The following is a 56,062-nucleotide window of genomic DNA, read 5'->3' as shown; positions in this document are numbered from 1 at the left end:
CCCCCGCTCGGCGCGGGCAAACGCTGCCCGCGAGCGGGTCCCTGCCGCACCGCACATGTTTGCGCGTGCCGGAGGAGAGGTATGTCGCCACAGAATCGAATCACCGCGACACATGTCTGTGGCCGCTCTTGCGGGAGCACAGCCGCACAGAAGGAGGTCAGGTGACCACTTCGGACCCCGAACACCACGGAAGCCAGGATCCCGAACCTTCGCGCACCCCGGATCTCGAGGATTCCCCATCAGCGGGTGGCTCGCGCTGCTCGCCGTCGCGGTGATCGTGATCATCTTCGTGGTCGCGATCTTCGGCATCCTGTCCTGACGGTTCGGCCCGAGCCGCCCCGCGGAGCTTCTCGTCAGCGTCCGCGACGCGGTAGCCGCACGACCTGCACGAAGAATTCGTCGATCTGCTTCACGGCACCGATGAACTGGTCGAGATCGACCGGCTTGGTGACGTACGCATTGGCGTGCAGCTTGTAGCTGCGGAGAATGTCCTCCTCGGCCGACGAGGTCGTGAGCACCACGATCGGGATGTCGGACAGTTCCGGATCGGACTTGATCTTCGTCAGCACCTGCCGGCCATCGTACTTCGGCAGGTTCAGGTCGAGCAGGATCAGATCCGGGCGCGGCGCACCCTCGTGGTCGCCCCGGCGGTACAGGAAGTCGAGTGCTTCCGCCCCGTCGCGGACGACGTGTAGGGCGTTGCCGATCTTGTTGTCCTCGAATGCTTCACGGGTCATCAGCTCGTCGCCGGGATCGTCCTCGACCAACAGGACGTCCACCGGTCGGGCAGCGGGATAGGTCACGATCGTGCTCCTCATGACGTTGTCCCCTGCTTCTGCTCGACGGGGCGTGATGCGGTTCCGAGGGTGAAGCAGATTCGAGTGCCCTCGGTATGAGTATCGCCGTACTCGGTGTCGATCCAGATTCTTCCCGCGTGATACTCGACGATTTTCTTGCTCAGCGCCAGTCCGATACCGGTGCCCTGGTAATCGTCGCGAGGATGCAGCCGCTGGAAGATGACGAACACCTTCTCGGCGTACTCGCTGTCGATCCCGATGCCGTTGTCGGTGACGCAGAAGTGCCACCGCGGACCGTCCGACTCGTCCTCGGCCTTTTCGCACTCGATCCTGATCACCGGGGTGCGATCGGGATGGCGGAACTTGATGGCGTTGCCGACCAGGTTCTGCCACAGCATCGTCAGCAGAGTGGGGTCGCCGGTGAGCTCGGGGAGGTCGTCGGGGCGTTCGATCTGCGCCTGTGACTCCTCGATGGAGGCGGAGAGGTTGAACAACGCCTTCTCGAGCGGTCGGCCGAGGTCGACCCGGACGTAGGCGTCGTGGACGCGTCCGACCCGGGAGAAGGCGAGCAGATCGCTGATCAGCACCTGCATCCGTTTCGCGCCGTCCACGGCGTATTCGACGTACTGTCGTCCACGATCGTCGAGGACGTCGCCGTACCGCTTCTCGAGCAGCTGGCAGAAGGACGCGACCTTCCGCAGCGGTTCCTGCAGGTCGTGCGATGCGACGTAGGCGAACTGCTCGAGTTCGGTGTTCGAGCGGCGGAGTTCCTCGGCCTGGGAATCGAGATCCTCGGTCTGTTTCGCGAGCAGGGTCTGCTGCTTCCGGGAGTCCGCCAACGCGTCCGCGATACGACCGCGCATCGTCTCGACGTCGAGGGCGAGTGCCCGGATGTCCTTCGGTCCCTGGGGGTATATGTGCTGGTAGAAGTTCTCCTCCAGCGCGACCCGGCGACTGGCGTTGCGGAGTTTGCTGAGCGGCACGGCGACGAGATTGTGGACGAGGGCCACCATCGCGAGGCCGGTGAGGATGAACGTGATCACCATGGCGATCAGGACCGAGTTGCGGATCGTCCGGGACTGCACGAGATCGTCGAGGTTCTCTTCGAGCACACGGGAGAGCGCGCTGTTCTCCTGGACGAACATCGACCGGATCTCACCGAAGGTCAGCCGGTCCTCCTCTGCCAGGTTCGCATCGACGGGGCGCGGCTGCCCGGGCACGACTGTGGCGATGATCGGCTCTGCATATTGCGTCTGCCACTGCCGGGCGGTGGCGTCGATGGAGTCGATGTCGGCGAGGAGCTCGGGATGGTCGGCGAGGAGTTCACGGAGGCGATCGAGGGCGACCTGCTGATCGGCTCGGCCGGCGCGATACGGCCCGAGGAAGATCGGGTCGGTCGTGAGCGCATACCCGCGGACCGCGGTCTGCTGATCGAGCAATGAGCTCTGCAGCCGGTAGGACTCCGTCATCGCGGGCTGGATCCGCCCGGTCACCTCGTCGGTGATCTGCACGGTGCGCTGGATGAAGATTCCGCCCACGATCGAGCCGAGGACGGCGAAGACCGCGAGGACCGCGAACGCGACCTGGAACCAGCTCTGCACGACCAGCCGCGACGAGAACCGCTCGATGCGCGGTTCGGGAACCGAAGGATCCCTCATCGCCGCACCGTCGCTCCGACCTCGGCGGAACGCACGATACCGATCACATCCACCCCAGCTTCCCGGCCCGTGCCCGATTCGCGCCTACGGGCGACGAATCCCGACGGCGGTGCGGTCCCGAACCTGTCGGTCTGCGAACACACGTATGGACGGGCTGTCTGTTGAACCCGAATGCGAACTGTAGCCGACCGGTGGAGCCGTTCCGATCCGGCCACGGGCCGAACCGGCTGCACCGAGTGCCGGAACGCGACTAGGGTCGGTCGCATGACACGACGAGTGAGTGTGTGGGGTGGCGCGTTCTGGCTCAGTCGGAAGGTTCGCGAGCAGGCGCTCGATGCAGCCCGCGAACTGGAGGAGCTCGGGTACTCCCGGTTGTGGACGTCCGGCGGATTCAAGGACGGCTTCCCCTCCGTCTACGGTGAACTGCTCGCGGCGACGACGACGCTCGAGCTGGCGAGCGGCATCATCAGCATCTGGCACGCCGACCCGGAGACCACGGCGGCTGCGGTCGCCGATCTGGAGTCGCGGTATCCCGGTCGTTTCCTGCTGGGCGTCGGAACGAGTCACGCTCCCGTCGTCGACGCGCGGGAGAACACCAGCTACACCAAGCCCTACAGCCGGATGGTCGAGTACCTCGACGGCCTCGATGTGGCGTCGACGCCGGTGCCCACCGATCGCAGGGTCCTCGCGGCGCTCGGCCCGCGCATGCTGAAGCTGTCCGCCGAGCGCGCGGCAGGAGCCCATCCGTACTTCGTTCCGCCCGCGCACACGGCGGTTGCGCGTGAGGCCCTCGGCTCGGAGCCGTTGCTCGCGCCCGAGGTGGCCGTCGTCCTCGAAACCGACGAGACCGTTGCGCGTTACATCGCCCGCGAGTACATGCGCGGTTATCTCGCGCTGCCGAACTACTCGAACAACCTGCGTCGTCTCGGGTATACCGACGAGGACCTCGCCGACGGTGGCAGCGACGGCCTGATGGACGTGCTCATCCCGTGGGGCGATCTCGACAGCGTCGTCGCCGGCATCGAGAAGCACTACGCCGCCGGTGCCGACGAGGTCGCCATCCAGGTGCTCACCGCGGATCCGTTCACCTTCCCGAGCGAGGGCTACCGGCAGCTCGCGTCCGCGCTGCTGAGCTGAGGTCACCGAACCCCGAGGTCACCGAACCCCGAGGTCACCGGATCGGTGTGGCCGCTCAGATCGGCCGCACCGTGAGGATCTGGGACATCGTGCCGATCGGTCCGGTCGCATCGTGCAGCACCGTGCTCGTCAGGCCGACGCCGTCGGCGCCGAACGAGACCGACGTATCGAAGCCGACCCATTCACCGCGGGGTTCGGCGAACAGGTGCGCGGTCAGGTCGACGTTGGGGAAGGCGACCGTTCTCGGATCGGCACGCACCGCCATGCCGTTGGCGATGTCGAACAGGCCGGCCGTGGCGGCGAGATCGCTGACCTTCTCGCCCTCCACGAGCGGGAGACCGGTGCGCACCCAGAACGAGGCCCGTCCGGGTGCGGTCGAGACGCGGCGCACCTCCACCGAGTCGATGAATCCTCCCGGCCACAGCGTCGTCGGGTCCCAGGGTTCGCAGTCCTCGGGCGTCGGAATCGGCTGCAGCGTGGTGCCGGCGATCTCCGCGGTGGGACGGGTCTGCATCAGCCACGCGCGCGCACGCACGATCGCGCGCCCGTCGTAGGCGAGGGTCGCTTCCACGAGTTCGATGGTGCGTCCGGGCCGCAGGACCTCGACCGTCGTGACGACGGGACCGACGGGCACGGTGCCGAGGATGTCGTACGACAGGCGTCCGATCGTGAGGTCGTCGTCGCGCCGCGCGTCGCGGTCGCATTCGACGACGTGGGCGATCAGCCCGAGAGCGGGAGCGATGTGCTGCTCCGCCTCGTTCCACGCCCCACCGACATGTTCGGTGGCGCGGAAGGAGGTCGGGCCGAGTCGTTCGAAGTAGCTCATGCGGTCTCCGTTCGTGACGGCTCTGCCGCGAGAGCCGAGGGGGTCGCGGCGAGAGCTGCCAGTGCCATGCGTCGCAGCACCGCGCGGGTGCCTTCGGGGGAACGCGGGTCGGCGCTGTGCGGTGTCGAGTTGATGAGTCCGAAGGTCGCGTGCGCCATCGTGCGCGCATCGGATTCGGGCAGTGCGGGGTCGATGCGGCGCAGGGCGTCGACCCAGATCTCGACGTAGCGACGCTGGGTCACCCTCACCTCCCGCTGCCCCTCGTCGGGGAGGGACGTGAACTCGCGGTCCTGCACGCGGATGAGATCGGGCTCGCCCAGCGCGAAGTCGAGATGGAAGTCGACCAGGCCCTCGAGGGCGTCGCGTGGGTCGGGCGTCGTCTCGGCGACCTGCGTGCCACCTGCGAGGAGGCGGCGGCTGATCTCGACGAGGATCTCGACGAGCAGGGCGTCCTTGTTGGGGAAGTGCCGGTACACGGCGGGACCGCTGATCCCCACGGCCGCACCGAGATCCTCGAGGCGGACCCCGGGGAATCCGCGTTCGGCGATCAGGTGCGCCGCGGCACGCAGGAGGTCCCGTCGGCGTTCCGCCTTGGCGAGGCTACGCCGCGTCGGGCGTCCCGATGCGGTCGAGACGTCGATCGCGGACTCGGTCATGAAAATCTCCGCTCGGTGTGGTCTGGACAACTCGGTTAATCATAACTAACCTAGATTTCAGTTAATGGCGATTAGTCGATCTACCGAGGATGGTGTCCGTGACAACCGCTGAGACGGCCTCGACAACCAGCCGCGACCAGCACGAACAGCTGGTCGGAGAGCTCCGAGACAAGCTCGCTGCCGCAGCCCTGGGTGGCAGCGAGAAAGCCCGGGAGCGGCATGTCGCCCGCGGCAAGCTGCTTCCCCGCGACCGCGTGGACGAACTGCTCGACACGGGCAGCCCGTTCCTCGAACTGTCGCCCCTCGCCGCCGACGGCATGTACGACGACGAGTGCCCCGGCGCCGGCATGATCGCCGGCATCGGCCGCGTCGCCGGCCGCGAGTGCGTGATCGTCGCGAACGACGCCACCGTCAAGGGTGGCACCTACTATCCGATCACGGTCAAGAAGCATCTGCGGGCGCAGGAAGTCGCGCTGCAGAACAACCTGCCGTGCCTGTACCTCGTCGACTCCGGTGGCGCCTTCCTGCCGCGGCAGGACGAGGTCTTCCCCGACCGCGAGCACTTCGGCCGCATCTTCTACAACCAGGCCACCATGAGCGCCAAGGGGATTCCGCAGATCGCCGCGGTCATGGGCTCGTGCACCGCCGGCGGCGCCTACGTCCCCGCCATGAGCGACGAGGCCGTCATCGTCCGCAACCAGGGCACCATCTTCCTCGGTGGCCCGCCGCTGGTGAAGGCCGCGACCGGCGAGGTCGTCACCGCCGAAGAGCTCGGCGGCGGCGACCTGCACTCGAAGGTCTCCGGCGTCACCGACCACCTGGCCGAGGACGACCGCGACGCGCTGCGCATCGTGCGAGACATCGTCTCCACCTTCGGTCCGCGCAACCCGCGTCCGTGGGACGTCGAACCCACCGTCGAACCCGAGGCCGACCCCACCGAGCTGTACGACGTGGTGCCCACCGACTCGCGCATCCCCTACGACGTGCACGAGGTCATCGACCGTGTGGTCGACGGCGCCGGCGGTGACGGCCATGAATCCAGCAGCTTCCACGAGTTCAAGGCCGAATACGGCAAGACTCTCGTCACCGGCTTCGCACGCATCCACGGCCACCCGGTCGGCATCATCGCGAACAACGGCGTGCTCTTCGGCGAATCCGCCGTCAAGGGAGCGCATTTCATCGAACTGTGCGACAAGCGCTCGATTCCGCTGGTGTTCCTGCAGAACATCTCCGGCTTCATGGTCGGCCGCGACTACGAGGCCGGCGGCATCGCCAAGCACGGCGCGAAGATGGTCACCGCGGTCGCGTGCGCCCGAGTGCCGAAGCTGACCGTCGTCATCGGCGGCTCGTACGGCGCCGGCAACTACTCGATGTGCGGTCGCGCGTATTCGCCTCGCTTCCTGTGGATGTGGCCCAATGCCCGCATCTCCGTCATGGGTGGCGAGCAGGCCGCCTCGGTGCTGGCCACGGTGCGCTCCGACCAGCTCGATGCCTCGGGCAATCCCTGGACGGCCGAGCAGGAGGAGGAGTTCAAGGCTCCGATCCGCGCCCAGTACGAGGAACAGGGCAATCCCTACTACTCGACCGCGCGCCTGTGGGACGACGGCATCATCGATCCCGCAGACACCAGAAAAGTTCTCGGACTGGCACTGTCGGTGTGCGCCAACGCCCCGCTCGAGCCGGTCTCCTACGGCGTCTTCCGGATGTGAGTGCACCCATGACTGATACGACTCGGATCGACACGGTGTTGGTCGCCAACCGCGGTGAGATCGCGGTGCGCGTCATCCGCACCCTGAAGGCGATGGGCATCCGCTCGGTCGCCGTGTTCAGCGAGGCCGACCGCGACGCCCGGCACGTGCAGGAGGCCGACACCGCGGTGCTGCTCGGACCCGCCGCGGCGCGCGAGAGCTATCTGGTGATCGACAAGGTCATCGACGCGGCGCTCGCCACCGGTGCGCAGGGCATCCATCCCGGCTACGGATTCCTTTCGGAGAATTCGGCTTTCGCCGCCGCGTGCGCCACTGCCGGTATCGCCTTCCTCGGCCCGTCCGCCCACGCCATCGAGACCATGGGCGACAAGATCACCGCCAAGGCAGCGGTGTCGGAGTTCGGCGTTCCCGTCGTGCCCGGCATCTCCCGGCCCGGACTGAGCGACGACGAACTGATCGCGGGCGCCGAGGAAGTCGGCTATCCCGTGCTCGTCAAGCCGTCCGCCGGTGGTGGCGGCAAGGGCATGCGCCTCGTCGAGGACCCGAAGGATCTGCCCGCCGCGCTCGAATCCGCCCGTCGCGAAGCGGCGTCGGCGTTCGGTGACGACACCCTCTTCCTCGAACGGTTCGTCCAGCGCCCCCGGCACATCGAGGTCCAGGTCCTCGCCGACGCGCACGGCAACGTCGTCCACCTCGGCGAGCGCGAGTGCAGTCTCCAGCGGCGGCACCAGAAGGTCATCGAGGAAGCGCCCTCGCCGCTGCTCGACGAGGCCACCCGCGCCCGCATCGGTGAGGCCGCGTGCAACACCGCGCGCAGCGTCGACTACACCGGCGCCGGCACCGTCGAGTTCATCGTCTCCGCCGACAAGCCGGACGAGTTCTTCTTCATGGAGATGAACACCCGACTGCAGGTCGAGCATCCGGTCACCGAGATGGTCACCGGCCTCGACCTCGTCGAGTGGCAGGTGCGTATCGCCGCGGGCGAGCCGCTCGGCTTCACCCAGGACGACATCACCCTCACCGGCCACGCGATCGAGGCCCGCGTCTACGCCGAGGATCCGGCTCGTGGCTTCCTTCCGACCGGCGGTGAGATCGTCGATGTCGTCGAGCCTTTCGGGGCGAGCGCAGCGACGGGGAACGTCACCGGTCCCCGCGTGCGCGTCGACTCCGGCATCCGCGCCGGCACCGTGGTCGGCAGCGACTACGACCCGATGCTCGCCAAGGTCATCGCCCACGCCGACGACCGCGCCGGAGCGCTGCGCCGCCTCGACCGGGCGCTCGCACAGACCGCCGTGCTCGGCGTCGTCACCAACGTCGACTTCGTGCGGTTCCTGCTCGCCGACGACGACGTGATCGCCGGCGCGCTCGACACCGGCCTGCTCGACCGTCGACTCGGCGACTACACCGCCCCCACGACCGCCGATTCCACGCTCGTCGCCGCGGCCATCCTGCGGTGGCTCGACCGCTGGGCGGGCGACACCACCGATCCGTGGGCGGTGCCCGACGGATGGCGCGTCGGTGCCCACCGGCCCGTCACGTCGCGGCTCACCTCCGGCGACCGCACCGCACATGTGCGCCTGACCGGAACTCCGGCGGCCGGTGTCGCCGAGGTCGAGGACGGCGAGACCTACCGGTTCAGCGCCGTGCTGCACGGCTCCGCTCTGGCGGTCGTGCTCGACGGCCGGCGTCACAGCTACCGCGTCGGCGAATCCGACGGTGCGGTCTGGCTTTCCGACGGCCACGGCAGCGTCGCCGTCCGCGAGGTGCGCGAGGCATCGGTGCGCGGCGACGACGCCCACGCCGGCGACGCCGACATCACGAGCCCGATGCCCGGCGCCGTCATCGCGGTGTCCGTCGCCCCCGGCGACACCGTCACGGCCGGGCAGACGCTCGTCGTCGTCGAGGCCATGAAGATGGAACATTCGCTCACCGCCCCCATCGACGGCACCGTCGAACTGTTCGCGGCAGCCGGTGAGCAGGTCAAGGTCGATCAACTTCTCGTGCGAATCACCCCGCACGCCGACACGGAAGAGACAAAGTGATGACGGAATACCTGGCCACGGGCCAACTTCCCGACGAGTACGAGCAGCTGCGCAAGACGGTCGCCGACTTCGCCCGCACGGTGGTCGCGCCGGTCGCCGCCAAGCACGACGCCGAGCACTCGTTCCCCTACGAGGTCGTGCAGGGCATGGCCGAGATGGGCCTGTTCGGCCTGCCGTTCCCCGAGGAGTACGGCGGCATGGGCGGCGACTACTTCGCGCTGTGCCTCGCGCTCGAGGAACTCGGCAAGGTCGACCAGTCCGTCGCCATCACCCTCGAGGCCGGTGTCTCGCTCGGCGCGATGCCGATCTACCGCTTCGGCAACGAGAAGCAGAAGCAGGAGTGGCTGCCGCAGCTCGCGAGCGGCCGCAACCTCGCGGCCTTCGGGCTCACCGAACCGGGTGCGGGCAGCGACGCCGGAGGCACCAAGACCACCGCCAAGCTCGAGAACGGCGAGTGGATCATCAACGGCAACAAGCAGTTCATCACCAACTCCGGCACCGACATCACCTCGCTCGTGACCGTCACCGCCCTCACCGATGTGCGGGAGAACGGCAAGAAGGAGATCTCCACGATCCTCGTGCCGACCTCCACGCCGGGCTTCACCGCCGAACCCGCCTACAACAAGGTCGGCTGGAACGCCTCCGACACGCATCCGCTCACCTTCGCCGACGTGCGGGTGCCCGAGGAGAACCTCCTCGGCGAGCGGGGCCGCGGCTACGCCAACTTCCTGCGCATCCTCGACGAGGGCCGCATCGCCATCGCCGCGCTGTCGACCGGCGCCGCGCAGGGCTGCGTCGACGAATCGGTGAAGTACGCCAAGGAGCGCGAGGCGTTCGGCAGCCCGATCGGCAACAACCAGGCCATCGCCTTCAAGATCGCCCGCATGGAGGCACGTGCGCACGCCGCACGCACCGCCTACTACGACGCCGCCGCCGCGATGCTCGCCGGCAAGCCGTTCAAGAAGCAGGCCGCGGTCGCCAAGCTCGTCGCGTCCGAGGCCGCGATGGACAACGCGCGCGACGCGACGCAGATCCACGGTGGCTACGGCTTCATGAACGAGTACGCCGTGGCGCGCCACTACCGCGACAGCAAGATCCTCGAGATCGGTGAGGGCACCACCGAGGTGCAGCTCATGCTCATCGGACGGGAGCTGGGACTGTGAGCGAGACCGACACCACCGTGGAGAAGCGGATCGTCCAGCGTGGCCTGTGGTTCGAGGAGTTCGAACTCGGCGCGATCTACGAGCACCGCCCCGGCCGGACGATCACCGAGGCCGACAACACGCTGTTCACGACGCAGACGATGAACACGCAGGCGCTACACCTCGACGCCGCATACGCTGCCGAGACGAGTTTCGGTGAGCGTCTGGTCAATTCGATGTTCACGCTCTCGACGCTCGTGGGACTGTCGGTCGCCCAGCTCACGCAGGGCACGATCGTCGCGAATCTCGGGTTCTCCGAGATCTCCTTCCCCAAGCCGTTGTTCCACGGCGACACGCTCTACGCCGAGACGAAGATCGTCGACAAGCGCGAGTCGAAGAGCCGGCCGGGGGAGGGCATCGTCACCCTCGAACACACCGGTCGCAACCAGCACGGCGATGTCGTCGCCGTCGCCGTGCGCAAGACCCTGGTCCAGAAGAGGCCCACGACATGACCTGGGAACTCCCCGGCCCCGCATGGCTTTTCTGTCCCGCCGATCGTCCGGAGCGCTACACCAAGGCCGCCGAACGTTCCGAGGTGGTGATCATCGACCTCGAGGATGCCGTCGCGCCGGCCGACAAGCCGGCGGCCCGTGAGGCGCTGATCGCCACTCCGCTCGACCCCGAACGCACCGTGGTGCGGGTCAACCCGGTGGGCACGGCCGACCACGAGGCCGATCTCGAGGCACTGCGCCGCACGTCGTACACGCGGGTCATGCTGCCCAAGTGCGAGAGCGGCGACGAGGTGCGCTCGCTCGCACCGCTCGAGGTGGTCGCGCTCATCGAGTCGCCCCTCGGGGTACTCGCGGTGGAGGACATCGCCGTCGCCGAGAACACCCTCGGAATGATGTGGGGTGCCGAGGATCTCGTCGCCGGACTCGGTGGTAACGCGAGCCGTCACGCCGACGGGACGTACCGCGCGGTCGCGCAACACGCCCGGTCGGTGACCCTGCTCGCCGCGAAGGGTCACGCCCGCTGGGCGCTCGACTCGGTGTACCTGAACATCAAGGACACCGACGGCCTGTACGAGGAGGCGCTCGACGCCGTGGCGGTCGGATTCGACATCAAGGTGTCGATCCATCCGAGCCAGGTCGACGTCGTCCGCCGGGCGTACGCGCCCACCCCCGAGGAGGAGGCGTGGGCGCGGCGCGTTCTCGAGGCCGCCGAATCGGAACGCGGCGTCTTCGATTTCGAAGGGAAGATGGTCGACGCCCCGGTGCTGCGCCACGCCGAGCGCGTGCTGCAGCGCGCGTCGGCCGCCGCCTCGGCATGACCGCGTGTCACCGGGGACGGTGACGCAACAACTGAGTGAGACGGTGGGCGCTGTCGAGCAGCGCCTCACCGAGTTCGGGCACACGATCGGGCCGGAACCGGCTCTCCACGCCGGTCAGACTCAACGCCCAGGTCGGGGCGCCGCGGTGATCGAACACCGCGGCGCCCATTCCCCAACTGCCCTCGACGATCAGTGCCGGATTGACGGCGTAGCCGGTCAGCCGTGTCGTCTCGATCCGTTTCTCCAGTGCGGGTCGCGCGTGGTCCGGTCCCCAATCCTGCGTGAGATCCACCCGCGACAGATGCGCCTCGATCTCCTGATCGGGCATGTGCGCGAGGATCGCCAGCCCCGCCGACGCCACCCCGAGCGGGAACCGGATCCCGATGTGGAGCACGTGCGAACGCAGCGGGAAGCTGCCCTCCTCCATCGCCAGACAGACCGTCTCGTCGCCCCGCCGCGCGGAGAGGAAGGCGCTCTCGCCGGTCGCGCGCGCCAGATCGCGCAGCACGTCGCCCGCGAGATCTGTGATGTCGTAGCGCACGGAGGCGAGCGATCCCAGCAGGTAGAGCTCGGGTCCGAGGGCCCAGCGTCCCGACGCCGGATCCCGGTCGACGAGCCCCTCGTCGGCGAGCGAGCTGAGCAGCCGGTGCACCGTGGGCCGGGCGAGATCGGTGGTGCGGGCGACCTCCGAGGTCGTCACCCCTTCCGGTTCGTGCGACGAGACGGTGCGCAGCAGGGCGGCGATCCGCGCGACCAGTTGACCCCGTGCATCGGACGACATGCCTCGATTCTACGTCCACTCAGTGAACGCATATAGCGTCTCTGTTCGATGAACGATCAATTTCAGAGAGATTCCGGCAGGTACTTGTGTTCGCCACCTGCAGACTCTTTAGTAGAAACCAAGCATGCGACTGCGTTCATCCAGTGGACGTGATTCGTCCAGCGGAGCCCGGCGGCTCCCCCGGAAACCCGAGAGGTGAGAGTTGGCAACGAAAGTGTTCGAGACGGCGGCGGAGGCCGTCGCCGACATCCGTGACGGTGCGACGCTCGCGGTGGGCGGATTCGGACTGTGCGGTATCCCCGACATCCTGATCCGGGCCATCGCCGACGCCGGGGCCACCGACCTCGAGGTGTTCTCCAACAACTGCGGTGTCGATGGCCACGGTCTCGGAATCCTGCTGGGCAGCAAGCGCATCCGCCGGGTCACCGCGTCGTATGTCGGGGAGAACAAGGAATTCGCCCGGCAGTACCTCTCGGGTGAGCTCGAGGTCGAGCTGACCCCGCAGGGCACCCTCGCCGAGAAGCTCCGCGCCGGTGGCGCAGGCATCCCCGCCTTCTTCACCCCCGCCGGCGTCGGCACGCCCATCTCGCAGGGCGGACTGCCGTGGAAGTACCACGCCGACGGTTCGGTCGCCGTGGCGTCGCCGGCGAAGGAGATCCGCGAGTTCCGCGGCAAGCGGTACGTGCTCGAGGAGTCCATCACCGCCGACTTCTCGCTCGTGCACGCCCTCAAGGGCGACACCGAGGGCAACCTGGTGTTCAACAAGGCCGCGATGAACTTCAACCCGCTCGCCGCGATGGCCGGCCGCGTGTGCATCGCCCAGGTCGAGGAACTCGTCGAGCCGGGCGAGATCGATCCGGGCGAGGTGCACCTGCCGGGAATCTTCGTGAACCGGGTCGTGCTCACCGGTGTCCAGGACAAGCAGATCGAAAAGCGCACCGTCAGCGCCGCGAAGGGAGCGTAGAACATGACCACAGCTGTCGAGACACTCGGTTGGACGCGCACACAGATGGCCGCGCGCGCCGCGCAGGAACTCGCGCCGGGGGAGTACGTCAACCTCGGTATCGGCCTGCCGACCCTGATCCCCAACTACCTGCCCGAGGGTGTGCACGTCACCTTGCACAGTGAGAACGGCATCCTCGGCACCGGGCCGTACCCCACCGAGGACTCGGTCGATCCCGACCTGATCAACGCCGGCAAGGAGACCGTGACGGTCAACCCCGGCGCTGCCTTCTTCGACTCGGCGCTGAGCTTCGGCATGATCCGCGGCGGCCACATCGACACCGCCGTGCTCGGCGGCATGGAGGTCTCGGCCACCGGCGATCTGGCCAACTGGATGGTGCCCGGAAAGATGGTCAAGGGCATGGGCGGGGCGATGGACCTCGTCCACGGCGCCCGCACGGTCATCGTGCTCATGGAGCACACGGACAAGCAGGGCAACCCGAAAATCGTCTCGGAGTGCTCGCTGCCGCTCACCGGTGAGGGCGTGGTCCAGCGCATCATCACCAACCTCGCGGTGATCGACGTGGCCGCCGACGGCCTCGTCCTGACCGAGTGCGCCCCCGGCGTCACCGAGGAGCAGGTGCGCGCCGCGACCGGAGCACCGCTCATTCTTCCCTGACGACCGGCCGGTTCCGCCTGCGGAACCACCGGAAGATCCACCCCCTGCGCACGGCCCCGGCCTCGGACTCCGTTTCGAGCCGGGGTCGCGTCGAGTTCAGAGCCGCGCGGGCCTCCTCACGACGACGCGCCCGCTCGACGGTCCACACCTCCACCATCTCCTCGGCGTCGACCTTGTGGATCGGCACGGGCAGTCCGCTCGGGAACCGCAGGCAGTCGGCGATCCGCCGGTTGAGATCGGAGACGATCTCGCGCACCACCTTCTCGCTGGGAGCCGACCCGACCGTGCCGGGCAGCCGCTCGATCTCGCGCCGCAACTGCAATTCGGGCGGCAGCAGAGCCTCCGTTGAAAGACCTTCGCGCGCCAGATAACTCTTCACCCACCACAGCTCGTCGTCGCCGTGGTCGGGGATGGGTTTGCCGTAACCGGGCAGATCGTCGAAATCGCCCCGGTCCTGCGCCACGCGGATCTGCCGTTCGATCCACGTCTCGAACGTCAGATCCCACCGCTTGCGCTCGGTCACACATCCAGGATGCCAGGGGCGGGCACCGGGTCCGGGCGGCTGTGGGTCCCGACCGCCACACGGTGCTGGTGTCCTAACCTGAGCCACGTGGAAGGACAGCGCGAGTCGCCGGTGCATGCCCGCCCGCCGGGCGACGGGGTGGACACCAACACGGTGCTCGGCAAGGTCGTCACCGTGCTGTGGGCGTTCACCGCCGACGACCACGTCCTCACCCTCGCCGAACTGGGCCGACGCACCGGTCTGCCGAAGGGGACGCTGCACCGCGTCGTCGGCGACCTCGTCACCGTCCGGTTGCTCGACAAGGACCCGGCCGGTTACTGCCTGAGCGGGCAGCTCTTCGAACTGGGCCTGCGCGCCTCCCTCGAGCGGGGCCTGGTCGAGGTCGCCATCCCGTTCATGGAGGACCTCTACGAGCGCACCCACGAGACCGTGCACCTCGGCGTCCCCGAGGGTGTCGAGGTCGTCTATGTCTCGAAGATCGGCGGACATCGCCCCGCGTCCACGCCGTCCCGGATCGGTGGGCGAATGCCCATGTACTGCACCGGGATCGGCAAGGCTCTTCTCGCGTTCTCCCCACCGGAGCTGCTGGCCGAGGTGGTCGAGGCCGGATTGGCGCGCAAGACTCCCCGCACCATCACGACCCCCGGGCGGCTCGGGGCGAATCTCGCGACCGTGCTCGAGCGCGGGGTGGCCTTCGAGTTCGAGGAGTCCGCGGTCGGCCTGGCCTGTGTCGCCGCCCCGATCCTCGACGCGGACGAGCGTCCCATCGCGGCGGTGAGCGTCACCGGTCCCGTCACCCGGTTCCGTCCGGAGAAGCACGAGGGAGCGGTGAAGGCCGCCGCCGCGGGTATCGCCGCCACCCACGCCCGCCGCGAGGCCATTCGCAACCTCTGAGCGCGCACGTTCCACTCACCGGAACGACCCCCTGTACGGGGGCGGACCTCGCCGCCACGATGGTCGTAATCCATCGAACGACGAGGACGTGATGACTACCAGCTCCAACACCACATCAGCGGCGGATCGCACCCGCATCGCCGGTGCGGCGGCCGACCGTCTCATCGAGGCCACGCGCAGCTCCACACCGTGCGGTCCGGTCCGCGACCTGCTCGGGGAGACCGACATCGACCTGGCGTATGCGGTGCAGCAGCAGCTCACCGACCGCCGGCTCGCCGAAGGTGCCCGCATCGTCGGACGCAAGATCGGTCTGACCTCGCCGGCGGTGCAGCAGCAGCTCGGTGTCGACCGCCCCGACTTCGGTGTCCTCTTCGAGGACATGGACGTCACCGCTCTCGACGAGGTGCCCAGTGAGCGCCTGCTGCAGCCGAAGGCCGAGGCCGAGATCGCCTTCGTCCTCTCCGCCGACCTCGACTCGGACGATCTCGATCTCGCGACCGTCCGCGCCGCCGTCGGCCACGCGGTTGCCGCTCTCGAGATCGTCGACAGCCGCGTCGCCGGCTGGGACATCAAGATCACGGATACGGTCGCGGACAACGCATCCAGCGGCCTGTACGTGCTCGGTTCGCAGACGCTCACCCTCGACGAGTTCGAGCCGATCGACGCCACCATGCGGATGTACGTCGACGACGAGCTCGTCTCCGAGGGCAACGGCGCAGCCTGCCTCGGCGATCCGCTGAACGCCCTGCTCTGGCTCGCGCGCACGGCACGCGAGTTCGGGCAGCCCCTGCGCGCAGGGCAGGTCGTGCTGTCGGGGGCACTCGGCCCGATGGTTCCGGCGCCGCCCGGCGTCACGGTCCGCGCCGAGATCTCCTCGCTCGGCACCGTCACCGCGCGTTTCTCTTCCGAAAGCTCCACCGCACAGGAGAACTCATGACCACCAAGGTTGCCATCATCGGGTCGGGCAACATCGGCACCGACCTGCTCATCAAGATCAAGCGACTGGCCGACGCCGAACTCGAAACCGTCGCCCTCGTCGGCATCGACCCCGAATCCGACGGCCTCGCACGGGCGAAGCGCCTCGGCATCGACGCCATCTCGACCGGTGTCGAAGGACTCGTCGAGCACCCGCGCTTCGACGAGATCGAGATCGTCTTCGACGCAACCTCGGCGAAGGCCCACGAGTACAACGAGAAGGTCCTGCGCCCGCACGGGAAGATGCTCATCGACCTGACGCCGGCCGCGATCGGCCCGTACACGGTGCCGCCGGTGAACCTCACCGAGCACCTCGACGCCCCGAACGTCAATATGGTCACCTGCGGTGGTCAGGCCACCATCCCGATCGTCGCGGCCATCTCGCAGGTCACCAAGGTGCACTGGGCCGAGATCGTCGCCTCGATCTCCTCGAAGTCGGCCGGCCCCGGTACCCGCGCCAACATCGACGAGTTCACCGAGACCACCTCGCAGGCCATCGAGAAGATCGGTGGCGCCACGCGCGGCAAGGCGATCATCATCCTCAATCCGGCCGAACCGCCGATGATCATGCGCGACACCGTGCTTGCTCTCGTCGGTGAGGACCGCAAGGACGAGATCGTCGCGTCCGTCGAGGCGATGGTCGCGAAGGTCCAGGAATACGTGCCCGGTTACACCCTCAAGCAGGAGGTGCAGTTCACCGAGGTCACCGAGCCCATGGAGACGCTCACCGACCACACCGGCCCTCTGTGGAAGGTCGCGGTGTTCCTCGAGGTCAAGGGCGCAGCGCACTACCTGCCCGAGTACGCGGGCAATCTCGACATCATGACCTCCGCGGCGCTGCAGGTCGCACGCGCCGTGGCGGCACGCACGAAGGATCAGGTGACGGCATGACCGCGGCAACGACGACGACTCGCGAATTCGCAAGCGACGGAACGGCTCTGTACATCCAGGACGTGACCCTGCGCGACGGCATGCACGCCATCCGCCACCGCATCACGCCACAGGACGTCGCGAAGATCGCCGGTGCGCTCGACCGTGCTGGTGTGGATGCCATCGAGGTCTCCCACGGCGACGGTCTCGCCGGTCACTCGCTGACCTACGGTCCCGGCAGCAACACCGACTGGGAGTGGCTCGAAGCCGCTGCCGGAGCGATCAATTCGGCCACGCTCACCACGCTGCTCCTGCCCGGTATCGGAACCGTCCACGAGCTGAAGCGTGCCTACGAGATCGGCGTGCGGTCGGTGCGCATCGCGACGCACTGCACCGAGGCCGACGTCTCCGCGCAGCACATCGCCGCGGCGAAGGAACTGGGCATGGACGTGTCCGGCTTCCTGATGATGTCGCACATGGCCCCGTCCGAGGAGCTCGCCCGCCAGGCGAAGCTCATGGAGTCCTACGGCGCCGACTGTGTCTACGTCACCGACTCCGGCGGACGCCTCACGATGGACGGTGTTCGCGAGCGTGTGCGTGCCTACCGTGAGGTCCTGAACGAGACCACGCAGATCGGCATCCACGCGCACCAGAACCTGTCGCTGTCGGTCGCCAACTCCGTGTGTGCCGTCGAGGAAGGCGTCATCCGCGTCGACGCGTCGCTGGCCGGACACGGTGCCGGTGCCGGCAACTGCCCGATCGAGCCCTTCGTCGCCGTCGCCGACCTGCTCGGCTGGAAGCACTCGTGCGATCTGTTCGGGCTGCAGGACGCCGCCGACGATCTCGTGCGCCCGCTGCAGGACCGTCCGGTGCAGGTCGACCGCGAGACCCTCACCCTCGGCTACGCCGGCGTGTACTCGAGCTTCCTGCGTCACGCCGAGACCGCCGCGAGCATCTACGGTCTCGACACCCGCGACATCCTCGTCGAGATCGGCCGTCGCGGCCTCGTCGGTGGGCAGGAGGACATGATCACCGACGTCGCACTCGACCTGCGCAACCGCGCGGGGAACTGACCAGCGCCCGCGTGCATGTCTAGTCGGTCAGATCCCGGTAGTCCGGGTGCTTCTCGATGAACTTGTCGACGTACGAGCAGATCGCGACGATGCGCTTGCCGCGTTCGCGGACGTCGTCGAGGGCGAAACCGACGAGCTTGCCTCCGAGTCCCTGACCGGAGTAACCCTTGTCGATCTCGGTGTGGTCGAAGACGAGGCGGCCGTCGTCGTCGGGGTGGTACTGGGTGTATCCGACGACGGCGTCGTCGTCCCGGACTTCGTACCTCTGTTTCTCGGCGTTGTGCACCACGGTCACGGACGAATCGCTCATGGTCTTCCTCTCACCGTCGACAAGCTGGTGTGTCCCACAGCCAAGCTGGTGTGTCCACAGCATAGAGAACGGGCCGCGGCGCAATGCCGCGGCCCGTTCTGCTGTGCCGGGTTATTCCGGCGGAGAGATGTGCTGGGCGAGGTACAGCGGTTCGCCGAGCTGCTCGATCAGATCGAGCTGGGTTTCGAGATAGTCGATGTGTTCTTCCTCGTCGGCGAGGATCTCCTCGAAGATGTTGGCCGAGGTGATGTCGCTGACCGAGCGCATGTACTCGGCTCCCTTCCGGAGCCGGTCGCGGGCCTCGATCTCCACCTGCAGGTCGGCCTCGAGCATCTCCTTGACGGTCTGACCCAGACGCAACGCCCCGAGGCGCTGGTAGTTGGGGAGTCCGTCGAGATAGAGGATCCGATCGGTGAGTCTCTCGGCGTGACGCATCTCGTCGAACGACTCGTCGCGAGTGTGCTTCGCGAGTTTCGCCCATCCGCGGTTGTCCTGCATCTTCGAATGCAGGAAGTACTGATTGATCGCGGTGAGCTCAGCGGTGAGTTGTTCGTTGAGCAACTCGATGACCTTCTTGTCGCCCTTCATGGCACCTCCCGGGGTGAACCATCAGGTTTACCGCCGGGTAGGGGCTGGCTACACGGCGGTCTCGAGTTCGATGGTCTCATTCCGCCGGCGGGCCTGCCGGATGATCGCGGAGATGTTCCGGACGCAGCTGCCACAATCGGTGCCGGCGCGGCACTTGGCGCTCACCTCGCGGGTACAGCGTGCTCCCGCAGCCACCTCTGCCTCGATGTGGTGGTGGGTAAGAGCGTGGCAACTGCAGACGATCATCAGAGCCACCTTTCTGCGACTGAGGGAACACTCACTTAGGTTGTCCAAACCTTACATCGGCTTAGGCTAGCCTAGCTTGTGATCGTAGTCACAAGAAGAGGGGGGCGGATCCGTGTTATGCCCAGGTCCGTCCCAGGGTGTGACACTGCAGCTACTGCTGTTGCAGGTGTTGCGAGACCACCTGGTTGATCCGGTGCAGACCGGGCGAGGTGAGGCCTGGGATCTGGTTCTCGATCGTGCGCACCAGCGACGAATCGTCGAGGACCTTCTCGCTCGACTGGATCAGGACGGTTCCGGCACCGGTGAAATCGAACTGCCGTTCCTCACCGGACTGCACACCGAAACGCCGCGCCCCGGCCGAGACGAATCCGGTGATCCACGATTCGTCGTAGTGATGGCTGGGGGACGGACAGTCGGCCCACCCGACGAGCGCCTCCGGGTCGACCCGCAGCGGCGGCTCGGCGAACATCACCGGCCCGTTCGACGACGCGAGGAAACGGCCCGTACCGATGAGGGTGAGGAAACCCGGGACGATCGACTGGTTGAGCGACAGGCCCGGTTCGAAGGCCAGCAGATTGGCCTGCCGGATCGTGAGGTTGCCGTCGTCGAGGTCGTACGAGTTGATGTCGTATCCGCGGTCGCCGATGATCAGCTTCCCGAAGCCTTCGGCCACGACGTAGTCGCCAAGATAGAGCGGAGCGGAGAATTGCTGGGCCACCATGTGCAGCAGGTGTCCTTGCAGCCCGTGGGTGAGTGCCGAGAACTGCACCTGACCGTAGTACGCGATCATCGCGCCCTTCGACAGGAACCAGGGCGTCTGCAGGTCGATGCAGTAGGCGTAGGGGTTGCCCGGCACGTTGTCGCTGCCGCCGAAGCTCGACGGGTTCAGAACGGTACTCACAGCTTCTCCTCCGATGCCTGCACGTAGACGATGCCCTGTCCGCTGCATTCGAGTTGCATGGCCTCCCCACCGGTGCGACCGACGTTCCGCCAGCTCATCGACGACTTCAGTTCGGTGCGGACCGGGCCGTAGGACGCCACGAACGCCTGCGGGTCGACGACCACGGGCGTCGGACCACCCACCTGAAGCTCGAACACGCCGCCGTGGGCGAGCAGCACCGCCGCGCCCTGGCCGATCAGCTGGGTGGTGAACATGCCGGTGCCGGTCATCGCTCCGGTGGCGGCGCCGCGCAGCGCCCCGAGCAGACCCCCGCCGCCACCGCCCCCACCGGAGGCGGCGGCCACCGAGACGACCGTGGACTGCAGACCGGTGGTGTGGGCGAGCAGGCGCGACGCTTCCGCCCGCAGCTCACCGCCCGCGGACATGTCGACGATGTGCGTCTCGAGACCGCGGAAGCCGTAGTGCACGACACCGTCGCCCTGCGCGAGCATCGTGGCCTCATGCTCACCCTGCAGCATGCGTCCCGCCATACCGGCGAGACCACCGAGACCCGGAGCGCCCCCGACGCCACCGGGAACACCGTGGGGGGAGAACCGGACGTTGCCGGTGTAGAACAGCATCGCGCCGCGGCGGGCCACGACGGGACCGGACTGCCGCAGGTCGACGCGCACGACCTTGCCGTTGATCTTCGTGAAGCTCATCTGTTCCTACCGTTCCGCCGGCTGGATGGAGACCACGCCCACGCCGACCCACTCGAGGGAGAACGCCTCGCCGCTGCCCTGACCGATGGCCGAGCGCCACGACACGTCGGTGACGAACGACTGCGTGAGCTGCCCCTTCGCGCACACGAAGGCGTCGGGATCGACGACGAGGGGATGCTGCGGCGACACCTCGAGATGGATGAGCGGGCCCCCGGCGGAGAGCAGCGCGACCTGCCCGGTCCCCGTCACCGTCGTGGTGAACAGACCCTGGCCGCTCATGCCGCCGCGCAGACCCGCGAACGTCACGTTCGTGTTCAGATTCCCGCTCAGCGCCAGCAACTGCTCGGACTCGACCTGCAGCGTCTCGTTGTTCAGCTCCAGCACCGTGACGTCCTGCGCCTGGTGCGCGAAGTAGACGACGCCCGTGCCGCTGCACTCCATGAGCGAGAGCCCCTCACCCGTCGCGCGCTGCCGCAGCCCGGAGAGAACACCCTCGCCACCACCGAAACCGGCGGACTTGAAACCGACCTGGCCCTCGTACGCCACCATCGACCCCGACAGGGCCCGGACGGACGAATTGTTCAGGTGGGCTTCGATCACCCTCTTGGTCTTCACGACTAGCCGCATGGCGGGAAACGATAGTCGGAAACGACTTCGGTGGAGTGAACCCCCGGTAGCGGGGCCCACTCCACCGAAGAACTACAGAAGACCTACAGTCCCAGATCCTTGGCGATGATCGTCTTCATGACCTCGTTGGTGCCGCCGTATATGCGGGTCACGCGGGTGTCGGCGTAGAGGCGGGCGATGGGGTACTCGGTGATGTAGCCGTAGCCGCCGTGCAGCTGCAGGCACTTGTCGATGATGCGGCCGGCGGCCTCCGTCGCGAACAGCTTCGCGCGGGCGGCGTCGGGCACCGTCAGTTCGTCGCGGTCGTTGAGCTCGATCGCGTTGTCGACCATGATCTGCATGGCCTGCAGTTCGGTCGAGCACTCGGCGAGCACGAACTTGGTGTTCTGGAAGGACGCGACCGGCTTGCCGAAGACCTTGCGGTCCTTGGTGTATGCGATGGCGTGCTGGATCGCCGCGGCCGCGGTGGCGGCAGCACCGAACGCGATGGTGAGACGCTCCTGCGCGAGGTTCTGCGTCAGGTACGAGAACGCCTCGCCCTCCTTGCCGAGCAGATCGGCGACCGGCACCTTCACGTCGTCGAACGACAGCTCGGCGGTGTCCGAGGTCTTGAGACCGATCTTGTGGAGCTTGCGTCCGACCGCGAAGCCCTCACTCTTGGTGTCCACCACCAGGATCGACAGGCCACCGCGACGGTCCTCGGGGTTGTACGGCGAGGTGCGGCCCACGACGAGAATGCGGTCGGCGAGAGCACCGCCGGTGATGAACGTCTTCGCGCCGTTGAGGACGTAGTGGCTGCCGTCCTCCGAGAGCTTCGCGGTGGTCGCGATGTTGGCGAGGTCGGAACCGGTGCCCGGCTCGGTCATCGCGATGGCGAACATCAGCTCACCCGAGGCGAACCCGGGGAGCCAGCGCTGCTTCTGCTCCTCGGTGGCGTTCTGCATGATGTACGGCAGGATCAGGTTCGAGTGCACCGACGACGAACCGAACGACACACCGGCCGCCGACGCCTCCTCGGCGAGGATCACGTTGAACTTCAGCGACGTCTCGCCGCCTCCGCCGTACTCCTCGGGAACCTGGATGCCGAGGAGCCCGAGTTCGCCCATGCGGCTGTAGAACTCGCGCGGAGGATGGCCGGTCTCTTCCCACTCGGGGTAGACGGGCACGACCTCCTTCGCGATGAAGTCGCGGACGGTCTGCCGGAACGCCTCGTGATCCTCGTTGTACAGCGTGCGCTTCACGCGTTGTCCTTCCAGGGATGGATGTGATTGTGGGGGAGCACCTTACAGCGCGTAGCTGTGCAGCACACCCTTGCTGATGATCGTCTTCTGGATCTCACTGGTGCCCTCGCCGATGAGCAGGAAGGGAGCCTCGCGCATGAGGCGCTCGATCTCGTACTCCTTCGAGTAGCCGTAGCCGCCGTGGATGCGAAAGCCGGCCTGGGTGACCTCGGAGCAGTATTCGCTGGTGAGGTACTTGGCCATGCCAGCGGCGACGTCGTTGCGCTCACCCGAGTCCTTCAGACGCGCGGCGTTGACCATCATCAGGTGGGCGGCCTCGACCTTGGTGGCCATCTCCGCGAGGGAGAACGAGATCGCCTGGTGCTGGGCGATGGGCTTGCCGAAGGTGGTGCGCTGCTGGGCGTAGCGGGCGGCGAGCTCGAAGGCGCGGATCGCGACACCGCACGCGCGGGCCGAGACGTTGACACGGCCGACCTCGACACCGTCCATCATCTGCAAGAAGCCCTTGCCGGGCTCCCCACCGAGGATCGAATCGGCCGAGGCCTTGTAGTTGTCGAAGACGAGCTCGGTGGTGTCGATGCCCTTGTACCCCATCTTGTCGATCTTGCCGGGGATGGTGACGCCCGGGACGACCTCACCGAAGCCGGCAGGCTTCTCGACCAGGAAGGTGGTCAGGTTCTTGTGGGGCTTGTCGGAGCCTTCCTCGGTCTTGACCAGCGCGGCGACGAGAGTGGAGCTACCACCGTTGGTCAGCCACATCTTCTGGCCGTTGATGACGTAGTTGCCGTCGGCGTCGCGCTTGGCCTTGGTGCGGATGGCGGCGACGTCGGAGCCGAGTTCGGGCTCGGACATCGAGAACGCGCCGCGGACCTCACCGGTGGCCATGCGGGGCAGGTAGTACTGCTTCTGCCCTTCGGTGCCGTGCTGGCGGATCATGTACGCGACGATGAAGTGCGTGTTGATGACGCCGGAGACGCTCATCCAGCCGCGGGCGAGTTCCTCGACGCACAGCGCGTAGGTCAGCAGCGACTCGCCGAGCCCGCCGTACTCCTCGGGGATCATCAGCCCGAACAGGCCCATCTCGCGCATCTGGTCGACGATGGCCTGCGGGTAGGTGTCCGAGTGCTCGAGTTCCTGAGCGTTCGGGATGATCTCGCGATCGACGAAGGCGCGGACCGTGTCGAGGATCTCGGACTGGAATTCCGTCAGACCGAGGGTCTGGGCGAGGCGGGTCATGCGTGCTCTTTCTGGGAGATGCGGATGGTGCCGGATGCTGCGAGGGCGTCGATCTCGTCGTCGGTCAGCCCGAGATGTTCGGTGAGCACCTCGGCGGTGTCGTCGCCGTTGGCCGGCGCGGGGCGGACCTCGGGATACCGGCCGTCGAAGGACATCGGGGTGCTCGGGGCGTGGTAGCTGCCGATGCGCGGCTGGTCGAGCTTGTGGAACATCGGGTTGTCGGTCACGCGCGGGCCGGCGGCGAGTTCGGCGAACGTGCGGTAGCGCTCGTGCAGGACCGAGGTGCCGCCCAGCGCCGTCTCGACCTCGTCGGCGGTGTGGCGCGAGAACCAGGCGCCGAACAGGCTGTTGAGCACGTGGCGGTGCTCGAACCGGGTGCCCTCGTCGCGGAAGTCGACGCCCAGGGCGGATTCGAGTGCGGCCACGGCCTCGGCGGTGCCGGTGAGCTCGGTGAGATCGCGGAAGTGGCGCGGCGTGAGCGCGACGAGCATGAAGCGTGCACCGTCGCTGGTGGCGAAGTCGGCGCCGTAGGTGCCGTAGACGGAGTTGCCGACCTTCTCCCGGACGGGGCGGCCGAGCTGGGCCTCGGCGATGTAGCCGAGATTGCCGACGGTCGCGAACGCGACGTCCTCGAGCGGGAGAACGACTCTCGTTCCGGCGCCGGTGATCTCGCGACGGTAGACGGCCGAGGCAACCGACAGGGCCGCGTACAGGCCGCACGAGACGTCCCAGGCGGGCAGCACGTGGTTGACCGGAGTCGAGACGTTCTCGGCACCGGTGACCTGCGGGAAACCGGCGGCGGCGTTGACGGTGTAGTCGACGGCGCCAGTGCCGTCGGCGCGACCGAGGACCTGCACGTGGATCAGGTCGGGGCGGATCGCGGCGAGTTCGTCGTAGTCGAGCCACGAGCGACCGGCGGCGTTGGTGACCAGCACGCCGGCATCGATGATCAGGTCGCGGATCAGGTTCTGTGCCTCCGGGCTACGGAAATCCGCTGCAAGCGATCGCTTGCCCTTGTTCAGGCCGGCCCAGTAGATCGACTCGTTGCCGTCGGTGACCGGCCAGCGGCGGTAGTCGGCAGCGCCGCCGATCGGGTCGACCCGGATCACGTCGGCGCCGAGCGCGGCCAGGGTCATGCCGCACAGGGGTGCGGCCACGAAGCTGGACACCTCGACCACGCGCACTCCCGCGAGGGGTGCAGTGGACGAGGGCAGTTCGTCGGTGGAAGCGGTGGAGTTCATGCTGGGCTCGCTCGTCCTCGTCGCAGATTGTTTCGGGCACAGTCAGCATGCCCAGGTTTTGCCGCCCGGAACAGCACCGATCGGCTATCGCTCGGTTAGCGCAGACCAATACTCGATGCGGCCTGAATCCGCCGTGTGATGAGTCATAGGTTTCAGTGATCGATTCGTTCGCCTCCCGCTCTTTGCTTCAGGTGACATGGCTCACGTTCAATGCATGCAGACGCCAGGCGTGACGTTCTTCCGACAGCGACATACCGATCGTTCGTAAGTCGGCCATCCCGCTCGAGTTCTGAAGGGACTCCCAGTGACCACAGGCGAAATCGCGCACGACAAGTCGGCAGCCGCCGGCGGGCCCGGTCGGCCGACGACCGGCTCGACACCTCTCGTGACCCCCGGCCGCGCGTGGAGCATGACCGGCCTGGTCATCTTCCTCTACGTCGTCAACTACGCCGACAAGGCCGTCCTCGGCATCATCGCCCAGCCTCTGGCGCGTGAGCTCGGCATGAGCTCCTCCCAGATCGGCCTGGTCGGGTCGCTGTTCTTCGTCACATTCACCGTCGGCGGTTTCTTCGCCGGGCCGTTGAACAAGTACATGACCCTCCGCTGGGCGCTGCTGGCCCTCGGCCTGACCTGGTCGCTCGTCATGCTGCCGCTGGTCGTCAGTGCGAGTTTCGCGATGCTGGTCGTCACCCGCATGCTGCTCGGTCTCGCCGAAGGACCGAGCTCGGCGCTCATGCACACCGCCGCGTACTCGTGGCACCCGCCGGCCAAGCGTGGCCTGCCCGGCGCCTTCCTGGCCGGTTCCGCCTCGGTCGCCAAGATCGCCCTCGCTCCCGTCCTGACCTTCATCACCGTCGAATGGGGATGGCGTGCCGCGCTGATCTCGCTGTCGATCCTCGGTGCGATCTGGATGGGCTGCTGGCTCCTCGGCTGGAAGGAAGGCCCCTACACGACCCGGGCCGTCAAGGGCGCCGAGACCGCCGCTTCCGCCGCGCAGACCGAACCGTCCGTGCCGTGGCGCAAGATCTTCCTCACTCGCACCTTCATCAGCTGCGCGATCCTGATCATGGTCGTCTACGCGCTCACCACCGTCGTCCTGACCTGGCTGCCGTCCTACTTCGAGGTCGGTCTCGGCTACAGCGCTCTGCAGGCCGGCTCGATGTTCGCCCTGCCGTCCATCATCGGTCTGTTCCTCATGATCAGCTCGGGCACGGTCACCGACCGCCTCAGCGCCAAGGGTTACCGCTCGCGGGTCGTCCGCATCATCGTGCCCGCCGTCGGTGTGCTCATCTGCGGTGCCATCCTGGTCTTCCTCCCGTCCATCGGTACGCCGGCTCTGGCCGTCGCGGTCGTCTCCATCGGCTACGGCTTCGGCGCCATCGCGTTCCCGCTGATCAACGCCGCGATCTCCGAGTTGTGCCCGCCGCAGCAGACCGCCGGCACGATGGGTGTCTTCCTCGCGCTGATGGCGGTCGGCGGTCTCGTTGCCCCCTACGGCACGGGTGTCCTCGTCGACAACGCCGCCACCGCGGCGGAGGGCTATGCAACGGCCTTCCAGGTCATCGGTGCACTCGGTGCGCTCGCCGCGATCCTGGTGCTCTTCCTGGCCGACCCGGAGCGCGACCGCAAGATCATCCGGGCAGCCGCCTGACCTGTTCGGCATAGCTTCCGCCTAACGGAAGCTTCCGCCGAAAGACTTACCCCTACCGGCCGGGTGCATGGTCTCCTCGAATGTGAGGACCACCACCCGGCCGGTCGTCTTTTCCCACCACGGTTGCCCGGCAACCGTGTCCCGCAACAGCAAAGGACCGATTCGCATGCGCGATGCCGTGATCGTCGACGCCGTCCGTTCCCCCATCGGACGTCGAGGTGGTGCACTGTCCGAGATCCACCCCGTCAACCTGTCCGCCCACGTGCTGACCGCACTGGCGGAGCGGACCGGCCTCGATCCCGCCACGATCGACGACGTCCAGTGGGGTTGTGTGAGCCAGGTCGGCGACCAGGCCGGAATCGTCTCGCGCAGCGCCGTGTTCGCGGCCGGATGGCCGGTCACCGTACCCGCCACCACCATCAACCGGGCGTGCGGATCGAGCCAGCAGGCCGTGTCCTTCGCCGCCGCGACCGTCATCTCCGGCCAGAACGACGTCGTGATCGCCGGTGGTGTCGAGTCCATGAGCCGTGTGCCGATGGGCAGCGCCAGCAAGGACGGTCAGCACTTCCCGCAGAACGTGCTCGACCGCTTCGAGGTCGGCGGCTTCAGCCAGGGCATCGGCGCCGAGATGATCGCCGAGAAGTGGGGTTTCTCCCGCACGCAGCTCGACGAATTCTCGCTGCGCTCGCACGAACTGTCCGCAGCCGCCACCGACGCGGGCGCCTTCACCGGCCAGATCGCCGTGGTCGGCGAGTTCGCCACCGACGAGGGCATCCGCCGCGGCGGCACCGTCGAGTCGCTTGCCAAGCTCGAGACCGTCTTCAAGGAGGACGGCGTGATCCACGCCGGCAACTCCTCGCAGATCTCCGACGGTGCCGGCGCCCTGCTCATCACCACCAGCGAATACGCCGCGGCGCAGGGCTGGACCCCGCTCGCACGCATCCACACCGCCGTCGTCGCCGCCGACGACCCGGTCGTCATGCTCACCGGCCCCATCCCCGCCACCGAGAAGGCCATCGAGCGTTCCGGTCTGTCCATCGACGACATCGGCGCCTTCGAGATCAACGAGGCCTTCGCACCGGTGCCGCTGGCATGGCAGGTCGAGACCGGCGCGAAGCCCGACCGCCTCAACCCGCTCGGCGGCGCGATCGGTGTCGGCCACCCCCTCGGCGGCTCCGGCGCGATTCTCATGACCCGCCTCGTGCACCACATGCGCGACAACGGCATCCGCTACGGCCTGCAGTCGATGTGCGAGGCCGGCGGCATGGCCAACGCCACCATCCTCGAACTGCTCTGATCTCACGTCACCCAGCTGCTACGAATCCGAAGGAAACACTATGGAACTCAAGGGTCTGTCCGTTGCCGTCACCGGCGGAGCGTCCGGTCTCGGTCTCGCCACGGCACGTCGCGTCCTGGCCGCCGGCGGCAACGTCACCCTCATCGACCTCCCCGGCTCGAACGGTGAGGAGATCGCCAAGGAGCTCGGCGACGGCGCCGTCTTCGCCCCCGGCGACGTGACCGATTCGGAGCAGTTCGCTGCGGCTCTCGACGTCGCGCACGAGCGCGGCGGCCTGCGCGGTGTCGTGCACTGCGCCGGCGCCGGACGCAAGATGCGCATCCTCGACAAGGAGGGCAAGGCCGGTTCGCTCGAGGACTTCGAGTTCGTGATCCGCCTCAACCTCATCGGCTCGTTCAACGCGCTGCGCCTCGGCGCCGAGCGCATGGCCGAACTCGACCTCATCGAGGACGAGCGTGGCGCCGTCGTCATGACGGCCTCCGTCGCGGCCTTCGAGGGCCAGATCGGCCAGATCAACTACTCGGCGTCCAAGGCCGGCATCGTCGGCATGACGATCGTCGCCGCACGCGACCTCGCCAGCAAGGGCATCCGCGTCAACACCATCGCCCCCGGCATCATGGACACCCCGCTGCTCGCCCGCCTGCGCGAGGACGTCCGCAAGTCGCTCGAAGCGACCGTGCCCAACCCGTCGCGTCTGGGCCGGCCCGACGAGTTCGGGCAGCTGGCCACGAACATCCTCGAGAACGGCTACATCAACGGCGAGACCATTCGCCTCGACGGCGCCATCCGTATGGCACCGCGGTGAACCGGGCGTCGACCATGACCTCGGCTTCCGACCTCGCACAGCGCAGGCTGTCGTACCCGGCGACGACGATGGCGGTGTGGGCACCGAGCCTCGCCGCCGTCTACGGCGACCGTCCCGCGGTGATCGACGGCGACCGGGTGCTCACCTACAACGACCTCGACGCACGCTCGGCGCAGTTCGCCGGCGTGCTGCACGAGGCCGGGGTGCGGGCCCGCGACGTGGTGCTCCTGCACCTCGGTAACTGCGTCGAGTTCCACATCGCCTACTACGGTGCGCTCCGCGTCGGAGCGGCGGTCACGCTCGTGAATCCGCTGCAGCCCGAACCGGGTCTGCGCCGGCAGATCGAGGAGACTTCCGCAGCCGCGGCGGTCACCGGTTCCGCACAGGCCGACACCCTGTTCCGGGCTGCGTCCGGAACGAGTATCCGGTTGATCGCGGTCGTCTCCGACGAAGCGGTCACCGCGCCGGGTGCCGTGCGCTTCGGCGATGCGCTCGAAGGACGTCCGCAGACCTTCGAACCGGTCGTCACCAGTCCGGACGATATCGCGCACATCGCGTACACCGGTGGCACGACCGGCATTTCGAAGGGCGTGCGCGTCCTGCACCGCAACGTCGTCGGCAACGTCACGCAGATGTGTGCGTGGCGCGCCGGGCACCAGCTGGTCGCCGATGTCGACGGGCGCATCTCGCTCGAACCGATCGGCGACCTGAAAATCGCCGGTGCGGTCCCGGGTCAGGGTTCGACGATCGTGGTGTCGCCGCTGTTCCACGCGCACGCGCTGATCAACACGTCGTTCCTTCTCGCGTGCGGCCTGACCCAGGTCCTCGCGGGTCGCTTCGATCCGGCCCGGATGCTCGAGCTGATCGAACGGTACGAGGCCGGCTACATCACCGGCAGCCCGGCGATGTGGCACGCCCTCGCTACGCATCCCGACGTCGAGACCCGCGACCTGTCCACCGTGCGGGTCGTGTCGTCCGGTGCCGCTCCGATCGACCACGTGACCCTCGGGAACCTCGAGCGTGCGTTCCCCAACGCACGTATCGCGGAGGGTTACGGGCTCACCGAGGGCACCTGCGTCGTCACGGCGATGCCGCTCGTCGTCGACTCGGAGTACCGCCTCGGAAGCGTCGGCCTCCCGGTCTTCGACACCGAACTCGAGATCCGCTCGCAGATCGATCCGACCGTCGTCCTCCCCGACGGAGAGCTCGGCGAACTGTGGATCCGCGGACCGCAGGTCACCGACGGATATCTCGGACACCCCGAGATCACCGCGGAACAGTACGTCGACGGCTGGCTCGCCACCGGCGACATCGCCTACCGCGATGCCGACGGATTCGTGTACATCGCCGACCGGGCGAAGGACATGTTGATCTACAAGGGCTACAACGTGTATCCGCGTGAGCTCGAAGAGATCCTGGTGACCCACCCGAAGGTGTCCACTGCGGCGGTCGTCGGGCGGGAGGCAGGCGCGATCGGTCAGGAGCCGGTAGCCTTCGTCGTCCCCGTCGACGGCGAGGAGCCCGCCGCGGAGGAGCTGAAGGCGTACGTCGCCGAACAGGTCCTGCCGTACAAGAAGATCCGTGAAGTGGTGGTGGTCGACGCATTGCCGACCTCCGCCGCGGGCAAGATCCTCAAGACCGATCTGCGATCGCGACTGACGGTCTCCTGACCCCGCACACGAGAAACCCCCGGCATCCGATGCCGGGGTTTTCTTCGTATGCGGTGGAAGGTGATTCGCAAGAATCGGTTCGGGCGCGGTTCCGGACGTACCTGTTCCGGAACCGCGCCCCGAAGGTCAGGAGTTCTTCTGTTGCTCCTGCTTGACGAGTCCGCCGCCGATGATCAGACGCTGGATCTCGCTGGTGCCCTCGTACAGGCGCAGCAGACGCACGTCGCGGTAGATCCGCTCGACCGGCACCTCGCGCATATAGCCGGTGCCACCGTGGATCTGGACGGCGAGATCGGCGACCTTGCCGACCATCTCGGTGCAGAACAGCTTCGCGACCGACGGTGCGATGCGGCGGTCGGTCTCCTCGACCCACGCCTTCGCGGCGTCGCGGACGAGGGCGCGGCCGGCCATCACACCGGTCTGCTGGTCGGCGATCATCGCCTGCACGAGCTGGAAGTTTCCGATGGGGTTGCCGCCCTGCGTGGCGGTCGCGGCGTAGGCGACAGACTCGTCGAGTGCGCGCTGGGCCTGGCCGACCGACAGTGCGGCGATGTGCACGCGACCGCGGGCGAGCGAGACCATGGCGGCCTTGTAGCCGACGTCCTCGCTGCCGCCGACGAGCGCGGAGTTCGGCACACGCACGTCGTCGAAGTGCACGTCGGCGGTCCAGGCGCCCTCCTGGCCCATCTTGGCGTCCTTGTTGCCCACCGTCAGGCCGGGGGTGTCGGCGGGGACGAGGAAGACCGCGATTCCGGTGCCGTTCCCGTCTGCCGGACGGGTGCGGGCGAACACGACGAACAGGTTCGCCAGCGGCGCGTTGGTGATGAAGCGCTTCTCGCCGGTGATCACCCAGTCGTCACCGGCGCGCACGGCCTTGGTACGCAGACCCGACGGGTTCGAGCCGGCGCCCGGCTCGGTGAGGGCGAAGGATGCGACGACCTCGCCGGAGGCGATGCCCTCGAGCCACTGCTGCTTCTGCTCGTCGGTGCCGAAGTTGACGAGCACCTGGCCGGCGATGCCGTTGTTGGTGCCGAACATCGAGCGCAGCGACAGGGTCGTGTAACCCAGCTCCATCGCGAGTTCCGCGTCCTGCTGCAGATTCAGGCCGAGGCCGCCCCACTCCTGCGGGATGGCGTATCCGAACAGGCCCATGTCCTTCGCGGCCTGGCGGATGTCCTCGGGAATCGCATTGGTCTCGGCGATCTCCTGCTCGCGCGGCACGACCACGTTGCGCACGAACGCGCGGGTCTGCGCGAGGATCTCGCGGAAGTCGTCCTCGTCGACCTCGGGGGCCGGGATGGAGAGTGTCATGTCTACAACCTTCGTGCGGCCGCGGGGAGGTGTCCAATACGAATGGCGCCATTCCCATATAGGCATTGTCGATGGATGAGAGCCGTTCTACCGGCCGGTTCGCCGTTATATTCGGAGCATCGACTTGTCTGGGGGCCGTCCCGAGTCCCGCCGAAAGGAATCGTAGATGTCTCTGTTGGAGAACCGCACTGCCGTGATCACCGGTGGCGCTCAGGGAATCGGCTTCGCCATCGCACAGGAGTTCGTCGACGCCGGCGCCCGCGTCGTGATCGGCGACCTCGATCTCGATGCCGCCACCGCCGCCGCCGAGAAGCTCGGAGGGCGCGACGTGGCCCGGGCCGTGCGCGCCAACGTCGTCGAGTCCGCCGACTGGGACACCCTCCTCGCCGAGGCCGTCGACGGTTTCGGTTCGCTCGACGTGGTGGTCAACAACGCCGGTATCACCCGCGACGCGACGATGCGCACGATGACCGAAGAGGACTTCGACCTCGTCATCTCGGTGCACCTCAAGGGCACCTGGCACGGCACCCGCAAGGCCGCCGCGATCATGCGTGAGGCCAAGCGCGGCGCGATCGTCAACATCTCCTCGCTGTCCGGCAAGGTCGGCATGGTCGGCCAGACCAACTACTCCGCCGCCAAGGCGGGCATCGTCGGCCTCACCAAGGCCGCCGCCAAGGAGATGGCGCACCACGGCGTCCGCGTCAACGCGATCCAACCCGGCCTGATCCGTTCGGCGATGACCGAGGCCATGCCGCAGAAGGCATGGGACCGGAAGATGGTCGAGATCCCCATGGGCCGCCCCGGCGAGGTCGACGAGATCGCCTCCGTCGCACTGTTCCTCGCGTCCGACATGTCCTCCTACATGACCGGCACCGTCCTCGAGGTCACCGGCGGCCGCTTCATGTGACGGTCCATCCGTCACCTCCCTCTCTTCCCGAAAGGTCATCATGCGTGAAGTTGTCATCTGCGAGCCGGTCCGTACCCCGATCGGCCGCTACGGCGGAATGTTCAAGTCCCTCACCGCAGTCGATCTCGGTGTCGCGGCCCTGAAGGGTCTACTCGAGCGCACCGGTGTTGCGCCCGAACAGGTTCAGGACGTCATCCTCGGCCACTGCAACGGCAACAGTGAGGCCCCGGCCATCGGCCGCGTCGTCGCTCTCGACGCCGGTCTGCCGATCACGGTGCCCGGCATGCACATCGACCGTCGCTGCGGTTCGGGCCTGCAGGCCGTCATCCAGGCCGCCTTCCAGGTCGGTAACGGCGACCACGATCTCGTTGTCGCCGGTGGCACCGAGTCGATGAGCAACGCGGCGTTCTACTCCACCGATATCCGCTGGGGCGGCGCCCGCACCGGTGTGCAGATGCACGACGGGCTGGTCCGAGCCCGCTCGACCGCCGGTGGCCGTTTCTACCCGGTGCCCGGCGGCATGATCGAGACCGCGGAGAACCTGCGTCGCGAGTACTCGATCTCCCGCGACGAGCAGGACGAGTTGGCCCTGAACTCGCACCTGCGTGCAGTCCACGCCCAGAAGAACGGGATCCTCGCCGAGGAGATCATCCCAGTCACGGTGAGCAGCCGTAAGGGCGACGAGGTCATCGACACCGACGAGCACCCGCGTCCCGACATCAGCCTGGAGACCCTCGCCAAGCTGAAGCCGATCATGGGCAAGCAGGACCCCGAGGCCACCGTCACCGCCGGCAACGCCAGCGGCCAGAACGACGCCGCGTCCATGGCCATCGTCACCACCCCGGAGAAGGCCGCCGAGCTGGGCCTGACCCCGCTGGTGCGGTTCGTCTCGTGGGGCGTCGCCGGTGTCCAACCGAAGGTCATGGGCATCGGCCCCGTGCCGGCCACCGAGGTCGCCCTCGCCAAGGCGGGCATCACCCTCGCCGACGTCGACATCATCGAGCTCAACGAGGCGTTCGCCGCGCAGGCCCTCGCGGTGACCCGCGAATGGAAGTTCGGCAAGGCCGACTTCGAGCGCACCAACGTTCACGGCTCCGGCATCTCGCTCGGCCACCCGGTCGGCGCGACCGGCGGACGCATGCTCGCCACCCTCGCCCGCGAGCTGCACCGTCGCGAGGCCCGCTACGGCCTCGAGACCATGTGCATCGGCGGCGGCCAGGGCTTGGCAGCGATCTTCGAGCGCGTCGCGTAAGCAGACAGCTCCCGGTTCGGGGAGGTTGTGTTCGGTTTTTCTCGAAAAGCCCGGACACAACCTCCCCGAACTTCTTTCGTCGCAGGTGACCGGGCTGGGGATGACGCCGGGTTGTCCACAACCGGGCCTCGACGCGGCGTCAGGAGGCGCGTCGCGCCCGGCATGCTCGGCGCGTGATCGACTTCGACGAACCGTTCTCGGGACGCGCGGCACTCGCTGCCGGCGTCGTCACGCGGCATCGGCTCGCACGCGACTTCGTCCACCTCCACCGCGACGTCTACATCCGACGAGGGATCCCGGCCACCCCGCTGCTGCGTGCGAAGGCGGCATGGTTGTGGTCGCAGGGCCGCGGCGTCCTCGCGGGAGTGTCCGCCGCTGCCGTGCACGGCACTCGATGGCTCGACCCGGATGCGGCGGCCGAACTCGTCCGCTCCGATCACGTCCGGTCGGCGCCGGGCATCTCGGTCCGACGCGCCCCGAAGCTCGACACCTGCGTGGTCGACGGGATGTTCGCGACCACACCGGCGCAGACGGCCTTCGATCTCGCCCGACGAATGCCGTTCGATCGGGCCGTCGAAACGATCGACGCGCTCTGCAACGCGACCGGCCTGAAGGTGCCTGAGATCGAGGAACTCGCGACGAGGAGCAAAGGCGCACACGGTATCGGTGCCGTGCCGCGGGTGCTCGCCCTCGTCGACGGTGGGGCTGCGTCACCGCCCGAGACCCACACGCGTCTGCTCCTCGTCCGTGCCGGTCTCCCACCGCCGGAGACCCAGATCGAGATCTTCGACGGCGACGTGTTCGTGGCGCGAGCCGACATGGGATGGAAGCAGTGGCGGGTGCTCGTGGAGTACGACGGCGTGCAGCACTGGACCGACCCCACTCAGCGCACCCGCGACATCGATCGGTACGCGGTGCTGCCCGAACTGGGGTGGACGGTCATCCGGGTCGGCGCCGACCTCCTCTACCGGCGGCCCGAAGTCTTCGTCGAACGGGTGCGGCGTGCTCTGGGAGCGGCCGGTGCGCCCGTTTGAGCCGAACTTTCGACGGGCAACGCTATTCGGTGCGGAGGAGGTAGAAGCGGAAGAAGCCGAAGTCCTCGATGGGGAGCACGTCGACCTCGGTGAAACCGGCATCGAGGGCATAGCGGCGCAGGGTCGCGGGACGCATGACGGTGCCCGTCGCGGCGCTCGGGGTGTGGCTCATACCGTCAGGGAGGCAGATGGTGAGGCTGTAGCCGTACATGAGCCGTTCGACGTCGTCGCCGGGCGCGGTGAAGGTGTCGGCGACCGCTTCGTCCATGACGATCATGAACCCGCCGGGTGCGAGCGACCGCCGTACGGCAGCCAACACTTCGACCGGTCGGGGCATGTCGTGGACGCACTCGAATGCGAAGGCCGCCTGGAAGTTTTCATCGGGCAGTTCGGACGCGTCGCACTGCGTGAACGTGACCCGTTGCGCCACATCGGCATTCTCCGCGAGGTTCGACCGGGCCATCTCCACCGACGGGGCGTCGATGTCGAAGCCGTGAACCTTCGCATCCGGATAGGTGCGCGCGATCGTGATCGTCGACCATCCCCCGCCGCAGCCGATGTCGGCGATCTGCGCGCCCGGCTGCCCGAGCACCCGGTCGACCTCCGGTACCGACCGCAGAGCATCGGGCAGCGCCTTCTCGAACAGCGGCCTGTTCGCGTCGGCCTGCGACTCGCACACGTCGCGGCCGAACTGGCTCCAACTCACGCCGCCACCGTTGCGGTACGCCTCGAGCAGACCGGGAAGCTGCATCGTCGCGCCGACGATCATCCGGGCGAGCGGCGCCATGTACGCCAGGCTGTGCGGATCGGTGAGTACCTCGCGACCGACCGCAGACAGCGTGAAGCGTGGGGGATCGCCGTCGTCGACGTCGAGCAGACCGGTCAGAGCCTGCTGCTCGAGCCACTCGCGGGTGTACCGCGGGTGGGTTCCGGTGCGTTCGGCCAGTTCGTCGGCCGTCGCAGGTCCGTCGTCGGCGAGGCTTCGGTACCAGCCGAGACGGTCGCCGACCAGGATCGTGAGGGTGTCCATGGTGCCGAGGACGGAATCGAGGACGCGCTGCGCGTACGCGTCGACGGAATCGAGGTGGACGGAGGAAGTCGTCGAGGTGGACATACGGATCATCTCCCGAGGAGAAGTGGATGTCGTCCCCACCATCGTCGCCCCCGGATCCCCGGATGTCACCGTTCCGTCGGGAGTTGCTCCTCCGCGCCGGACTCCTCGGACGACCGCACGAAGTCGACGAAGGCGCGACCGGCCTTCGACAGCGAGGCCGGGTCGAACACCAGTCCGTACGACTGCGCGAAGGTCGGCTCGCACGGACGGACCACCGCGACGTCCTGCGCCGACTCGGCGAGCGACCGTTCGACGAACGACCCACCCAGACCGGCGAGCACCATCGGCAGGCGGGCCTCGCGATGATCGGTGAGCACGGAGATGGGACGGCGCACCTCGGCCTGCCGCATTGCGTAGTCGATCGCGTCGCTCACGGAGCCACCACCGCGCGGCACGAACACCATCGGGATGTCGGGGAGCTCGGCCAAGGACAGCGGCCCGGGTGGCAGGTCGGTGCCGGGGGGATAGGCGAGCCAGTACTCGGTCTGTCCGAGCTCGATGATCTCGAGACCCACCTCGTCCTCGACGGGCAGATGGGTGACGACGAACTCGCAGTAGCCGTCGTGGATGACCGACGCGGTGAACTCCTCCGCACGCAGATCACCGAGGCGCGCGGTGACTTTGGGATGGAGACGGCGGAACTCGGAGACCAGGTCGACGATCGGGCCGGTTGCGAGAGCGGGGAAGACCATCAGATCCAGTCGGCCCGTCACCTCGGTCGTCGACACGGTGAGCAGCTCCTCGACCGCGTTCACATCGCGGAGGATCTGCCGGCTCGGGCCGATCAGTGCCTTGCCCGCCGCGGTGAGCACCATGCCGCGCCCGATGCGGTGGAACAACTGCACCCCCAGCTCGCGCTCGAGGCTGCGCAGTGCCTGGGAGACGGTGGGCTGGGCGACGCCGAGCTCGGCGGCCGCGCCGTTGATGCCGTCGTTCTCCACGACGGCGAGGAAGTACTCGACCTGACGGAACTCCATGTCGTCACGCTTCCCAGGGGGTGCCGGTGGTGGTCGCCACGAATGCGGCGGCAGCGGGGGACAGATCGCCGGGTCGCATCACCAATCCGACGGGACGCCGGAACGGTGGGTCCAGGGGCCGGACGACCGCACCGGGGATCTGCTTCTCGGCGACGCGACGCGGCACGATCGTCCCGGCGGTGCCACGCTCGACGAACTGCCACAGGGCTGCCTGGTTGGCGCAGTCGACGACGACGTTCTGATCGCCGAGCAGTTCACCGGTGCGTGCGGCGCTCGCGCGGGAGCCGAGGTCGAGGACCAGCGGGAAGTCGCGGACCTGGGCCCGGGTGACGGGGTCGGGCACGTCGGCGGCGAGGTCGGGGTGCACGGCGAGCACCATCTCCTGCTCGAGGACCGGAACGGTGATCATGCCGGCGTGATCGACGGACAGGTCGGTGATGCCGATCTCCGCCTCGCCGCGGCGCAGCGCCGCGTGGACTCCGGGAGGGCCTTCGGCGTCGTTCACCCGCACGGTCAGGTTGGGGTAGCGCCGACGGAAGCGCTGGACGAACTCGATGACGGGGTGGATCGAGAACGTCGCGAAGGTGACGATCTCGACACGACCGGCCTGGAGATCGCGCACCGCCGCGACCTTCTGTTTCGCCCGCTCGACGTCGGCCAGGATGCGGCGTGCGGCGCCCTCGAGGACACGACCGTCCTCGGTGAGGGTGAGCCGTCGGCCGGTGCGGTCGAACAGGGTCGTGTCGAGGCGGCGTTCGAGGGTGCGGATGGCCTGCGACAACGACGGCTGCGAAATGTAAAGTGCCTGAGCAGCTTTCGTGATCCCGCCGTGGTCGACGACCGCCACGAAATAGGTCACGAGGTGCAAGTCCACCCGATTATCGTAGGTGACGCTCAGAACCGTCCCGGACGCAACCGTCAGGAAGGGGTGTCTACCGGGCGCGGTACCCGCCATCCGCCGGTGAACGACGGCTCGCGTTTATCGACGAATGCACGCATCGCATCGGGGGCGTCGGTGGCGTGGTTGATCGCCTGCGAGCGGGCCTCGTTCTCGAGTGCTTCGCGGAGCGTGAGCGACGAACCCTGCTCGAGCATCCGCGCCGACATGCTCACCGCGACCGGCGGGGCGGCGGCCAGCCGCGCGGCCAGTTCGGCGGCGCGACCGGCGAGGGCGTCGGGCTCGACGAGCTCGGTCACCAGGCCCAGGTCGTATGCTTCCTCGGCGCACACGATGTCGGCGAGCATGACCAGACGCTTCGCCTGGTGCAGTCCCACGAGGCGCGGCAGGATCCACGACCCGCCGAAGTCGATCGACAGTCCGCGCCGCGCGAAGATCTGACCGAACTTCGCGGTGCGGGAGGCGACGACCACGTCGCACAGCAACGCCATGTTCCATCCCGCGCCCACCGCATACCCCTCGACCTGCGCGATCAACGGCTTCGAGAACTCCGCGACGGCGAGCGCCGTCTCGTTGATCTCCCGCATACGGTCGAGGGGATGGGTGGAGTCGCGCCGCTCCATGTCGGCACCGGTGCAGAAGTCACCACCGGCGCCGGTGAGGATCACGGCGCGGACGGAATCGTCGTGCTGGAGCGCACCGAACGTCTCACGCAACGACCGCCACGCCTCGACCGTCATCGCGTTCTTGCGCTCCGGTCGACTCAGCGTGATCGTGGCGACCGAGCCGTCCTGCGCGACCAGAACATCCGACATTCCTACTCGCCCTTCCAGACCGGTGCGCGCTTCTCGGCGAACGCCCGGGCGCCTTCCTTGGCGTCGGCCGACGCGAAGACCGGGTCGATGAACTTGCGCTGCGCGACGAAGGCGTCGGGGTCGGTGTAGTTGGCGGCCATCGCGACGACCTGCTTGGTGGCCTTGACGGCGAGGGGGCCGTTCGCCGCGACGCGGGCGGCGAGTTCCTTTGCCACGGTGAGTGATTCACCGGGCTCGGTGACGCGGTTGACCAGGCCGTGCTGGTGGGCGACCTCGGCGGTGAGTGGGTCACCGGTGATGGCCAGTTCCATCGCGAGCGGGTAGGGGAGGATCTTCGGCAGGCGCAGCAGGCCGCCGGCCGCCGCCGCGAGTCCGCGCTTGACCTCGGGGATACCGAACTTCGCTTCGCGCGACGCGACGATCAGGTCGGCGGACAGGGCGAGCTCGCATCCACCGGCCAGGGCCCAGCCCTCGACGGCGGCGATGAGCGGCTTGCTCGGCGGTGCCTCGGTGAGGCCACCGAAACCGCGGCCGGGGATCGACGGGCGCTCCCCGCGTGCGAACGCCTTCAGATCCATTCCGGCGCAGAACGTTCCGCCGGCACCGGTGAGGATGCCGATGGTCAGGTCGGGGCGTGCCTCGAACTCGTCGATGGCCGCGGCCAACGCCTCCGAGACCTCCAGGTTCACGGCGTTCTTGGCCTCGGGGCGGTTGAGGGTGAACACCGCGACGCCGTCGGCGAATTCGGTGAGGACAACGCTCATGTCAGTTTTCCTTCGTATGGGTCGGAGTGGAGAGAGTCCAGTGGGCGGGAGTTCCACCGTCGGAACGGATGTCGCCTCTATCGGCGAGAACGAGCAGATGGGCCTGGGTTTCGCGGACGGCGAGTCGCTGCAGCCGGGGATCCATCACATCGATAGGACGCGACCACGTGACGCGGGTCGTGATCTCCCACGCCGTCGACTCGGGCCTGGACGCGACGGCATCGCGGATCTCGTCGAGACGGACCTCGTGGTGGTCCATGAGTTGGCGTGCGCGTTCGGTGACTCCGCGGAACCGGTACTCGTGGGCGGGCAGCACCTCGCAGTCCGGCAGAGCCGTCGTCGCATGCAGCGACAGCAGGTAGCGGTGCAACGGGTCGCCCAGTTCGCCGGGGCCGGAGGAGATGTTGGGGCTGATGCGCGGGAGCATGTGGTCGCCGCTGAACAGCAAGTCGCGGTCGCGGTCGACGAAGGCGAGGTGACCGGGCGTGTGGCCGGGCGTCCACACCGCTTCGATGTTCCACCCGGGCAGATCGAGTCGATCACCATGAGCGAGAACGACATCCGTGCTCTCGCCTCGGGGGAAGCGGACGAGTTCGAAGCGGGCGGCCTCGACGACCTCGGGCGGTGCGCCGAGTCCGGTGAGGTCTACGCGCCATGCTTCCTTGTCGGCGGCGACGTCCTCCGGGGTGAAGTGCCCGAGGGCGGCGGCGTCGGCGGCGTGCATCGCGATCACAGCGCCGGTCGTTTCCTTCAACCGGGGTGCCAGACCGAAATGGTCGGGATGCAGGTGAGTGATCGCCGCGTAGCGCACCTCGGTGATGTGATGGCCGGTCGCGGCGACACCGGCCACGAGGGTGTCCCACGATTCCTCGGTGTCCATACCGAGGTCGATCAGGGCGAGGCCGTCGTCGAAGGCGAGCGCATAGGACAGCACGTACCGCAGCGGGTTCTTCGGCATCGGAACCGGAATCGACCACAGTCCTGGCCGCACCTCTTCGACCGGTGGCAGTACGCCGGCCGCCCACGCTTCACGCTGGACGGTACCGAGATCCTCGGTGACGATCATGACGTCGTTCCTTCCCGTGCAGGAGCGAACTCGTCGCGCAGTGTGCGCTTCAGGATCTTGCCGCTGGCGTTGCGAGGCAACTCGTCGACGAAGTGGATGTGCCGGGGCTTCTTGTAGGAAGCCAGACGTTCGACGGTGAACTCGAGGAGTTCGGCCTCGGTCGGTGTCTCGGCTCCGGGCGCGACCCGCACGACGGCGGTCACGGCCTCGCCCCACCGGTCGTCCGGAACTCCCACCACTGCGACCTCGGCGACGGAAGGATGTTCGGAGATGACCGATTCGACCTCGATCGGGTAGACGTTCTCACCCCCGGAGATGATCATGTCCTTCACGCGGTCGGTGACGAACAGGTAGCCGTCCTCGTCGATGTGCCCGGCATCGCCGGTGCGCAGAAAACCGTCCTCGGTGAACAGGGCGGCGTTCTCGGCCTCGCGTCGCCAGTAACCCTGTGTGTTGTTGCGCGACCGGCTCACGATCTCACCGGTTTCGCCGCGGGGGAGCGGTTCGCCGGTGGCGAGGTCACGGATCTGGACCTCGATCCCCGGCAGCCCGGTGCCGGCCGAACGTAGGAGGTAGGAGCGCGGACCGTGCGGGTCGTGGTCCTCGGCACGTAGCGCTGTGAGGGCGCCCATCGTCTCGGTCATCCCGTAACGCTGCACGAAGCGGCAGCCGAGGGTGTCCATGGCGCGGGCGAGTTGCGTGGGCGTGATGGGAGAGGCGCCGTAGGCGACCAGACGCAGCGCCGACAGGTCGTAGTCCGACAGGTCGGGCATCTCCACGAGCATGTTGATCACCGACGGCACGAGGAATGCGTGGGTGATGCCGTGCTCGGAGATGGCGGCCGCCACCAGGTTCGGGCGCATCTCACCGAGCAACACCAGGTGCAATCCCGCCGACAGGGTCGTGCTCATCCAGCCGGCGCCGGCGATGTGGAACAGGGGCAGCGCGTCGAGGGACACCGAGTCCTCGGTGAACTCGTACAGCGCGAAGTTCTGCGGTTCGTTGAACAGGTTGTGATGCGTCGCCACAACACCTTTGGGTCGACCCGTGGTGCCCGAGGTGTAGAGCTGCAGCACCTCGGTCCGCGGGTCGTCGCCGAAGCCGGGGTCGATGTCGTCACCGGAGGCGACGAAGTCGTCCCACGACCGTGCACCGGGAACGGTGGAGGCGTCGCCGACCACGACGATCTGTACGGCGGGCAGGACTGTGGCGGCAGCGCGGGCCGATGCGGCGAACTCGTCCTCGACGATCAGGACGTCGAGCTGCGCGTCGTCGGCGATGTCGGCGATCTCGCCCGGGTTCAGGCGCCAGTTGAGCGGGGTGAAGACCAGTCCGGCCTTGGCACAGCCGACGAACGAGGACGCGCCGGGTAGGCCCATGCGCAGCAGTGCGCCGATGCGCTCGGACGTCGCCGGAACGGTCGCGAGCGCCGAGGCGACCCGGTTGGTGAGCGCGTCGAACTCGGAGTAGGTGAGTGTGGTTCCGCCGGAGCTGACCGCCGCACGATCCGGATGTTCGACTGCCAGCTGCCGGATTCGGTTGGGAAGGTGCAACTCGCTCACATCACGCTCCTGATCGACACGGCCGACGCGCGGACATGCCGTCCACGCCGTTCCAGTCGATCACGATCGTGACTGCTGCCACAAAGACCTGCAGCCGTACGCAACGTTAGGGCAAACCTATGGGCGCGTATCGAGACCGACGTCGTGTGCGAAATCCCCGACGGGTCTCGCACACGACGTCGGTCTCGAGGCGATCGATCAGTCGATCTGCAGTTCACCCATCCGGCCCCACTCGGTGCCCGGAATCTCCGTGTTGAGGATGCGCGGGGTCTCGACCAGCGCCGGCCGCATTGCGTCGAGCCCCCTGCGGAAGTGATCGGACTTCACGTGCTCGGATCCGGCGTCCCCGTCGCGGAACGCCTCGACGAGAACGAACTCGGACGGATCGTCCACGCTGCGGGACCAGTCGAACCACAGGTTCCCGGGTTCGCTGCGAGTCGCCTCGGTGAACTCCGCGGTGGTCTCGAGCCAGCTGTCCTGGTACTCCGGCTTCACCTTGAAACGGACCACGATGAAGATCATCTTGCCTCCGGTCGGTAGATGTTGGAGGGACGGATCGTCCCTTCGTCGAACATATCGCCGTACTCGCCGGTGAGGGCGTCGAATCCGTGACCGAGCGGCAGACCCCCACGAGGCAACCCGACACGTCAGCGACGTTCCGTCAGCCGCTCGTAGGACACCCGCCACACCCATTCGACCGGTCCCTGGCGGAATCGGCCGAGCCACCAACGGGATCCGACGACCATCACCGCTCCCACCGCGATGTACACCGCGATCGTGAACGGGACCCGCATGGCGGGGTCCACGGTCTTCGCCAGACCGAATCCCCAGTCGTAACAGAGCACCGACGCGACGATGTTCTGCAGGATGTAGCAACTCAGCGCGGTCCGCCCGATGCGTTCACAGGCGGTGCCGACCGTGCCGGTGGTGGACCTGCCGATGTAGAAGTGGGCGATCCACGCCAGCAGGCCGAGCGCGACGAACGGGGCGATGCCGTAGCGCGCTGCGAATACACCTGCGGCACCGCCGAACAGACCCACGGCGAGGTCGAGCGGTGCTGCGATCGCCCCGACCACCATCAGCCGCCGGCGCAGCACCGCACCTCTGCTGTCGAACAGCCCGGAGGAATACAGTGCGGCGCCGGTCAGGAACAGCGCGACCGTCATCGGGATCACGAAGATCACCTCGGCGCGGAACGCAGCGGCGTTGTCCACGCGGAAGACGATCATGTCCCACCAGGTGGCGGTGGTCAGCTCGGGGGTCTCCGCATTCGGCGGTGAACTGGCGAGCGCCACGACGAGCGCGGTCACGGCCAGCGCGTGAACAGCGACGGCCGTACCCGCGACCCACAGCCGCACACGACGGGAGGAGATCACGAGCCCGCACACGAGCATGGACGTCAGCGCATACCCCATGAGGATGTCGAACTCGGCGACGAGCAGGTAGTGCACCACCCCGTCGACGAAGAGCAGGGCGGCGCGTACCCGGTAACCGCCGGGCCACGGCCGCCCCGCTCGCTGAGCGGACGCCGCCTGCACGGCCAGGCCGATCCCGAACATCAGGGTGAGCAACCCGAGGAACTTTCCCTGCGCGAGTTGCATGAGGATGCGTTGCGGCCACGGATCGGTGCCGATCGAGGCGAGATATCCGACGATCCCGGCGGGGTCGGTGAAGATCCAGACATTGGCGGCGAAGGTGCCGAGGATGGCGATCCCCCGGGCCACGTCGAGGGCGAGGATACGTTGCTGTCGCGTCGTCGAACCGGTGACCGTCATGATCCTCACCATGCGATGCGGCGGGGTCGGCGCGCGTCGGCCGACCGGGGGATGACGGGTCCTCCATGCGGGTGACCCGCGTTCGGTGATCTCCCCGAGAGCAGACATCGGCGAGGAGAACAGAGCAGGAACTGTCGGGTCCCGTGAGCCTCGGTGATGTGAACATGGAGCCATGCACGAAACCCCCACCGAGCTCGCCGACCTCCAGGTGCTCCTCGACACGTCGCTGTCCCGGTCCACATCCCACCTGAGGTCGATCGTCGACGCGTCGCGGACCCTCACGGCCGAGCAACTCGTCGAGGTGCTCACGGGCATGTGCGTCCTCTCGCTGGCGACGGTCACCGCCGGCGGGGAACCGCGCATCAGTGCTGTGGACGGACATTTCCTGCACGGCAAGTGGTACTTCGGCACGGCCCGCAACGCCGCCAAGGCCCGGCATCTCGCCGCGCGTCCCGCGGCCAGCGCGGCGCACGTGCGCGGGGAGGACCTCGGCGTGTTCACACACGGCCACGTGGAGATTCTCAACCCGCGCGGCGGTGAGCCGGCCGACGACTGGCCCGAACTGCTCGCCTACCTTCAGTCGTTCTACGGCGGGGACGCGTTCGACTGGAGCGAGGAGGTGGTCTACTACCGCCTGAACCCGCACTGGATGACCGTGTACGCGCCCGATGTCACGACACTCGTCGATCGGCGCTGATCCCTCTGTGCGAGGGGACGATCAGTCCGGAAGCGAACTACCACCCAGCGCGCCGCGCAGATGCTCGGTCTCGGTGGGCAGGCTGTCGGGAACGAACGTCCATCGGCCTCCCGTCCACGGATCGGCCAGCTCCCCGTCGACGGGAAGCTTTTGCGCCTCGTCCCACAGGATCTCCGCGACCCGATCGTCCGGGGGATCACCCGCGAGGACGACCGAGACCCGGCCGGCACTGCCGGTACGCGCGATCCGGACGATCTCGAGCAGGTCGTCGTGGTCGTAGCCGTAGGGGAACCCGGCGAGGACCAGCAACACGGGTGAGGCGGTCTCCGCGTCGACCTGCCGGGCGAGCGCGTCGAGGTCCGCCGCGTCGGCCAGCCCCCGGAGTCTGGCGGGGACCCGCGACCGGTCGTGGACGGGCGGTCCGGCAAGTCGGGCTGCGGTGAGGGGTTCGAGTGCGGGCAGCGTCCGCCCGGGATCGACGAGGTGCAGCAGGGTGTCGGGCCGGGCCGTGAGCAGCCGCACGACCACGGACGACACGACGGGACCGAGGTCGGCGGGGTCGCCGTCGATCCACAACGGTCGCGTGAGCGGTGCCGGCAGGCACAGGGGGATGCGCAGCGGACCCAGATCGGGCGCCGTCACCTCACCCACCCGCACGCCGTCGCTCGGCAGGTGCAGGTGCATCCAGGCCGGGGAGATCCAGGATGCGAGTGCGGGCGGCAACGTCGCGTCGACGGTGAGCAGTTCGGCGGCGAGCGCCGCGCTGTCGTCGCGGTAGCGGGCCTCGGCGACACCGACGAGCTCGTCGTAGCGCTGCTGCGCACGCGCCCGGGCACGGTCGGCCTCGGGCTCCATGCGCCGGGCGGGATCGGCCACAGCTGTCGAGAGTTCGTCGTCGAAACGGTGCTGGGCGAACTCCGCACTCGACGTGTACGCGGCGGCCGATCGGGCGGCGTCCTCGAAGATCCGCCACAGCACCTCGAGAGGTGAGAGGCCGATGACCGGGCCGGGCCCGGGAGCGGCCACCTTCTCCGCGTCGGAGGGTGACTCGACCTCCACCCCGTGCGCGGTGAACATCTCGGCGAGTGCACCGGCGTATCCCTGGCCGAGGGCGCGGATCTTCCATTCGTCGTGACGACGGTAGATCTCCCAGCACAGCAGCGCCGTCTCGGTACCGACCGCCGGTTCCACGTGAAACGACGCGAGGACGGTGCCCGCCGCGTCGCACAGCGAGGTCGACACCGCTGCGGGTCGCTCGCAGCCGACCGCACACAGCACGCGTGCGCCGGGACGGACCGCGTCGACGTCGAGGACGATCACCTTGCCCTCGAGCCGAACGCCCGCCGTCGTCGGTTGGTTGTAGAACACGACGTCGTCGGAGGACGCCACCTGCAGGCCGTCGTCCACGACGAACGCGCACACGTCCAGAGGGACGGATGCGGTCGCCGTGAAACGGGCCGTGCGGGTCGGCAGCGGGGCGTTGCGCCCCGCTGTGAAGAGTTCGCCCACCGGTCAGACGGCCAGGAACCGGCCCAGTTGCGGCGCGGCCTCACCGGGATGCTTCGCCTGCATGCCCTCGCCGATGGCCTGCAGCTTCCATTCGCTGCCCTGGCGGTAAACCTTCGCCATGACCATGCCCGTGAACGGCATGCCGCCCTGCAGCGTGTAGCGGGCCAGCTCGGTGTCGATCGTGCCGTCGACGAGACGGCAGAACGCGTTCTGCACCTGCTCGAAGGTGTGGCCCTTGTAGGAGGTCACGATGAACATCACCGTCGTGACATGGGCGGGGACCCGCGTGAGGTCGACGAGCATCACCTCGTCGTCGCCCTCACCGGCACCGGTGAGGTTGTCGCCCTGGTGCTGGACCGAGCCGTCCTTCGACTGCAGCTGGCCGTAGTACACGACGTCGGCGATCTGGTTGTCGGCGAACATCACGGCCGAGGCGTCGAGGTCGATGTCGGCGGAACGGTTGCCGAACAGGCCACGCTTCTCCACCGGATCCCAGCCGAGCCCCATGCGCAGGAAGGTCAGCGCGACGCCGCCGTCCTTGCGGAGGGTGACCTTCTGGCCCTTCACCAGGCTTACCGGGCGGTTCTTCGTGAGGCTGACCTCCGCAGGCTGTGCCGGAGGTGTCTGCTGTGCCGGAGGTGGTGTCTGCTGCACGGGTGGTGTCTGCTGCACGGGCGGTGTCTGCTGCACGGGCGGAGCCGGAGCCGGCGTGGGAGCGACGGGCTGAGGTGCGGCAGCAGGCTGGGCGGGTGCGTCGTCGACGCTGACCCCGTGATCGGTCACCAACGCCGCGAAACCGCCCGCATATCCCTGGCCCACGGCGCGGACCTTCCACGCGCCCTGGCGCCGGTACAACTCCAGCGCGATCACGATGGACTCGGTGCTCAGTCCGTCGATCCGGTACTCGTACAACACCGTTCCCGCACTGTCGGACACGCGCGCGGTGGGCGGTGCGAACCGGCCGAAGCTACTCGACGCGTCGTCGAGGGTGATCACGGCGCGCACCTGATCGATGTCGGCGGGAACCTGCGCGAGCGACACGGCGAGCGAGGCCGCCTGCCCGGGCGCGCCGGATACGAGACGCACACCCGGCCCGGTGGGCTGGTTGAAGAACACGAAGTCGGCGTCGGAGCGCACCTTGCCGTCGGCCTTGACGAGCAGTGCGGACAGATCGGCGGGCGTGGTCAGCTCGAGCGAGACGACGACGTCGGACGCGGTGAGCGGTCCGTTCTGACCCTTGGAGAGCGGAGTCGGCAAGAGATGTGTCCTCACTGTGTCGGTGACCGGGCACCTTCTACTCTACGAAGCGACCGGAAGACGAGCGGATCGGGCGAACCAGGCGAGGATCTCCTCCCCGGCGGTGACGCCCGCGGCGTCGGTCACCGAGACGGTCGGGTGGCGCCAGTCCATCAGTTCGAGTTCGCCGTGGCGAGGCCGGATCGCGGCGTCGGCGGCCTTCAGCATCTCCGCATCGAGCGCACCGTCACCCGCGGCGAAGACCGGGGCGTCGTCGGTAAGCACCCCGCGGTCTCGGAGCCGGCGGTGCACCTCTGCCACCGCGCGGCTCTTGCACACGCTGTTCGGCATCGTGTAGATCTTCCGGCCCTGCTGCGACGCGTTCCAGCCGCGCGTCGAACACCACTCGTGCCAGTCGTCGAGAAATCCCGCCGGTTGCGTTGCGACGTCGACGACGAGGTAGCAGAACAACTCGTCGGCGATGCGGAACTTCGACACCCAGTCCTCGGAGATTCGGCGGCGCAGTTCGGTCGTCATCTCGTCGAGGCTCGCACCCCCCGCGCGTACCGCTGCTTCCACGGTCCTGCGCCAGTGCGGGTCGAGATGCCCGTCCTCGAGGATCGACCCACCGTTGCTCGCGATTGCATAACGCCACGGACCGCCGGGGAGGTCGATGCGGCGGAACTGTTCGGGTGTGCGCGTGGTCGTCGGCACCATCGCGACCTCGCCGGCGAGCGTCCGAAGCTGTTGCGCAGCAATGTCGGTGACGTACGACAGCGGTGCGCTCTCGTAGTACTCGACACAGAGTAGATCCTGCGTGTCGAACTGGTCGCCGGTCATCGCGGCGCGCGAATAGATGAGGGTGCGGTCGAGATCGGTGGCGACCAGTGCGGTCGCAGTGCTGGTCACGGCAGGTCCTTGATCAGTCCCATGCAGGAGTAGGCCAGGTCGGGAACCTCCTCGACGGGAACGTCGCGAGCGGCCGCGAGCATCCGGATATGGGCGTGCTCGTCGGCGGTGATGTCGCGCACCAGAACCTTCCAGGGAACGCGGCGCAACAGCACGCGGGTGGTCTCTCCGACACCGGGTTTGACGAAGTTGACGCTCGAGATGCCGTACTGCGCCCGCACCCGCTCGACGGACTCCCAGCCGGCCCAGGTGGGGGTGCGGTCGGATTCGAGCACTGCCTGCGCGGCCGATGCGACGTCGCCGCACGTGTCGAACTCCGCGGCGACGGCGTCCAGCAGATGATTCGACACGTCGTCCGCGGCCAACTCGGCGTAGAACTTGGCGCCGTGGAACTCCCCGGGGCCGATCAGGCTGTCGTTGAGGACCGTTCGGGAGACCAGTCCGGAGACGGTGGAGTTCAGGCAGGCGGAGGCGATGAGAAAGTCGTCGCGCGTGCCGTAGGTGCGGACGCAGTGGCCGGGGTCGGCGAGTACCGCGAGATCGTCGGACAGGACGGGACCGCCTCGCGCGGTGTATTCGGCGAGCGCAGCGGACAGTTCACGCGCGATCGCGCCTTTGCCCGTCCAGCCGTCGACGAAGACGACCGACGCGGGAGCGTGCCGCGCGGTGATGTGGTCGAGAGCGGCGGAGTCGATGCCGCGACCCCGGACGATCGACACGGCGTAGTGCGGCAGCGTCAGACCGTGGTGGTGCAGCGCCCATCGACGGATCAGGATGCCGATCGGGGTGCCCGCCCGCGCGAGCGACACGAGGGTCAGGTCGGTTCCGCGTTCGGAGAGAAGCAGTTCGGTGACCGTGCCCACCGCGTGCGCCAACCGGCCCGCAGTGCCGGCCAGTGCCTTGTCGAACAGTTCGCGGTAGGCGGCGTCGGGTTGGTACTCGATCGGCAGGGACTCCGCGTAGTGCGCGAGACCCGCCTGGATCCGCGCCTCCCGTTCGGCGATGTCGCCCTCCAGGTCGGCGTGGGAGAGATCCTTGAGCAGCCACGTCACCTCGTCGGGCGCGTAGGAGCCGAACTCGGGTCCGGTCAGTGGCACGGTCATACGGTCTCCCTGTGGGTGCGCAGCACCGTCGGATCGGTGGCGGGCACGATCACGACGAGGACGTCCTCACCGGCAGCAGTGAGCACGTCGAGAACACCTCCCGGTGCGCGCAGGCGGTCGGTGTCGGCGGGCGAATCGATGACGAGGATCAGCTCGGCGCGGACCTCGGTGGACGTAGGCGACTGCGCGTTGTAGAGGAAGCGCGGCACCTCGTTCTCGAACTCGCTGTCGATGTGTTCGGGTGCGGTGAAACGGAATCCGCGGCGCAGCGGATATCCGTCGACGTCCATCACGTGGACGGGGGAGCGGGTCGTGGTCTGGAACAGGGCGGGAGTGCCGCGGTCGACGAGTGCCTCGGCGAGTCGCAGCGGCAGATACATCAATTCCTCGTGTCCGACGACGACGGCGGGTCGCCGGGCGTCGCGTACGTCCGCGATCGTGTCGGCGAGCGTCGACAGAGCCGCGTCGAAGGCCGCCGCGTCGGTGCGCAACATCCCGTGCCGCCCGCCGTCGGGCACATGGGACGGCCACGCCGCGTGGAGGAACCGGACGTCGCCGCGTTGCTCCCCCACCGGATTGAGGAGAGGGTCGGGTAACGCCGCGACCCGCGCGACGAGATCGTCGGGGACGACGGATCGTCCGGCGGCCAGGCTCACGTGCTCGATGCTCGTGCCGAGTTCCGCGGCGACCTCTGCCGTCCGGCGGCGATCCTGTTCCGACCGCATGTCGACGAGGGAGGCGAGGACGTAACGATCACGCGGATGATCGCGGTGCAGCGCGCGGATGGCGTCGAGGGCCGTTGCTCCCGTGGAGATCTCGTCGTCGACGAGCACGAGCGGCGCGGCGTTGGCGAACAGTGCGCCGGAGGTCGGCTGCAGCAGGTGGAAGGTCGCGTGCGAGTGCCCCTCCTCGAATCCGGTGAGCACCTCCGCTCCGGGAACCTGGCGTCGCGTCGAATGCAGACAGCATGCGGCGTCGAGGGCGTCGGCCACGCAGTGACCGAGACCCGTTGCGGTCTCGGCGAATCCCATGACGACGGCGTCGGATGCCGCATCGCCGAGGAGGTCGGTGACGAGCCGGCCGAGCCGGTGACCGGCGCCGCGCACCGCGGCCGGTTCGGTGGGGATGTGCTTGCCGAGAACCGTGGAGACGAGCAGGTGCGCACGCCGTGGATTGCGTCGCAGCCCGGGCCTGACGAGCTCGGGAACCGTGTAGCCACATGACGACTCCGCATGTTCGAGAGCGAAACCGAGCTCTGCGGTGGCCCAGGGGATGTCGAGAATATCGGTCATCGGTCCACCAACGCCGTCAGCAGGTCGACGAAGGTGATCCCCTTGCGGGTGACACCGAACACCGACGCGCGCAACAGGGTCTGCTCGGCCCACGTACGGTGGGGTCGTCGTTCGTTCATCTTGTTCCCGTATCCCGAGGCCTGCACACCACCGGTGTCGCGATCGAGGATGTCGGTCGCATCGTGGAACTCCTCGTGGGTCACGGCCGACAGGGCATGCACCGCAGCGACATGCGACGGATGGATGACGGTCTTGCCCTGGATGCCGTTGGCGCGGTCGAGGGCGATCTCGCGCAGCAGACCGTCGAGGTCGCGGCTGACGAGCTGCTGACGGAACAGCACGGCATCCTGTTCCTCGAAGGGTGTCGAGCGCAGCATCGGTCGGAACATGCGTTCGTGGTCGGCAAAGTACTCCCAGACGGGCCCGGTGATGACGAAACCCGTTCCGTCGGTTCGCCCGAGGTGGTTGACGATGTCGGCGATGACGTCGACGACGACCCGGACGTCGTAGATCGTCAGGTCGCGGTCGCGCCGGATACCGAAGGTCGCGCACATGTCGGTCGCGCCGATCCGGACGGCGAGGATGCGGTGGCGATGTTCGGCGAGGATGCTCGAGATCGCACGCAATTCGCCGTCGCGGGTCTCGCGGTGGACGACCTCGGCCGACTCGATGACGGGCATCGCGTAGAGGTGACGGCCGAGGAGGTCCGACGCCGCGGCCACCGCCTCGAGGAAGACGGGGCCGGTGTGTGCGGTGAACTTGGGCACCACGAATCCGGTCAGCACGGCCTTGCCGGCGCCGAGCATCGACGCGATCCGCCCGACACCGTCGGCGGTGCGGACACGGACGAACAACATCATCGGCGTCGGTCCGCGTTCGGCGAGCGCATCGAGTGTCGCGACGGCGTTCTGCAGGCCCTGCTCGACCTCGTCGTCGGCGACGGCGTCCTCGAGGTCGAGCACCATCGACGTCACACCCTCGGCCGCACGTTTCGAGATGGTCGTGACGAGATCTCCGCGCGTCGCGGGTACGTAGAGCGTGGCGCCGAGAGCGGTCGCCAGGCGGTCGCGATCGTCGCTGTGCCCGAACGGCTCGGGACGGTGCAGGAACAACTCCTCCATCGTCGCGCCGTCGAGATGCCGAAAGTGCTGCATGGCGCGCACTTCGGTAAGCGTGGCCCCCCTCATGCGTTCTCGGTCCGTCCTCTCATCCGATCGACCACTCCTGCGATGAAGGTAGACACCGCATCCAAATCTCTGACGTAGGCCCAGTAGTCGGGGTGCACACCGGTGAGTGCGTCGACGGCCCTGTCGATCCGGCTCAACTGCGAGTCGAGAACGGAACCCCATTCTGCGGTGAGACCGCGTTGCACGGCCAGGTGTTGTGCGTCACGGAGGCGGAACCGTACCTCGTCGACCTTGGCCCCCGGATTCTGCCGGACGGAACGCAGCGTGGCGAGTCGTGCGGTCACGGCGTCGACGAGTTCCTCGGCGCGTGACAGCTCGGCGCGGATCGCCGCGACCAGCTCGAGCGCTTCCTCGGGGCGGCCGTCCTTCGCCGCCGCCCGTGCGCGTCCGAGCTGGTCCTCGGCGCGAGCGAGCAGTTCGGCGGCCTGTTTCTCGTTCCCGGACAGGTCGGCGGAGCTGGCCGCATTGAACTCGCGCAACAGCGCGGAGAAGGCCGGGGCGAGACCTTCCGCACGGGTCCGGACCGCTCCGATCCTGGTGGTGACCGAGGCGAGGGTGCGAACGGCCTCGTCGCGGCGCCCCGGTGCTGCGGCGAGGGCGTCGAGCAGAGCAGTGGTCGCCTCTTCGACTCGGAGGGCCGCTGTGCGGGTCGCGCCCACGCTGTGCGCTGCATCGAGGCTGTTCAGGGCCTTCTCGAGCGTTTCGGTGGCGGATCGGACCGACGGATAGTTCGCAAAGGAAACAAAATCCGGGGTCTGCGTCGCGGCGAGGGTGTTGCGCGCTTCGGTACGCATCCGGTGTGCCAGCTCGGGCACCGTGTTCGCCACGGTCGTCATGTGCTCGAGGTGTCCCCGGTTGTTTCCGAAGAATTCATCAAGTGTTCGTGTTGCATCGGTTATCTGCCGCAGTGCCTGCTCGTAGGCCGGAGCAGGTGCGAGTGGTTGTTCCGGATCCGTCACTGCCAGTTGAAGATACGTCTCACCGACGCGATAACACGCCTGACGGATGGGATCCCACTGACGGAGCAGGTGCCGTTCGGGTTCGAGCTCGTAGGACGCGGCCACACCGGCCTCGATGACGGACTGGCGCTTGTCCATGTCGAGGAACGCCGCGACCATCGCATCGTGTGCACGACGAGCCGCGGGATCTTCCGTGTTTCCCCCGCCGAACAGGCGGCGCGTCCATCGGCTCGCCACAGAACCGAATGGTACTGGGCGCACGTCCACCGGGCCGATCCGTCACCTTTCCGCCGGTCGGAACTGTGGTTCGTGCGGGTCACGAAGTGAGGCGCGGGACCGGGCATAGTGGATATGGGCGTACCCCACGGCAACAACTAGTGTGGGGAGAAACGCACACCGGGCGTGCCCTATACCGGTACGTCGACCGTTGGAACGATCGAAAGGACCCCGCATGGGCGTCAGCTTGACCAAGGGCGGAAACGTCTCCCTCACCAAGGAAGCTCCGAACCTGACGGCAGTGGCCGTCGGCCTGGGCTGGGACGTTCGCACCACCACCGGCACCGACTTCGACCTCGATGCCAGCGCCATCGCTACCGGGGCCGACAAGAAGGTCGTCTCCGACCAGCACTTCGTCTTCTTCAACAACCTCAAGTCGCCCGACGGTGCCATCGAGCACGCCGGTGACAACCGCACGGGTGAGGGCGAAGGCGACGACGAGGTCATCAACGTCGACCTCGCCGCCACCCCGGCGAACATCGAGAGCATCTTCTTCCCGGTCTCGATCTACGATGCCGATTCCCGCAGCCAGTCGTTCGGCCAGGTCCGCAACGCGTACATCCGCGTCGTCGACCGCGCGAACGGCAACGAACTCGCTCGTTACGACCTGTCCGAGGACGCCTCGACCGAGACCGCCATGGTCTTCGGCGAGCTGTACCGCAACGGTGCGGAGTGGAAGTTCCGCGCCATCGGCCAGGGCTACGCGTCCGGTCTCGCGGGTATCGCCCGCGACTACGGCGTCAACGTCTAGTTCGTTTCTTCCGGGTTCCGGCTTCGGTCGCAGTACCGAAGCCGGAGCCGACGTGCAGTAACCACCCTGCAACGCCCTGATTCCGATTAGAAAGGCCACGCTTCGTGGTTCTGCGAATATTCGGTGCATCCTTCGCGGTCACCGTCGTCTCCCTCGTGGTCGCCTTCCTCTACGGCGGCCCGCAGGCTCTGTTCCTCTGCGTGATCCTCGGCATCCTCGAGGTCTCGCTGTCGTTCGACAACGCGGTCATCAACGCGACCGTGCTGCGGCGGATGAGCGAGTTCTGGCAGAAGATCTTCCTCACCGTCGGCATCCTCATCGCCGTCTTCGGTATGCGTCTGGTGTTCCCCCTCGCGATCGTGTGGGTGGCGTCCGGACTCGGCCCCATCGCGGCACTCGACCTCGCGTTGAATCCGCCGCCGGACGGAGCCGCCTACTTCCCGGACGGCAGCCCCAGCTACGAGACCCTGATCACCGATGCGCATCCGCAGATCGCGGCGTTCGGCGGCATGTTCCTGCTGATGCTCTTCCTGCACTTCATCCTCGAAGATCGCGAGATCAAGTGGCTCGAATGGCTCGAGCGTCCCCTCGCGAAGGCCGGCAAGCTCGAGCAGCTCGAGGTCGTCGTCGCCACCGCGCTGCTGCTCATCACGGCCACCGTGATCGCACCCGAGGACAAGGTCTCGACCGTCATGATCGCCGGCGCGCTCGGCATGATCACCTACATCGCGGTCAACGGACTCGGCGAGATGTTCCACATCCCCGAGGAAGGCGAAGAGCCCAGCGGCGGACCGAGCGGCCTCGCGAAGGCCACCGGTAAGGCCGGCTTCTTCCTGTTCCTCTACCTCGAGGTGCTCGACGCGTCGTTCTCGTTCGACGGTGTCATCGGAGCCTTCGCCATCACGTCCGACCCGATCATCATCGCCCTGGGCCTCGGCTTCATCGGCGCGATGTTCGTCCGCTCGATCACCATCTTCCTGGTGCGCAAGGGCACGCTGTCCGACTACGTGTACCTCGAGCACGGTGCTCACTGGGCCATCGGTGCGCTGGCACTGATCCTGCTGTACTCGATCGGCACCCACGTGCCGGAGGTCATCACCGGCCTCGTCGGTGTCGCCCTGATCGGTGCGGCATTCGCCTCGAGCATCTACCGCAACCGCAAGATCGCGGCGAGAGAAGGCGAAGATGCTGTGAAGACCAGCATCCCCTGATCCTCGACAGTTCGAACCACATGCCGATGGGAGCCCTCGATCCGACATCTCGGATCGGGGGCTCCCATCGCTTTCCGTACCCCGTGCGCATCCGCGCAGCACTCCGACGAAAGGCTCGACATGGCCATCGACTACAACAAGAAGCCCGAACAGAACGCCGGCGGCGTCAACCTGAGCAAGATCAACCTCACCAAGGAATCCCCGACCGTGAGCCTGTCGAAGGCCGGGTCCGGGCAGGGCGTCACGCGGGTGAACCTCAACTGGTCGCGCGGTGAGCAGAAGAAGGGCTTCCTCGCGAAGCTCACGGGCGCGAGCGGCGGCGTGGACCTCGACCTCGGCTGCCTGTTCGAACTCGCCGATGGTTCCAAGGGAGTCATTCAGGCGCTCGGGAACAGCTTCGGCGCGCTGAACACCCCGCCGTACATCCACCTCGACGGCGACGACCGCACCGGCTCGAACACCGGTGGCGAGAACATGCACGTCAACCTCGAGCGCCCCGAACTGTTCAAGCGTGTGCTGATCTTCGCGATGATCTACGAAGGAGCGCCGAACTGGGCTGCCGTGGACGGCGTCGTGACGCTGACCCCGCCGTCGGGTCCGCAGATCGAGGTGCGCCTGGACTCGCCGAACAACGGCGCGCGCATCTGCGCGATCGCGATGCTGCAGAACACCGGGCAGGGCATCACCGTCGAGCGTCTCGTGCAGTACATCGACGGCAGCCAGTCCGACCTCGACCGCGCGTTCGGGTGGGGCATGCAGTGGCAGGCGGGGCGTAAGTAGCCCCTAGCCTCAATACCGTTTACTTATGGCGATGGGACGGAGTCGCCTGAGAGGACGACAGGGCGGCGTCCGATATAGGGCGCGTTCCGCTGATACGGATGTTTGACGTGAAAGACGGACATCTTGCGT

At 67.7% G+C, this 56,062-nt stretch carries 55 protein-coding genes; 23 read left to right on the top strand and 32 right to left on the bottom strand.

Features of this window, described 5'->3' with window-relative positions:
• Positions 1-353: 353 nt before the first annotated feature.
• Positions 354-818 carry a response regulator gene (locus tag K3M35_RS08545; protein ID WP_006550760.1) on the bottom strand — a complete coding sequence of 155 codons (465 nt, stop codon included), beginning with the start codon at positions 816-818 and terminating at the stop codon, positions 354-356.
• Positions 815-2,455 carry a CHASE3 domain-containing protein gene (locus K3M35_RS08540; RefSeq protein WP_094979708.1) on the bottom strand — a complete coding sequence of 547 codons (1,641 nt, stop codon included), beginning with the start codon at positions 2,453-2,455 and terminating at the stop codon, positions 815-817. The genes K3M35_RS08545 and K3M35_RS08540 overlap by 4 nt, the downstream gene beginning before the upstream one ends.
• 264 nt (positions 2,456-2,719) lie before the next feature.
• Between K3M35_RS08540 and K3M35_RS08535 the strand changes: the two genes are divergently transcribed.
• Positions 2,720-3,592 carry an LLM class F420-dependent oxidoreductase gene (locus tag K3M35_RS08535; RefSeq protein ID WP_198387744.1) on the top strand — a complete coding sequence of 291 codons (873 nt, stop codon included), beginning with the start codon at positions 2,720-2,722 and terminating at the stop codon, positions 3,590-3,592.
• Between the two features lie 55 nt (positions 3,593-3,647).
• Here the strand turns inward: K3M35_RS08535 and K3M35_RS08530 are convergent, their stop codons facing one another.
• Together K3M35_RS08530 and K3M35_RS08525 are read right to left on the bottom strand one after the other, a co-directional pair.
• Entirely contained in the window at positions 3,648-4,418 is a 771-nt protein-coding gene (locus K3M35_RS08530) for a thioesterase family protein (RefSeq protein WP_006550757.1), read from the bottom strand.
• A complete protein-coding gene (locus K3M35_RS08525) occupies positions 4,415-5,074 on the bottom strand; it encodes a TetR/AcrR family transcriptional regulator (protein ID WP_006550756.1) in 660 nt (219 codons plus the stop codon). Before K3M35_RS08525 ends, K3M35_RS08530 begins: the two co-directional genes overlap by 4 nt.
• Before the next feature lie 89 nt (positions 5,075-5,163).
• Here K3M35_RS08525 and K3M35_RS08520 point away from each other — a divergent pair, with 89 nt between their 5' ends.
• The 5 genes from K3M35_RS08520 to K3M35_RS08500 are packed head-to-tail and all read left to right on the top strand — an operon-like array spanning position 5,164 to position 11,297.
• Positions 5,164-6,783 carry a carboxyl transferase domain-containing protein gene (locus tag K3M35_RS08520; protein WP_006550755.1) on the top strand — a complete coding sequence of 540 codons (1,620 nt, stop codon included), beginning with the start codon at positions 5,164-5,166 and terminating at the stop codon, positions 6,781-6,783.
• Between the two features lie 8 nt (positions 6,784-6,791).
• Complete coding sequence (locus tag K3M35_RS08515) at positions 6,792-8,825, top strand: acetyl/propionyl/methylcrotonyl-CoA carboxylase subunit alpha (protein WP_220666291.1); 2,034 nt, start codon at positions 6,792-6,794, stop codon at positions 8,823-8,825.
• Positions 8,825-9,988, top strand: coding sequence for an acyl-CoA dehydrogenase family protein (locus K3M35_RS08510; RefSeq protein ID WP_220666290.1), 1,164 nt, complete (start codon positions 8,825-8,827; stop codon positions 9,986-9,988). Before K3M35_RS08515 ends, K3M35_RS08510 begins: the two co-directional genes overlap by 1 nt.
• A complete protein-coding gene (locus K3M35_RS08505; protein WP_019290589.1) occupies positions 9,985-10,479 on the top strand; it encodes a MaoC family dehydratase in 495 nt (164 codons plus the stop codon). The genes K3M35_RS08510 and K3M35_RS08505 overlap by 4 nt, the downstream gene beginning before the upstream one ends.
• Positions 10,476-11,297: a CoA ester lyase gene (locus K3M35_RS08500; RefSeq protein ID WP_220666289.1), complete on the top strand. Its 822-nt coding sequence runs from the start codon at positions 10,476-10,478 to the stop codon at positions 11,295-11,297. Before K3M35_RS08505 ends, K3M35_RS08500 begins: the two co-directional genes overlap by 4 nt.
• Before the next feature lie 7 nt (positions 11,298-11,304).
• Here K3M35_RS08500 and K3M35_RS08495 read toward each other — a convergent pair whose 3' ends face one another.
• A complete protein-coding gene (locus K3M35_RS08495) occupies positions 11,305-12,078 on the bottom strand; it encodes an IclR family transcriptional regulator (protein ID WP_019290591.1) in 774 nt (257 codons plus the stop codon).
• A gap of 202 nt (positions 12,079-12,280) precedes the next feature.
• Here K3M35_RS08495 and K3M35_RS08490 point away from each other — a divergent pair, with 202 nt between their 5' ends.
• Both K3M35_RS08490 and K3M35_RS08485 read left to right on the top strand, forming a co-directional pair.
• On the top strand, positions 12,281-13,042 hold the full coding sequence (locus K3M35_RS08490) for a CoA transferase subunit A (RefSeq protein ID WP_220666288.1): 762 nt from the start codon (positions 12,281-12,283) through the stop codon (positions 13,040-13,042).
• A 3-nt stretch (positions 13,043-13,045) separates the two neighbouring features.
• A complete protein-coding gene (locus K3M35_RS08485; RefSeq protein ID WP_220666287.1) occupies positions 13,046-13,699 on the top strand; it encodes a CoA transferase subunit B in 654 nt (217 codons plus the stop codon).
• Here the strand turns inward: K3M35_RS08485 and K3M35_RS08480 are convergent.
• Positions 13,686-14,222 carry a DUF1992 domain-containing protein gene (locus K3M35_RS08480; protein WP_220666286.1) on the bottom strand — a complete coding sequence of 179 codons (537 nt, stop codon included), beginning with the start codon at positions 14,220-14,222 and terminating at the stop codon, positions 13,686-13,688. The genes K3M35_RS08485 and K3M35_RS08480 overlap by 14 nt on opposite strands.
• Before the next feature lie 138 nt (positions 14,223-14,360).
• On the opposite strand from K3M35_RS08480, the gene K3M35_RS08475 reads away from it, so the two are divergent.
• The 4 genes from K3M35_RS08475 to dmpG all read left to right on the top strand — a co-directional run bounded on the left by K3M35_RS08475 (position 14,361) and on the right by dmpG (position 18,034).
• Positions 14,361-15,116, top strand: coding sequence for an IclR family transcriptional regulator (locus tag K3M35_RS08475; RefSeq protein ID WP_220666374.1), 756 nt, complete (start codon positions 14,361-14,363; stop codon positions 15,114-15,116).
• Positions 15,117-15,207: 91 nt separating this feature from the next.
• Positions 15,208-16,053, top strand: coding sequence for a 2-keto-4-pentenoate hydratase (locus K3M35_RS08470; RefSeq protein ID WP_033097531.1), 846 nt, complete (start codon positions 15,208-15,210; stop codon positions 16,051-16,053).
• Positions 16,050-16,982, top strand: a complete 933-nt coding sequence (locus K3M35_RS08465) for an acetaldehyde dehydrogenase (acetylating) (protein WP_220666285.1) — start codon at positions 16,050-16,052, stop codon at positions 16,980-16,982. The genes K3M35_RS08470 and K3M35_RS08465 overlap by 4 nt, the downstream gene beginning before the upstream one ends.
• Positions 16,979-18,034 (top strand): 4-hydroxy-2-oxovalerate aldolase, encoded by a 1,056-nt coding sequence (gene dmpG, locus K3M35_RS08460; RefSeq protein WP_019290598.1) that lies wholly within the window; start codon positions 16,979-16,981, stop codon positions 18,032-18,034. Before K3M35_RS08465 ends, dmpG begins: the two co-directional genes overlap by 4 nt.
• Positions 18,035-18,053: 19 nt before the next feature.
• On the opposite strand, the gene K3M35_RS08455 is transcribed toward dmpG, so the two are convergent.
• The 9 genes from K3M35_RS08455 to K3M35_RS08415 all read right to left on the bottom strand — a co-directional run bounded on the left by K3M35_RS08455 (position 18,054) and on the right by K3M35_RS08415 (position 25,125).
• The gene (locus tag K3M35_RS08455) at positions 18,054-18,344 is read right to left on the bottom strand and encodes a GNAT family N-acetyltransferase (RefSeq protein WP_024102424.1); all 291 of its coding nucleotides are present in this window, start codon (positions 18,342-18,344) and stop codon (positions 18,054-18,056) included.
• A gap of 111 nt (positions 18,345-18,455) precedes the next feature.
• Positions 18,456-18,932: a bacterioferritin gene (bfr, locus tag K3M35_RS08450; RefSeq protein WP_016693088.1), complete on the bottom strand. Its 477-nt coding sequence runs from the start codon at positions 18,930-18,932 to the stop codon at positions 18,456-18,458.
• Positions 18,933-18,980: 48 nt separating this feature from the next.
• Positions 18,981-19,178, bottom strand: coding sequence for a bacterioferritin-associated ferredoxin (locus tag K3M35_RS08445; protein ID WP_033097528.1), 198 nt, complete (start codon positions 19,176-19,178; stop codon positions 18,981-18,983).
• 151 nt (positions 19,179-19,329) lie between these two features.
• Positions 19,330-20,079, bottom strand: a complete 750-nt coding sequence (locus K3M35_RS08440) for an AIM24 family protein (protein WP_016693090.1) — start codon at positions 20,077-20,079, stop codon at positions 19,330-19,332.
• Positions 20,076-20,780, bottom strand: coding sequence for an AIM24 family protein (locus tag K3M35_RS08435; protein WP_019290601.1), 705 nt, complete (start codon positions 20,778-20,780; stop codon positions 20,076-20,078). Before K3M35_RS08435 ends, K3M35_RS08440 begins: the two co-directional genes overlap by 4 nt.
• A gap of 6 nt (positions 20,781-20,786) precedes the next feature.
• Positions 20,787-21,407, bottom strand: a complete 621-nt coding sequence (locus tag K3M35_RS08430; protein WP_220666284.1) for an AIM24 family protein — start codon at positions 21,405-21,407, stop codon at positions 20,787-20,789.
• 83 nt (positions 21,408-21,490) lie between these two features.
• Positions 21,491-22,648, bottom strand: a complete 1,158-nt coding sequence (locus tag K3M35_RS08425; RefSeq protein ID WP_019290603.1) for an acyl-CoA dehydrogenase family protein — start codon at positions 22,646-22,648, stop codon at positions 21,491-21,493.
• A gap of 42 nt (positions 22,649-22,690) precedes the next feature.
• Complete coding sequence (locus K3M35_RS08420) at positions 22,691-23,884, bottom strand: acyl-CoA dehydrogenase family protein (protein WP_220666283.1); 1,194 nt, start codon at positions 23,882-23,884, stop codon at positions 22,691-22,693.
• Complete coding sequence (locus K3M35_RS08415) at positions 23,881-25,125, bottom strand: CoA transferase (protein ID WP_220666282.1); 1,245 nt, start codon at positions 25,123-25,125, stop codon at positions 23,881-23,883. The genes K3M35_RS08420 and K3M35_RS08415 overlap by 4 nt, the downstream gene beginning before the upstream one ends.
• A gap of 304 nt (positions 25,126-25,429) precedes the next feature.
• Between K3M35_RS08415 and K3M35_RS08410 the strand changes: the two genes are divergently transcribed.
• The 4 genes from K3M35_RS08410 (at position 25,430) to K3M35_RS08395 (ending at position 30,548) form a co-directional block, all read left to right on the top strand.
• The gene (locus tag K3M35_RS08410; protein ID WP_006550734.1) at positions 25,430-26,776 is read left to right on the top strand and encodes an MFS transporter; all 1,347 of its coding nucleotides are present in this window, start codon (positions 25,430-25,432) and stop codon (positions 26,774-26,776) included.
• A gap of 166 nt (positions 26,777-26,942) precedes the next feature.
• Entirely contained in the window at positions 26,943-28,073 is a 1,131-nt protein-coding gene (locus K3M35_RS08405) for a thiolase family protein (protein ID WP_033097525.1), read from the top strand.
• Positions 28,074-28,113: 40 nt separating this feature from the next.
• Positions 28,114-28,878, top strand: coding sequence for an SDR family NAD(P)-dependent oxidoreductase (locus K3M35_RS08400; RefSeq protein ID WP_024102416.1), 765 nt, complete (start codon positions 28,114-28,116; stop codon positions 28,876-28,878).
• A 14-nt stretch (positions 28,879-28,892) separates the two neighbouring features.
• Positions 28,893-30,548, top strand: coding sequence for an AMP-binding protein (locus K3M35_RS08395; protein WP_064060055.1), 1,656 nt, complete (start codon positions 28,893-28,895; stop codon positions 30,546-30,548).
• A gap of 126 nt (positions 30,549-30,674) precedes the next feature.
• Here the strand turns inward: K3M35_RS08395 and K3M35_RS08390 are convergent, their stop codons facing one another.
• The gene (locus K3M35_RS08390; protein ID WP_019290607.1) at positions 30,675-31,859 is read right to left on the bottom strand and encodes an acyl-CoA dehydrogenase family protein; all 1,185 of its coding nucleotides are present in this window, start codon (positions 31,857-31,859) and stop codon (positions 30,675-30,677) included.
• A gap of 166 nt (positions 31,860-32,025) precedes the next feature.
• On the opposite strand from K3M35_RS08390, the gene fabG reads away from it, so the two are divergent.
• From fabG to K3M35_RS08375, 3 genes are all read left to right on the top strand, one after another.
• Complete coding sequence (gene fabG, locus K3M35_RS08385; RefSeq protein ID WP_220666281.1) at positions 32,026-32,766, top strand: 3-oxoacyl-ACP reductase FabG; 741 nt, start codon at positions 32,026-32,028, stop codon at positions 32,764-32,766.
• Positions 32,767-32,806: 40 nt separating this feature from the next.
• The gene (locus K3M35_RS08380; RefSeq protein ID WP_006550728.1) at positions 32,807-34,018 is read left to right on the top strand and encodes an acetyl-CoA C-acetyltransferase; all 1,212 of its coding nucleotides are present in this window, start codon (positions 32,807-32,809) and stop codon (positions 34,016-34,018) included.
• 173 nt (positions 34,019-34,191) lie between these two features.
• Positions 34,192-35,052: an endonuclease domain-containing protein gene (locus K3M35_RS08375; RefSeq protein WP_094979720.1), complete on the top strand. Its 861-nt coding sequence runs from the start codon at positions 34,192-34,194 to the stop codon at positions 35,050-35,052.
• Between the two features lie 22 nt (positions 35,053-35,074).
• Here K3M35_RS08375 and K3M35_RS08370 read toward each other — a convergent pair whose 3' ends face one another.
• The 9 genes from K3M35_RS08370 to K3M35_RS08330 form a co-directional block, all read right to left on the bottom strand.
• A complete protein-coding gene (locus tag K3M35_RS08370) occupies positions 35,075-36,175 on the bottom strand; it encodes a class I SAM-dependent methyltransferase (protein WP_220666280.1) in 1,101 nt (366 codons plus the stop codon).
• A 56-nt stretch (positions 36,176-36,231) separates the two neighbouring features.
• The gene (locus K3M35_RS08365; protein ID WP_064060036.1) at positions 36,232-37,143 is read right to left on the bottom strand and encodes a LysR family transcriptional regulator; all 912 of its coding nucleotides are present in this window, start codon (positions 37,141-37,143) and stop codon (positions 36,232-36,234) included.
• 4 nt (positions 37,144-37,147) lie between these two features.
• The gene (locus K3M35_RS08360) at positions 37,148-38,017 is read right to left on the bottom strand and encodes a LysR family transcriptional regulator (protein WP_006550724.1); all 870 of its coding nucleotides are present in this window, start codon (positions 38,015-38,017) and stop codon (positions 37,148-37,150) included.
• A 44-nt stretch (positions 38,018-38,061) separates the two neighbouring features.
• A complete protein-coding gene (locus K3M35_RS08355; protein ID WP_019290613.1) occupies positions 38,062-38,856 on the bottom strand; it encodes an enoyl-CoA hydratase/isomerase family protein in 795 nt (264 codons plus the stop codon).
• 2 nt (positions 38,857-38,858) lie between these two features.
• The gene (locus K3M35_RS08350) at positions 38,859-39,620 is read right to left on the bottom strand and encodes a crotonase/enoyl-CoA hydratase family protein (protein WP_220666279.1); all 762 of its coding nucleotides are present in this window, start codon (positions 39,618-39,620) and stop codon (positions 38,859-38,861) included.
• Between the two features lies 1 nt (position 39,621).
• On the bottom strand, positions 39,622-40,686 hold the full coding sequence (locus tag K3M35_RS08345; RefSeq protein ID WP_220666278.1) for an MBL fold metallo-hydrolase: 1,065 nt from the start codon (positions 40,684-40,686) through the stop codon (positions 39,622-39,624).
• Positions 40,683-42,248, bottom strand: a complete 1,566-nt coding sequence (locus tag K3M35_RS08340) for a long-chain-fatty-acid--CoA ligase (RefSeq protein ID WP_006550721.1) — start codon at positions 42,246-42,248, stop codon at positions 40,683-40,685. Before K3M35_RS08340 ends, K3M35_RS08345 begins: the two co-directional genes overlap by 4 nt.
• 198 nt (positions 42,249-42,446) lie before the next feature.
• Positions 42,447-42,770, bottom strand: a complete 324-nt coding sequence (locus K3M35_RS08335) for a putative quinol monooxygenase (RefSeq protein WP_006550720.1) — start codon at positions 42,768-42,770, stop codon at positions 42,447-42,449.
• Positions 42,771-42,895: 125 nt separating this feature from the next.
• On the bottom strand, positions 42,896-44,023 hold the full coding sequence (locus tag K3M35_RS08330; protein ID WP_373922172.1) for a DUF418 domain-containing protein: 1,128 nt from the start codon (positions 44,021-44,023) through the stop codon (positions 42,896-42,898).
• 172 nt (positions 44,024-44,195) lie between these two features.
• Between K3M35_RS08330 and K3M35_RS08325 the strand changes: the two genes are divergently transcribed.
• Positions 44,196-44,720, top strand: a complete 525-nt coding sequence (locus K3M35_RS08325) for a pyridoxamine 5'-phosphate oxidase family protein (RefSeq protein ID WP_220666277.1) — start codon at positions 44,196-44,198, stop codon at positions 44,718-44,720.
• A gap of 21 nt (positions 44,721-44,741) precedes the next feature.
• Here K3M35_RS08325 and K3M35_RS08320 read toward each other — a convergent pair whose 3' ends face one another.
• The 7 genes from K3M35_RS08320 to K3M35_RS08290 form a co-directional block, all read right to left on the bottom strand.
• Positions 44,742-46,229, bottom strand: coding sequence for a TerD family protein (locus K3M35_RS08320; RefSeq protein WP_220666276.1), 1,488 nt, complete (start codon positions 46,227-46,229; stop codon positions 44,742-44,744).
• A gap of 3 nt (positions 46,230-46,232) precedes the next feature.
• The gene (locus tag K3M35_RS08315; protein ID WP_220666275.1) at positions 46,233-47,486 is read right to left on the bottom strand and encodes a TerD family protein; all 1,254 of its coding nucleotides are present in this window, start codon (positions 47,484-47,486) and stop codon (positions 46,233-46,235) included.
• 42 nt (positions 47,487-47,528) lie between these two features.
• The gene (locus tag K3M35_RS08310; RefSeq protein WP_259443811.1) at positions 47,529-48,305 is read right to left on the bottom strand and encodes an HAD family hydrolase; all 777 of its coding nucleotides are present in this window, start codon (positions 48,303-48,305) and stop codon (positions 47,529-47,531) included.
• A 65-nt stretch (positions 48,306-48,370) separates the two neighbouring features.
• Positions 48,371-49,477 (bottom strand): cysteine protease StiP family protein, encoded by a 1,107-nt coding sequence (locus tag K3M35_RS08305; RefSeq protein WP_006550714.1) that lies wholly within the window; start codon positions 49,475-49,477, stop codon positions 48,371-48,373.
• A complete protein-coding gene (locus tag K3M35_RS08300; protein WP_064852027.1) occupies positions 49,474-50,769 on the bottom strand; it encodes a phosphoribosyltransferase family protein in 1,296 nt (431 codons plus the stop codon). Before K3M35_RS08300 ends, K3M35_RS08305 begins: the two co-directional genes overlap by 4 nt.
• Complete coding sequence (locus tag K3M35_RS08295) at positions 50,766-51,923, bottom strand: HpcH/HpaI aldolase/citrate lyase family protein (RefSeq protein WP_006550712.1); 1,158 nt, start codon at positions 51,921-51,923, stop codon at positions 50,766-50,768. Before K3M35_RS08295 ends, K3M35_RS08300 begins: the two co-directional genes overlap by 4 nt.
• Before the next feature lie 29 nt (positions 51,924-51,952).
• Positions 51,953-53,074: a hypothetical protein gene (locus K3M35_RS08290; RefSeq protein ID WP_220666373.1), complete on the bottom strand. Its 1,122-nt coding sequence runs from the start codon at positions 53,072-53,074 to the stop codon at positions 51,953-51,955.
• 292 nt (positions 53,075-53,366) lie between these two features.
• Here K3M35_RS08290 and K3M35_RS08285 point away from each other — a divergent pair, with 292 nt between their 5' ends.
• The 3 genes from K3M35_RS08285 to K3M35_RS08275 all read left to right on the top strand — a co-directional run bounded on the left by K3M35_RS08285 (position 53,367) and on the right by K3M35_RS08275 (position 55,933).
• Positions 53,367-53,942 carry a TerD family protein gene (locus tag K3M35_RS08285; protein WP_006550710.1) on the top strand — a complete coding sequence of 192 codons (576 nt, stop codon included), beginning with the start codon at positions 53,367-53,369 and terminating at the stop codon, positions 53,940-53,942.
• 104 nt (positions 53,943-54,046) lie between these two features.
• Positions 54,047-55,153 (top strand): DUF475 domain-containing protein, encoded by a 1,107-nt coding sequence (locus K3M35_RS08280; protein WP_033097514.1) that lies wholly within the window; start codon positions 54,047-54,049, stop codon positions 55,151-55,153.
• 120 nt (positions 55,154-55,273) lie between these two features.
• Positions 55,274-55,933 carry a hypothetical protein gene (locus K3M35_RS08275; RefSeq protein ID WP_006550708.1) on the top strand — a complete coding sequence of 220 codons (660 nt, stop codon included), beginning with the start codon at positions 55,274-55,276 and terminating at the stop codon, positions 55,931-55,933.
• The last annotated feature ends 129 nt before the right edge of the window (positions 55,934-56,062 follow it).

Source organism: Rhodococcus sp. DMU2021 (genome assembly GCF_019641445.1).
Taxonomy (GTDB): Bacteria; Actinomycetota; Actinomycetes; order Mycobacteriales; family Mycobacteriaceae; genus Rhodococcus; species Rhodococcus pyridinivorans.
Note: the sequence above shows the minus strand (reverse complement) of the source record. Positions and strands in the feature narration are given on the sequence as shown.

What these genes read in the sequence shown, in the direction of transcription:
- K3M35_RS08545 (WP_006550760.1), bottom strand. Translation starts at nt 818, where the DNA reads ATGAGGAGCACGATCGTGACCTATCCCGCTGCCCGACCGGTGGACGTC.
- K3M35_RS08540 (WP_094979708.1), bottom strand. Translation starts at nt 2,455, where the DNA reads ATGAGGGATCCTTCGGTTCCCGAACCGCGCATCGAGCGGTTCTCGTCG.
- K3M35_RS08535 (WP_198387744.1), top strand. Translation starts at nt 2,720, where the DNA reads ATGACACGACGAGTGAGTGTGTGGGGTGGCGCGTTCTGGCTCAGTCGG.
- K3M35_RS08530 (WP_006550757.1), bottom strand. Translation starts at nt 4,418, where the DNA reads ATGAGCTACTTCGAACGACTCGGCCCGACCTCCTTCCGCGCCACCGAA.
- K3M35_RS08525 (WP_006550756.1), bottom strand. Translation starts at nt 5,074, where the DNA reads ATGACCGAGTCCGCGATCGACGTCTCGACCGCATCGGGACGCCCGACG.
- K3M35_RS08520 (WP_006550755.1), top strand. Translation starts at nt 5,164, where the DNA reads ATGGTGTCCGTGACAACCGCTGAGACGGCCTCGACAACCAGCCGCGAC.
- K3M35_RS08515 (WP_220666291.1), top strand. Translation starts at nt 6,792, where the DNA reads ATGACTGATACGACTCGGATCGACACGGTGTTGGTCGCCAACCGCGGT.
- K3M35_RS08510 (WP_220666290.1), top strand. Translation starts at nt 8,825, where the DNA reads ATGACGGAATACCTGGCCACGGGCCAACTTCCCGACGAGTACGAGCAG.
- K3M35_RS08500 (WP_220666289.1), top strand. Translation starts at nt 10,476, where the DNA reads ATGACCTGGGAACTCCCCGGCCCCGCATGGCTTTTCTGTCCCGCCGAT.
- K3M35_RS08495 (WP_019290591.1), bottom strand. Translation starts at nt 12,078, where the DNA reads ATGTCGTCCGATGCACGGGGTCAACTGGTCGCGCGGATCGCCGCCCTG.
- K3M35_RS08485 (WP_220666287.1), top strand. Translation starts at nt 13,046, where the DNA reads ATGACCACAGCTGTCGAGACACTCGGTTGGACGCGCACACAGATGGCC.
- K3M35_RS08470 (WP_033097531.1), top strand. Translation starts at nt 15,208, where the DNA reads ATGACTACCAGCTCCAACACCACATCAGCGGCGGATCGCACCCGCATC.
- K3M35_RS08465 (WP_220666285.1), top strand. Translation starts at nt 16,050, where the DNA reads ATGACCACCAAGGTTGCCATCATCGGGTCGGGCAACATCGGCACCGAC.
- dmpG (WP_019290598.1), top strand. Translation starts at nt 16,979, where the DNA reads ATGACCGCGGCAACGACGACGACTCGCGAATTCGCAAGCGACGGAACG.
- K3M35_RS08455 (WP_024102424.1), bottom strand. Translation starts at nt 18,344, where the DNA reads ATGAGCGATTCGTCCGTGACCGTGGTGCACAACGCCGAGAAACAGAGG.
- bfr (WP_016693088.1), bottom strand. Translation starts at nt 18,932, where the DNA reads ATGAAGGGCGACAAGAAGGTCATCGAGTTGCTCAACGAACAACTCACC.
- K3M35_RS08445 (WP_033097528.1), bottom strand. Translation starts at nt 19,178, where the DNA reads ATGATCGTCTGCAGTTGCCACGCTCTTACCCACCACCACATCGAGGCA.
- K3M35_RS08435 (WP_019290601.1), bottom strand. Translation starts at nt 20,780, where the DNA reads ATGAGCTTCACGAAGATCAACGGCAAGGTCGTGCGCGTCGACCTGCGG.
- K3M35_RS08430 (WP_220666284.1), bottom strand. Translation starts at nt 21,407, where the DNA reads ATGCGGCTAGTCGTGAAGACCAAGAGGGTGATCGAAGCCCACCTGAAC.
- K3M35_RS08420 (WP_220666283.1), bottom strand. Translation starts at nt 23,884, where the DNA reads ATGACCCGCCTCGCCCAGACCCTCGGTCTGACGGAATTCCAGTCCGAG.
- K3M35_RS08415 (WP_220666282.1), bottom strand. Translation starts at nt 25,125, where the DNA reads ATGAACTCCACCGCTTCCACCGACGAACTGCCCTCGTCCACTGCACCC.
- K3M35_RS08405 (WP_033097525.1), top strand. Translation starts at nt 26,943, where the DNA reads ATGCGCGATGCCGTGATCGTCGACGCCGTCCGTTCCCCCATCGGACGT.
- K3M35_RS08400 (WP_024102416.1), top strand. Translation starts at nt 28,114, where the DNA reads ATGGAACTCAAGGGTCTGTCCGTTGCCGTCACCGGCGGAGCGTCCGGT.
- K3M35_RS08395 (WP_064060055.1), top strand. Translation starts at nt 28,893, where the DNA reads ATGACCTCGGCTTCCGACCTCGCACAGCGCAGGCTGTCGTACCCGGCG.
- K3M35_RS08390 (WP_019290607.1), bottom strand. Translation starts at nt 31,859, where the DNA reads ATGACACTCTCCATCCCGGCCCCCGAGGTCGACGAGGACGACTTCCGC.
- fabG (WP_220666281.1), top strand. Translation starts at nt 32,026, where the DNA reads ATGTCTCTGTTGGAGAACCGCACTGCCGTGATCACCGGTGGCGCTCAG.
- K3M35_RS08380 (WP_006550728.1), top strand. Translation starts at nt 32,807, where the DNA reads ATGCGTGAAGTTGTCATCTGCGAGCCGGTCCGTACCCCGATCGGCCGC.
- K3M35_RS08370 (WP_220666280.1), bottom strand. Translation starts at nt 36,175, where the DNA reads ATGATCCGTATGTCCACCTCGACGACTTCCTCCGTCCACCTCGATTCC.
- K3M35_RS08365 (WP_064060036.1), bottom strand. Translation starts at nt 37,143, where the DNA reads ATGGAGTTCCGTCAGGTCGAGTACTTCCTCGCCGTCGTGGAGAACGAC.
- K3M35_RS08355 (WP_019290613.1), bottom strand. Translation starts at nt 38,856, where the DNA reads ATGTCGGATGTTCTGGTCGCGCAGGACGGCTCGGTCGCCACGATCACG.
- K3M35_RS08350 (WP_220666279.1), bottom strand. Translation starts at nt 39,620, where the DNA reads ATGAGCGTTGTCCTCACCGAATTCGCCGACGGCGTCGCGGTGTTCACC.
- K3M35_RS08345 (WP_220666278.1), bottom strand. Translation starts at nt 40,686, where the DNA reads ATGATCGTCACCGAGGATCTCGGTACCGTCCAGCGTGAAGCGTGGGCG.
- K3M35_RS08335 (WP_006550720.1), bottom strand. Translation starts at nt 42,770, where the DNA reads ATGATCTTCATCGTGGTCCGTTTCAAGGTGAAGCCGGAGTACCAGGAC.
- K3M35_RS08330 (WP_373922172.1), bottom strand. Translation starts at nt 44,023, where the DNA reads ATGACGGTCACCGGTTCGACGACGCGACAGCAACGTATCCTCGCCCTC.
- K3M35_RS08325 (WP_220666277.1), top strand. Translation starts at nt 44,196, where the DNA reads ATGCACGAAACCCCCACCGAGCTCGCCGACCTCCAGGTGCTCCTCGAC.
- K3M35_RS08310 (WP_259443811.1), bottom strand. Translation starts at nt 48,305, where the DNA reads ATGACCGGCGACCAGTTCGACACGCAGGATCTACTCTGTGTCGAGTAC.
- K3M35_RS08305 (WP_006550714.1), bottom strand. Translation starts at nt 49,477, where the DNA reads ATGACCGTGCCACTGACCGGACCCGAGTTCGGCTCCTACGCGCCCGAC.
- K3M35_RS08300 (WP_064852027.1), bottom strand. Translation starts at nt 50,769, where the DNA reads ATGACCGATATTCTCGACATCCCCTGGGCCACCGCAGAGCTCGGTTTC.
- K3M35_RS08295 (WP_006550712.1), bottom strand. Translation starts at nt 51,923, where the DNA reads ATGCAGCACTTTCGGCATCTCGACGGCGCGACGATGGAGGAGTTGTTC.
- K3M35_RS08290 (WP_220666373.1), bottom strand. Translation starts at nt 53,074, where the DNA reads ATGGTCGCGGCGTTCCTCGACATGGACAAGCGCCAGTCCGTCATCGAG.
- K3M35_RS08285 (WP_006550710.1), top strand. Translation starts at nt 53,367, where the DNA reads ATGGGCGTCAGCTTGACCAAGGGCGGAAACGTCTCCCTCACCAAGGAA.
- K3M35_RS08275 (WP_006550708.1), top strand. Translation starts at nt 55,274, where the DNA reads ATGGCCATCGACTACAACAAGAAGCCCGAACAGAACGCCGGCGGCGTC.